This is a genomic window from Halorubrum sp. SD690R (genome assembly GCF_005435035.1).
Lineage (GTDB): Archaea > Halobacteriota > Halobacteria > Halobacteriales > Haloferacaceae > Halorubrum > Halorubrum ezzemoulense.
Map to the genome: position 1 here is coordinate 55,019 of NZ_SGTV01000004.1, position 54,749 is coordinate 109,767.

The 54,749-nt window shown below is 71.4% G+C and carries 59 protein-coding genes, 1 tRNA gene and 1 pseudogene (2 of these 61 running past the window's edge); 36 read left to right on the plus strand and 25 right to left on the minus strand.

Going from position 1 to position 54,749, the window contains the following annotated elements; genetic code table 11:
* On the minus strand, positions 1–121 hold the start of the coding sequence (gene nth / locus EXE41_RS03775) for an endonuclease III (protein WP_049929815.1). It extends 563 nt beyond the left edge of the window; 121 of the gene's 684 nt are visible here — the first part of the coding sequence; the start codon lies at positions 119–121; its stop codon lies beyond the left edge, outside the window.
* Between the two features lie 121 nt (positions 122–242).
* On the opposite strand from nth, the gene EXE41_RS03780 reads away from it, so the two are divergent.
* From EXE41_RS03780 to trpG, 6 genes are all read left to right on the plus strand, one after another.
* Positions 243–1,526: a tRNA pseudouridine(54/55) synthase Pus10 gene (locus EXE41_RS03780; RefSeq protein ID WP_086215714.1), complete on the plus strand. Its 1,284-nt coding sequence runs from the start codon at positions 243–245 to the stop codon at positions 1,524–1,526.
* A gap of 158 nt (positions 1,527–1,684) precedes the next feature.
* Complete coding sequence (locus EXE41_RS03785; protein WP_086215715.1) at positions 1,685–2,383, plus strand: universal stress protein; 699 nt, start codon at positions 1,685–1,687, stop codon at positions 2,381–2,383.
* A gap of 151 nt (positions 2,384–2,534) precedes the next feature.
* Complete coding sequence (gene trpD / locus EXE41_RS03790; RefSeq protein WP_049929811.1) at positions 2,535–3,608, plus strand: anthranilate phosphoribosyltransferase; 1,074 nt, start codon at positions 2,535–2,537, stop codon at positions 3,606–3,608.
* The gene (locus tag EXE41_RS03795; RefSeq protein ID WP_086215716.1) at positions 3,608–4,252 is read left to right on the plus strand and encodes a phosphoribosylanthranilate isomerase; all 645 of its coding nucleotides are present in this window, start codon (positions 3,608–3,610) and stop codon (positions 4,250–4,252) included. Before trpD ends, EXE41_RS03795 begins: the two co-directional genes overlap by 1 nt.
* The gene (gene trpE / locus EXE41_RS03800) at positions 4,249–5,940 is read left to right on the plus strand and encodes an anthranilate synthase component I (protein ID WP_137690323.1); all 1,692 of its coding nucleotides are present in this window, start codon (positions 4,249–4,251) and stop codon (positions 5,938–5,940) included. Before EXE41_RS03795 ends, trpE begins: the two co-directional genes overlap by 4 nt.
* Positions 5,937–6,530: an anthranilate synthase component II gene (gene trpG, locus EXE41_RS03805; protein WP_137690324.1), complete on the plus strand. Its 594-nt coding sequence runs from the start codon at positions 5,937–5,939 to the stop codon at positions 6,528–6,530. The genes trpE and trpG overlap by 4 nt, the downstream gene beginning before the upstream one ends.
* A gap of 11 nt (positions 6,531–6,541) precedes the next feature.
* Here the strand turns inward: trpG and EXE41_RS03810 are convergent, their stop codons facing one another.
* The 6 genes from EXE41_RS03810 to EXE41_RS03835 form a co-directional block, all read right to left on the minus strand.
* Positions 6,542–7,195: a molybdenum cofactor biosynthesis protein B gene (locus tag EXE41_RS03810; protein WP_086217021.1), complete on the minus strand. Its 654-nt coding sequence runs from the start codon at positions 7,193–7,195 to the stop codon at positions 6,542–6,544.
* A gap of 109 nt (positions 7,196–7,304) precedes the next feature.
* Positions 7,305–7,721, minus strand: a complete 417-nt coding sequence (locus EXE41_RS03815) for a hypothetical protein (protein WP_049929803.1) — start codon at positions 7,719–7,721, stop codon at positions 7,305–7,307.
* A 103-nt stretch (positions 7,722–7,824) separates the two neighbouring features.
* A complete protein-coding gene (locus EXE41_RS03820; RefSeq protein ID WP_049929801.1) occupies positions 7,825–8,040 on the minus strand; it encodes a hypothetical protein in 216 nt (71 codons plus the stop codon).
* A 126-nt stretch (positions 8,041–8,166) separates the two neighbouring features.
* The gene (locus tag EXE41_RS03825; protein WP_137690325.1) at positions 8,167–10,377 is read right to left on the minus strand and encodes a PAS domain S-box protein; all 2,211 of its coding nucleotides are present in this window, start codon (positions 10,375–10,377) and stop codon (positions 8,167–8,169) included.
* Between the two features lie 61 nt (positions 10,378–10,438).
* Entirely contained in the window at positions 10,439–11,677 is a 1,239-nt protein-coding gene (locus tag EXE41_RS03830) for an NAD(P)/FAD-dependent oxidoreductase (RefSeq protein ID WP_137690326.1), read from the minus strand.
* A gap of 158 nt (positions 11,678–11,835) precedes the next feature.
* The gene (locus EXE41_RS03835; protein ID WP_049929795.1) at positions 11,836–12,405 is read right to left on the minus strand and encodes a DUF1684 domain-containing protein; all 570 of its coding nucleotides are present in this window, start codon (positions 12,403–12,405) and stop codon (positions 11,836–11,838) included.
* A 106-nt stretch (positions 12,406–12,511) separates the two neighbouring features.
* Here EXE41_RS03835 and EXE41_RS03840 point away from each other — a divergent pair, with 106 nt between their 5' ends.
* From EXE41_RS03840 to EXE41_RS03855, 4 genes are all read left to right on the plus strand, one after another.
* On the plus strand, positions 12,512–13,732 hold the full coding sequence (locus tag EXE41_RS03840; RefSeq protein WP_241987184.1) for a PQQ-binding-like beta-propeller repeat protein: 1,221 nt from the start codon (positions 12,512–12,514) through the stop codon (positions 13,730–13,732).
* Between the two features lie 72 nt (positions 13,733–13,804).
* On the plus strand, positions 13,805–14,401 hold the full coding sequence (locus tag EXE41_RS03845) for a DUF6149 family protein (RefSeq protein WP_049929791.1): 597 nt from the start codon (positions 13,805–13,807) through the stop codon (positions 14,399–14,401).
* Positions 14,402–14,514: 113 nt separating this feature from the next.
* Complete coding sequence (locus EXE41_RS03850) at positions 14,515–15,531, plus strand: AI-2E family transporter (protein WP_086216545.1); 1,017 nt, start codon at positions 14,515–14,517, stop codon at positions 15,529–15,531.
* Positions 15,532–15,566: 35 nt separating this feature from the next.
* Positions 15,567–16,079 (plus strand): TspO/MBR family protein, encoded by a 513-nt coding sequence (locus tag EXE41_RS03855; RefSeq protein WP_137690327.1) that lies wholly within the window; start codon positions 15,567–15,569, stop codon positions 16,077–16,079.
* Here EXE41_RS03855 and EXE41_RS03860 read toward each other — a convergent pair.
* Complete coding sequence (locus tag EXE41_RS03860; RefSeq protein WP_086216547.1) at positions 16,076–16,705, minus strand: GNAT family N-acetyltransferase; 630 nt, start codon at positions 16,703–16,705, stop codon at positions 16,076–16,078. The genes EXE41_RS03855 and EXE41_RS03860 overlap by 4 nt on opposite strands.
* 72 nt (positions 16,706–16,777) lie before the next feature.
* On the opposite strand from EXE41_RS03860, the gene EXE41_RS03865 reads away from it, so the two are divergent.
* Entirely contained in the window at positions 16,778–17,353 is a 576-nt protein-coding gene (locus EXE41_RS03865) for a class I SAM-dependent methyltransferase (RefSeq protein ID WP_049929783.1), read from the plus strand.
* 51 nt (positions 17,354–17,404) lie between these two features.
* On the opposite strand, the gene EXE41_RS03870 is transcribed toward EXE41_RS03865, so the two are convergent.
* Complete coding sequence (locus EXE41_RS03870) at positions 17,405–18,832, minus strand: ATP-binding protein (protein ID WP_086216548.1); 1,428 nt, start codon at positions 18,830–18,832, stop codon at positions 17,405–17,407.
* A gap of 158 nt (positions 18,833–18,990) precedes the next feature.
* On the opposite strand from EXE41_RS03870, the gene idi reads away from it, so the two are divergent.
* The 6 genes from idi (at position 18,991) to EXE41_RS03900 (ending at position 23,284) form a co-directional block, all read left to right on the plus strand.
* Entirely contained in the window at positions 18,991–19,599 is a 609-nt protein-coding gene (gene idi / locus EXE41_RS03875) for an isopentenyl-diphosphate Delta-isomerase (protein ID WP_049929779.1), read from the plus strand.
* Between the two features lie 96 nt (positions 19,600–19,695).
* Complete coding sequence (locus tag EXE41_RS03880) at positions 19,696–20,451, plus strand: DUF2064 domain-containing protein (protein ID WP_137690328.1); 756 nt, start codon at positions 19,696–19,698, stop codon at positions 20,449–20,451.
* Between the two features lie 78 nt (positions 20,452–20,529).
* A tRNA-Ser gene (locus EXE41_RS03885) sits at positions 20,530–20,613 on the plus strand.
* 384 nt (positions 20,614–20,997) lie between these two features.
* On the plus strand, positions 20,998–21,597 hold the full coding sequence (sod, locus tag EXE41_RS03890; protein WP_049929776.1) for a superoxide dismutase: 600 nt from the start codon (positions 20,998–21,000) through the stop codon (positions 21,595–21,597).
* Positions 21,598–22,031: 434 nt separating this feature from the next.
* Entirely contained in the window at positions 22,032–22,373 is a 342-nt protein-coding gene (locus EXE41_RS03895) for a DUF5827 family protein (protein ID WP_049929775.1), read from the plus strand.
* The gene (locus EXE41_RS03900; RefSeq protein WP_137690329.1) at positions 22,370–23,284 is read left to right on the plus strand and encodes an ATPase; all 915 of its coding nucleotides are present in this window, start codon (positions 22,370–22,372) and stop codon (positions 23,282–23,284) included. The genes EXE41_RS03895 and EXE41_RS03900 overlap by 4 nt, the downstream gene beginning before the upstream one ends.
* 32 nt (positions 23,285–23,316) lie before the next feature.
* Here EXE41_RS03900 and EXE41_RS03905 read toward each other — a convergent pair whose 3' ends face one another.
* From EXE41_RS03905 to EXE41_RS03915, 3 genes are all read right to left on the minus strand, one after another.
* The gene (locus EXE41_RS03905; RefSeq protein WP_049929771.1) at positions 23,317–23,799 is read right to left on the minus strand and encodes a hypothetical protein; all 483 of its coding nucleotides are present in this window, start codon (positions 23,797–23,799) and stop codon (positions 23,317–23,319) included.
* 66 nt (positions 23,800–23,865) lie between these two features.
* Complete coding sequence (locus EXE41_RS03910) at positions 23,866–24,213, minus strand: 4a-hydroxytetrahydrobiopterin dehydratase (protein WP_049929769.1); 348 nt, start codon at positions 24,211–24,213, stop codon at positions 23,866–23,868.
* Between the two features lie 85 nt (positions 24,214–24,298).
* The gene (locus EXE41_RS03915) at positions 24,299–24,778 is read right to left on the minus strand and encodes a hypothetical protein (RefSeq protein ID WP_094552896.1); all 480 of its coding nucleotides are present in this window, start codon (positions 24,776–24,778) and stop codon (positions 24,299–24,301) included.
* 76 nt (positions 24,779–24,854) lie between these two features.
* On the opposite strand from EXE41_RS03915, the gene EXE41_RS03920 reads away from it, so the two are divergent.
* The gene (locus tag EXE41_RS03920; protein WP_137690330.1) at positions 24,855–25,682 is read left to right on the plus strand and encodes a BtpA/SgcQ family protein; all 828 of its coding nucleotides are present in this window, start codon (positions 24,855–24,857) and stop codon (positions 25,680–25,682) included.
* A 30-nt stretch (positions 25,683–25,712) separates the two neighbouring features.
* Here EXE41_RS03920 and EXE41_RS03925 read toward each other — a convergent pair whose 3' ends face one another.
* Positions 25,713–26,816: a carbohydrate kinase family protein gene (locus tag EXE41_RS03925; RefSeq protein ID WP_094494926.1), complete on the minus strand. Its 1,104-nt coding sequence runs from the start codon at positions 26,814–26,816 to the stop codon at positions 25,713–25,715.
* A complete protein-coding gene (locus EXE41_RS03930; protein ID WP_049929764.1) occupies positions 26,813–27,334 on the minus strand; it encodes a nucleoside deaminase in 522 nt (173 codons plus the stop codon). Before EXE41_RS03930 ends, EXE41_RS03925 begins: the two co-directional genes overlap by 4 nt.
* Positions 27,335–27,528: 194 nt before the next feature.
* Here EXE41_RS03930 and EXE41_RS03935 point away from each other — a divergent pair, with 194 nt between their 5' ends.
* The 4 genes from EXE41_RS03935 to EXE41_RS03950 all read left to right on the plus strand — a co-directional run bounded on the left by EXE41_RS03935 (position 27,529) and on the right by EXE41_RS03950 (position 33,482).
* Complete coding sequence (locus tag EXE41_RS03935; protein WP_049929763.1) at positions 27,529–29,067, plus strand: universal stress protein; 1,539 nt, start codon at positions 27,529–27,531, stop codon at positions 29,065–29,067.
* 87 nt (positions 29,068–29,154) lie between these two features.
* Entirely contained in the window at positions 29,155–30,087 is a 933-nt protein-coding gene (locus tag EXE41_RS03940) for a PHP domain-containing protein (RefSeq protein ID WP_137690331.1), read from the plus strand.
* 108 nt (positions 30,088–30,195) lie between these two features.
* Positions 30,196–31,455 (plus strand): gephyrin-like molybdotransferase Glp, encoded by a 1,260-nt coding sequence (glp, locus tag EXE41_RS03945; RefSeq protein WP_137690332.1) that lies wholly within the window; start codon positions 30,196–30,198, stop codon positions 31,453–31,455.
* Positions 31,452–33,482: a molybdopterin biosynthesis protein gene (locus tag EXE41_RS03950; protein WP_137690333.1), complete on the plus strand. Its 2,031-nt coding sequence runs from the start codon at positions 31,452–31,454 to the stop codon at positions 33,480–33,482. Before glp ends, EXE41_RS03950 begins: the two co-directional genes overlap by 4 nt.
* Here EXE41_RS03950 and EXE41_RS03955 read toward each other — a convergent pair.
* The 3 genes from EXE41_RS03955 to EXE41_RS03965 form a co-directional block, all read right to left on the minus strand.
* Positions 33,452–33,913: a PaaI family thioesterase gene (locus EXE41_RS03955; protein ID WP_049929759.1), complete on the minus strand. Its 462-nt coding sequence runs from the start codon at positions 33,911–33,913 to the stop codon at positions 33,452–33,454. The genes EXE41_RS03950 and EXE41_RS03955 overlap by 31 nt on opposite strands.
* 75 nt (positions 33,914–33,988) lie before the next feature.
* Positions 33,989–34,960, minus strand: coding sequence for a hypothetical protein (locus EXE41_RS03960; RefSeq protein WP_137690334.1), 972 nt, complete (start codon positions 34,958–34,960; stop codon positions 33,989–33,991).
* Positions 34,957–36,633: a histidine kinase N-terminal 7TM domain-containing protein gene (locus tag EXE41_RS03965; RefSeq protein WP_086216900.1), complete on the minus strand. Its 1,677-nt coding sequence runs from the start codon at positions 36,631–36,633 to the stop codon at positions 34,957–34,959. The genes EXE41_RS03960 and EXE41_RS03965 overlap by 4 nt, the downstream gene beginning before the upstream one ends.
* Positions 36,634–36,770: 137 nt before the next feature.
* Between EXE41_RS03965 and EXE41_RS03970 the strand changes: the two genes are divergently transcribed.
* From EXE41_RS03970 to tgtA, 8 genes are all read left to right on the plus strand, one after another.
* A complete protein-coding gene (locus EXE41_RS03970) occupies positions 36,771–37,514 on the plus strand; it encodes a lipoate--protein ligase family protein (protein ID WP_137690335.1) in 744 nt (247 codons plus the stop codon).
* A gap of 66 nt (positions 37,515–37,580) precedes the next feature.
* Positions 37,581–37,979 carry a 30S ribosomal protein S6e gene (locus EXE41_RS03975; protein ID WP_094521268.1) on the plus strand — a complete coding sequence of 133 codons (399 nt, stop codon included), beginning with the start codon at positions 37,581–37,583 and terminating at the stop codon, positions 37,977–37,979.
* 10 nt (positions 37,980–37,989) lie between these two features.
* The gene (locus EXE41_RS03980) at positions 37,990–38,457 is read left to right on the plus strand and encodes a hypothetical protein (protein ID WP_137690336.1); all 468 of its coding nucleotides are present in this window, start codon (positions 37,990–37,992) and stop codon (positions 38,455–38,457) included.
* Between the two features lie 96 nt (positions 38,458–38,553).
* Positions 38,554–39,639, plus strand: a complete 1,086-nt coding sequence (locus EXE41_RS03985) for an Lrp/AsnC family transcriptional regulator (RefSeq protein WP_137690337.1) — start codon at positions 38,554–38,556, stop codon at positions 39,637–39,639.
* 31 nt (positions 39,640–39,670) lie between these two features.
* A complete protein-coding gene (locus EXE41_RS03990; RefSeq protein ID WP_049929752.1) occupies positions 39,671–40,342 on the plus strand; it encodes a bifunctional precorrin-2 dehydrogenase/sirohydrochlorin ferrochelatase in 672 nt (223 codons plus the stop codon).
* On the plus strand, positions 40,339–41,679 hold the full coding sequence (gene hemA / locus EXE41_RS03995) for a glutamyl-tRNA reductase (RefSeq protein WP_049929751.1): 1,341 nt from the start codon (positions 40,339–40,341) through the stop codon (positions 41,677–41,679). Before EXE41_RS03990 ends, hemA begins: the two co-directional genes overlap by 4 nt.
* Before the next feature lie 77 nt (positions 41,680–41,756).
* The gene (locus EXE41_RS04000; RefSeq protein ID WP_137690338.1) at positions 41,757–42,569 is read left to right on the plus strand and encodes a Nif3-like dinuclear metal center hexameric protein; all 813 of its coding nucleotides are present in this window, start codon (positions 41,757–41,759) and stop codon (positions 42,567–42,569) included.
* Positions 42,570–42,654: 85 nt separating this feature from the next.
* Positions 42,655–44,133: a tRNA guanosine(15) transglycosylase TgtA gene (tgtA, locus tag EXE41_RS04005; RefSeq protein WP_137690339.1), complete on the plus strand. Its 1,479-nt coding sequence runs from the start codon at positions 42,655–42,657 to the stop codon at positions 44,131–44,133.
* Positions 44,134–44,217: 84 nt separating this feature from the next.
* On the opposite strand, the gene EXE41_RS04010 is transcribed toward tgtA, so the two are convergent.
* Positions 44,218–44,550, minus strand: a complete 333-nt coding sequence (locus EXE41_RS04010) for an uS10/mL48 family ribosomal protein (RefSeq protein WP_049929748.1) — start codon at positions 44,548–44,550, stop codon at positions 44,218–44,220.
* A gap of 172 nt (positions 44,551–44,722) precedes the next feature.
* Here EXE41_RS04010 and EXE41_RS04015 point away from each other — a divergent pair, with 172 nt between their 5' ends.
* The 3 genes from EXE41_RS04015 to EXE41_RS04025 all read left to right on the plus strand — a co-directional run bounded on the left by EXE41_RS04015 (position 44,723) and on the right by EXE41_RS04025 (position 46,493).
* A complete protein-coding gene (locus tag EXE41_RS04015) occupies positions 44,723–45,169 on the plus strand; it encodes a bis(5'-nucleosyl)-tetraphosphatase (protein WP_049929747.1) in 447 nt (148 codons plus the stop codon).
* 97 nt (positions 45,170–45,266) lie between these two features.
* Positions 45,267–46,262 (plus strand): DUF5787 family protein, encoded by a 996-nt coding sequence (locus EXE41_RS04020; protein ID WP_089307737.1) that lies wholly within the window; start codon positions 45,267–45,269, stop codon positions 46,260–46,262.
* A 21-nt stretch (positions 46,263–46,283) separates the two neighbouring features.
* Entirely contained in the window at positions 46,284–46,493 is a 210-nt protein-coding gene (locus EXE41_RS04025; RefSeq protein WP_049929745.1) for a hypothetical protein, read from the plus strand.
* Between the two features lie 21 nt (positions 46,494–46,514).
* On the opposite strand, the gene EXE41_RS04030 is transcribed toward EXE41_RS04025, so the two are convergent.
* Entirely contained in the window at positions 46,515–49,592 is a 3,078-nt protein-coding gene (locus EXE41_RS04030; protein WP_137690340.1) for an FAD-binding and (Fe-S)-binding domain-containing protein, read from the minus strand.
* Positions 49,593–49,739: 147 nt separating this feature from the next.
* Here EXE41_RS04030 and EXE41_RS04035 point away from each other — a divergent pair, with 147 nt between their 5' ends.
* Positions 49,740–50,054, plus strand: coding sequence for a PRC-barrel domain-containing protein (locus EXE41_RS04035; RefSeq protein ID WP_049929743.1), 315 nt, complete (start codon positions 49,740–49,742; stop codon positions 50,052–50,054).
* 37 nt (positions 50,055–50,091) lie between these two features.
* Here the strand turns inward: EXE41_RS04035 and EXE41_RS04040 are convergent, their stop codons facing one another.
* From EXE41_RS04040 to EXE41_RS04055, 4 genes are all read right to left on the minus strand, one after another.
* Positions 50,092–50,418 carry a hypothetical protein gene (locus EXE41_RS04040; protein WP_049929742.1) on the minus strand — a complete coding sequence of 109 codons (327 nt, stop codon included), beginning with the start codon at positions 50,416–50,418 and terminating at the stop codon, positions 50,092–50,094.
* Positions 50,419–50,464: 46 nt separating this feature from the next.
* A complete protein-coding gene (locus tag EXE41_RS04045; protein WP_049929741.1) occupies positions 50,465–50,881 on the minus strand; it encodes a hypothetical protein in 417 nt (138 codons plus the stop codon).
* A 66-nt stretch (positions 50,882–50,947) separates the two neighbouring features.
* Positions 50,948–51,643 (minus strand): hypothetical protein, encoded by a 696-nt coding sequence (locus EXE41_RS04050; protein WP_137690371.1) that lies wholly within the window; start codon positions 51,641–51,643, stop codon positions 50,948–50,950.
* 96 nt (positions 51,644–51,739) lie between these two features.
* On the minus strand, positions 51,740–52,300 hold the full coding sequence (locus EXE41_RS04055) for a thioredoxin family protein (protein ID WP_137690341.1): 561 nt from the start codon (positions 52,298–52,300) through the stop codon (positions 51,740–51,742).
* A gap of 176 nt (positions 52,301–52,476) precedes the next feature.
* Here EXE41_RS04055 and EXE41_RS04060 point away from each other — a divergent pair.
* Positions 52,477–52,820: pseudogene (locus tag EXE41_RS04060) on the plus strand (AbrB/MazE/SpoVT family DNA-binding domain-containing protein).
* A gap of 123 nt (positions 52,821–52,943) precedes the next feature.
* Complete coding sequence (locus tag EXE41_RS19580) at positions 52,944–53,201, plus strand: hypothetical protein (protein WP_241987186.1); 258 nt, start codon at positions 52,944–52,946, stop codon at positions 53,199–53,201.
* 153 nt (positions 53,202–53,354) lie between these two features.
* Here the strand turns inward: EXE41_RS19580 and EXE41_RS04070 are convergent, their stop codons facing one another.
* Together EXE41_RS04070 and EXE41_RS04075 are read right to left on the minus strand one after the other, a co-directional pair.
* Entirely contained in the window at positions 53,355–54,299 is a 945-nt protein-coding gene (locus EXE41_RS04070; RefSeq protein WP_137690342.1) for a DUF368 domain-containing protein, read from the minus strand.
* Between the two features lie 103 nt (positions 54,300–54,402).
* On the minus strand, positions 54,403–54,749 hold the end of the coding sequence (locus EXE41_RS04075; protein ID WP_137690343.1) for an oligosaccharyl transferase, archaeosortase A system-associated. The gene runs 2,791 nt beyond the window's last position; only the last 347 of its 3,138 coding nucleotides appear in the window; the start codon falls outside the window, past its right edge; its stop codon occupies positions 54,403–54,405.

Below are 54,749 nucleotides of genomic sequence, written 5' to 3' on the forward strand. Positions count from 1 at the left end.
CGATGAGCAGCTCCAGCCGATTCGAGTAGTTGAGCGAGATTGTCGAGTCGGGGTACTCCTCGTACAGCCGGTCGAGGACCTCGGCGACCTGCTCCTCACGCGGATCGAGTGGCGTTCCCATACGAATCCCTCCGTCCGGGCGACATTGAACGATCCGACTGTGCGCCCCGCCGCGACGGATCGGCACGCCGCCCGCCCCGCCGAGTAGTAAGACAGTTACCACGCGGCGCGCTGGTGAGCGTATGGACGTACTCGACGTCGCGGCCCGCGCGACAGAGACCGGGCCGGTGTGCGACGCCTGCCTCGGCCGGCTCGTCGCCGACCGGAGCTTCGGGTTGTCGAACGCCGACCGGGGCTCGGCGCTCCGCGTGTCGCTGGCGTTGCGCGACGACGAGGACCACGAAGCGGTCGACACCGCGGACTGCTGGGTGTGCGAGGGTCGCTGCGCCGCGTTCGACGACTGGGCCGACCGCGCCGCCGAGGCGGTCGAGGGCGTCGAGTTCGCCACCTACAACGTCGGCACGCGCCCGCCACCGCTGATCGAGGAGAACGAGGCGCTGCTCCGCGCCGACGCCGGCCTCGACGAGGACGCGGGCGAGCCGTTCAAGTCGGAGTTCAACCGCGAGGTCGGCAAGCGGTTCGGGCGGCTCACGGGCGTTGAGGTCTCCTTCGACCGCCCCGACGTCCAGTTCACGATCGACTTGGCCGAAGACGAGATCGACGCGAAGGTGAACTCCACGTTCGTCTACGGCCGCTACAGGAAACTGGAGCGGGACATCCCCCAGACCGAGTGGCCCTGTCGCGAGTGTAAGGGCTCCGGGCGGCAAGGGGCCGACCCCTGCGACCACTGCGGCGGCTCCGGCTACCTGTACGACGACAGCGTCGAGGAGTACACCGCGCCGGTCGTCGAGGACGTGATGGACGGGACGGAGGCGACGTTCCACGGCGCGGGCCGCGAGGACGTCGACGCGCTCATGCTCGGCACCGGCCGCCCGTTCGTGGTCGAAGTGGAGGAGCCGCGCCGTCGCCGGGTCGACACCGACCGCCTCCAGTCGGACATCAACGCCTTCGCCGACGGCGCGGTCGAGGTGGAGGGGCTCCGCCTCGCGACCTACGAGATGGTCGAGCGCGTCAAGGAGCACGACGCCGCGAAGCGGTACTGCGCCGCGGTGACGTTCGACGCCGACGTGGACGCCGACGCCCTCGCGGACGCGGTCGCCACGCTGGAGGGGGCGACCGTCGAGCAGTACACGCCGAACCGGGTCGACCACCGCCGCGCGAGCATCACGCGCGAGCGCGACGTGTACGAAGCGACGGCCGATCTCGACGACGCGCGTCACGCGACCGTCGAGATCCGCGGCGAGGGGGGCCTCTACATCAAGGAGCTGATCTCCGGCGACGAGGGCCGGACCGAGCCGAGCCTCGCGGGCCTGCTCGGCGTCGGCGCCGAGGTGACCGCGCTCGACGTCCTCGCGGTGGAGGGCGAAGACGAGCCGTTCGAGCGCGACGAGTTCTTCCGGGAGTAGCGCGCTCCGAGGCCCAGCCGATGCCGTCGCATCTCGTCCGGTCCGGTCGATCCGATCCGGCGCCGCCCGCTCCGGTCGGGGGCCCCGACGCACCGTACCGAGCCGGCCGCGGACGCGGAATCAACGGGATTTATCTGACGAGCGTCAGACGTTCGAATATGAACGGGAGCGACGCCGACGGCGGAAACGCCCGAGAGGGTGGCACCCGAAACGGCGCCTCCGGCGGCGAGTCGAACGGTTCGACCGCGGCCGGCGACGCCGGTCGCGCGGGCTCGCCCGCGGTGGGCGACCCCGTGATCCGCCCCGCCGTCGACGACGCGGGGGCGGTTCCGACCGCCGCCGACGTATCACTGAACGGTGCCGACCGCGCGGAGCGACCCGACCGGGTCTCTTCGGTCCTCGTCGCCGTCGGGGCCGGGCCGCACTCCGGAGCCACCGTCGACGTCGCCCGGGAGATCGCGGACGCCACGGACGCGTGGCTCGAACTGTTCCACGTCGTGCCCTCCGACGCGGCGCTCGCCGACGCGGCACCCGACGACGACGCCTCCGGGACCGTCGCCCCCGCCGGCGCGGCCGACGCCGACTACGCCGCGGCGGGGGAACGACTCCTCGACGCGGCCGAGGACCGGCTCACCGGGTTCGACCGCGCCGACCGGTGGCTCGTCGAGGACCGGACCGCGGCGGGCGCGGTCGTCGAGCAGTCCGCGTACTACGACCTGGTCGTCGTGGGCGCGCCGACGACGGGTACCGTCGGCCGGTTCGTGTTCGGCTCCACGACCGACACGGTCGTCGGCGACGCCGAGGTCCCCGTCGTCGTCGTCGAGGCCGACGGGTCGACCGCCCTCGACGCCGAGTAGGCGCCGACCGCCGTCGTTGCTACGACAAAGGCCCGTTTTCGCCGTTCTCGGCCCCGTTGACTGCGTGTTACCGTCTCACGTCTCGGCGACAGCGTTAAAACAGTGTACATACTTGTACATCATAACGCGGAATACTACATCGGTGGACACAATGAATCTCAACGACACGGTCGAGCGCGTGACGGACGGGGAGGATCTGACCGTAGAGGAGGCGCGCGAGGCCGCGCGGCTCGTCTTCGAGGAGGCGACGGAGGCCCAGATCGGGGCGCTGCTCGCCGCGCTCCGGGCGAAGGGCGAGACCGAGGCCGAGATCGCCGGGTTCGCGCAGGGGATGCGCGACGCGGCGCGCACGATCGAGCCCGACCGCGAGCCGCTCGTCGACACCTGCGGCACCGGCGGCGACGACCACGACACGATCAACGTGTCGACGACCGCCGCCGTCGTCGCCGCGGGCGCGGGCGTCCCGATCGCCAAGCACGGCAACTACTCGGTCTCCTCCTCCTCGGGCAGCGCGGACGTGCTGGAGGTCGCGGGGGCCGACGTCGAGGCGGAGCCGCCAGCCGTCGAGGCGGCGATCGAGGACGACGGGATCGGCTTCATGCTCGCGCCCGTCTTCCACCCGGCGATGAAGGCCGTCATCGGTCCGCGCAAGGAACTGGGGATGCGGACGATCTTCAACGTCCTCGGCCCGCTCACCAATCCCGCCGGCGCCGACGCGCAGGTGCTCGGCGTGTACGACCCCGACCTCGTCCCCGTCATCGCGCGGTCGCTGGCGCACATGCCCGTCGAGCGCGCGCTCGTCGTCCACGGCGCGGGCATGGACGAGATCGGAATCCATTCCGAGACGGTCGCGGCCGAGGTCGACGGCGAGGACGTGACGGAGTTCACGATCGAGCCCGCCGACCTCGGGCTCGACCGCGCCCCGATCGAGGCGGTCGCCGGCGGGACGCCCGCGGAGAACGCCGCGGACCTGCGCGGGATCGTCGACGGCTCGGTCACCGGTCCGAAGCGCGACCTGATCCTCGCGAACGCGGGCGCGGCCGTCTACGTCGCTGGCGAGGCCGAGACCCTCGCCGCGGGCGTCGAGCGCGCCGCGGAGGCGATCGACTCCGGCGCGGCCGCCGAGAAGTTCGCGGCCCTCTGCGACGGCGACGAGGCGCCCCCGGCTGACGCGGGGACGAGCGGAGCGGCGGACGGCGCGACGACCGCGGAGGACGACGACTGATGGCGCGGGTGAAGATCTGCGGGATCACGCGCGAGGCCGACCTCCGCGCCGCGGTCGACGCGGGGGCCGACGCGGTGGGCGTGATCACGGAGGTGCCGGTCGACTCGCCGCGCGAGGTCGACCCCGCCGAGGCGGCGGAGCTGCTCGCGGACGTGCCCGCGTTCGTCACCGCGACGCTCGTGACGATGCCCGAGTCCGCCGAGCGCGCGGTCGAGCTCGCCCGCACGACCGCGCCCGACGCGATCCAGCTCCACGGCGAGTGGACCGTCGACGAGCTCCGCTACATCCGCGCGGAGACGGAGCGCAAGGTGCTGCTCACGATCGACGCCGACGACCCGGCCCGCGCCGAGGAGTTCGACGGCGCGGTCGACGCCTTCGTCGTCGACTCCACGGACGACTCGGGCGCGGGCGGCACCGGCGAGACGCACGACTGGCGCGCGACCGGCGAGCTCGCCGAGCGACTCACCACGCCCGTCGTGCTCGCTGGCGGGCTCACGGCAGACACCGTCCCCGAGGCGGTCCGCGTCGCCGACCCCTTCGCGGTCGACGTCGCCTCGGGCGTCGAGATCGAGGGCGGCCGGAAGGACCACAACGCGGTGGCCCGCTTCGTCGCCAACGCGGGCCGGGAGATGGAGCTGGCATGAGCGACGCGGCCCCCTCGCTCGACCGCTCGAAGGCCGAGTTCGTCGATCTGGCCGCCGACGCCGAGAAGCCGGTCGTCGTCCGCGCGTCCGCGTCGCTCGACGCCGACGTGACCCCGCTCGGCGCGTACGCGACCCTCGTCGGCGAGGGGCCGTACGGGTTCCTCCTGGAGTCCGGCGAGAAGGTCGCCTCCAGCGACCCTGACGGCGCGTTCACGAACGGCGGGAAGGCGGACCGGCACGCCCGCTACTCGTTCGTCGGCTACGACCCGGAGGCGGTCGTCTCCGTCCACCCGGATCGCACGGAGGTGACCGAGCTCGGCCCGGCGGCCGAGTTCCTCGGCGACGGGCTCGACGGCGACGCGGGGGCCGCGACGACCGCGCCCGGCCTCGGCCCGGACGAAGGCGACGCGGTCGACCGCGTCCGCGCCGCGTTCCCCGACGTGGCCCTGCGCGGCTTCCCCGACACCGACCGCCAGATCCTCTCGGGCGGGTTCGTTGGCTTCCTCGCGTACGAGGCGGTCTACGACCTCTGGTTAGAGGAGGTCGGTGTCGACCGCCCCGAGACCGAGTTCCCGGACGCGGAGTTCGCCCTCACGACCCGGACCGTCGTCTTCGACGAGCGGGAGGGCGGCGCCGAAATCGTGTTCACCCCGGTGATCGGCGTCGACGACGACCCGGCCGCGGTGTACGACGACCTCGCCGCGGAGGCCGAGCGCGTCGCGACCGAACTGCGCGAGGCCGCGCCGCCGGACCCCGACGGCGTGCGCGTCCGCGAGGAGTCCGCGGACCCGCGCGGGGAGTACGAGGAGGCCGTCCGCACGGCCAAGCGACACGTCCTCGACGGCGACATCTACCAGGGCGTGATCTCGCGCAGCCGCGAGCTCCGCGGCGAGGTGGACTCGCTCGGCCTGTACGCGGCGCTGCGCGACGTGAACCCCTCGCCGTACATGTACGTGCTGCGCCACGACGACCGGAGCGTCGTCGGCGCGAGCCCCGAGACGCTCGTCTCCGTCCAGGGCGACCGCGTCGTCTCGAACCCGATCGCGGGGACCTGTCCGCGCGGGACCAGCCCGGTCGAGGACCGCCGGCTCGCGGGCGAGATGCTCGCCGACGGGAAGGAGCGCGCCGAGCACACGATGCTCGTCGACCTCGCGCGCAACGACGTGCGGCGCGTCTCGGAGCCCGGCTCCGTCCGGGTCGAGGAGTTCATGAACGTGCTGAAGTACAGTCACGTCCAGCACATCGAGTCGACCGTGACCGGGACGCTCGCGGCCGACGCGGACGCCTTCGACGCGACGCGCGCGACGTTCCCCGCGGGGACGCTCACCGGCGCGCCGAAGGTGCGCGCGATGGAGATCATCGACGACCTCGAAACGACGCCGCGGGAGGCGTACGGCGGCGGCGTCGGCTACTACTCGTGGACCGGCGACGCCGACTTCGCGATCGTGATCCGGACCGCGACGCTCGACGAGTCGGGCGACGAGTCGGTCGTGGGCGTCCGGGCGGGCGCGGGGCTCGTCGCCGACTCCGACCCGGCCGCGGAGTACGAGGAGACAGAACAGAAAATGGACGGCGTGTTGACCGCGATCGACCGGATCCGCGAGGACGCAGCCGACGAGGGCGGCAACGCCGACCGGGAGCCCGGCGACGCCGACCCGATCGCCACCGGCTCGGAGGCGGAGCGATGAAGGTCGTCGTCGTCGACAACTTCGACTCGTTCACCTACAACCTCGTCGAGTACGTCTCCGACCAGACGATCGACGGCGAGCCGGTCGGCGTCGAGGTGTTCAAGAACACCGCGTCGCTCGCCGAGGTCGAGGGCGCGGATCCGGACGCGGTGATCATCAGTCCCGGGCCGGGCCACCCGAAGAACGACCGCGACGTGGGCGTGACGATGCCGGTGTTGCGCGACCTCTCGCCGACGGTGCCGACGCTGGGCGTGTGCCTCGGTCTGGAGGCCGCCGTGTACGAGTACGGCGGGACCGTCGGGCACGCGCCGGAGCCGGTTCACGGCAAGGCGTTCCCCGTCGACCACGACGGCGAGGGCGTGTTCCGCGGGCTCGACCAAGGGTTCCGGGGCGGCCGCTACCACTCGCTCGCGGCGACCGAGGTCACCGACGCGTTCGCGGTGACGGCCACCACGGACCACGACGGCGAGTCGATCGTGATGGGGATCCGTCACCGCGAACACCCGATCGAGGCGGTCCAGTTCCACCCGGAGAGCGTGTTGACCGGGTCGGGCCACGACCTCGTCCGGAACTTCCTCACTTCGGTCTGAGGGTCCGGGCGTCAGGCCCCGTCGCTCGGCGAATCTTCGTCGCCGTCGGCTTCCCCGTCGGCGTCTTTCTCGTCACCTTCCTCGTCGAGGCCCCGCCCGGCGAGGCCGACGAGGTGGCCGACCTCGGCGAGTATGATCTCGTCGACGCCGAGCTGAACCGCGTTCTCCGAGCCCGGCAGACAGAACACCGGCGTGGCGGAGACGACCCCGGCGGTCGCGCGCGACCCGATCGTCCGCGTGCCGACCGCCTCGTGAGAGAGCCGGCGGAACAGCTCGCCGAACCCGGGGAGCCGCTTCGCGAACAGCCCTCGCACGGCCTCCGGCGTGACGTCGTCCGGCGTGACGCCCGTCCCGCCGGTGGTCACCACCGCGTCGGTGTCCTTCCGGCGGGCGAGGCGGTCGACGGTGCCTTGGACGCTGTCGTAGTCGTCGGGGATCAGCTCGCGGACAGCCACCTCGTGGCCCGCCTCCTCGAACGCGGCCGCGACGTAGTCGCCCGCCGGGTCCTCGTCCGCTGACCGCGAGGAGGACACGGTGACGACCGCGACCGCGACCGACTCGGCGTCGTGGTGGTGATGGTGGTCGCGGCCGTGGTCGTGGTCATGACCGTGACCGTGATCCTCTCGGTCGTCGTGGCTGTGGCCGTGGTCGTCGTGGTCGCTCATGGACCGACGTTCGGCGCCCGCGTGAAAACATCTCCCGGTCGGCGAGCCGCGCATGGCCGTTCCGGGCGACCGCCGGAGGGCCGGAGTCCGCTCGGAGACCCGTCGCCGTTCAGGGCCAGTCGTCTCGGGCCTGCTCCTCCGGCGCCTCGTCGGTCTCGTCCTCGGTCGCGAGCGTCCACTCCGCGGCCTCGGCGGCGTCCTCGACGTGAAGGAACTCCCAGTCGGTCGCCTCGGCGACCGCCTCGTCCTCGTCGTCGATCCCGACGAAGACGTGGCGGTCCGTGTCGAACTGGCCGCTGATGTTCTCTAAGCTCTCCTCGACGCCGCGCGGCCCGGAGAAGAAGTCCTGTCGCACGCGGTGTTTCCGCGTGAAGTTCGTGACGACGTAGGTCGGCTTCTCGCTGACGACGCCGACGTACTCCGTCCACTGTCGGGCGTTGTTGAACACCGCGTTGGGGTCCGCGAGCGCTTTCAGCGCCTTCAGCTCGAACGCCAGCGTCATGTCTGTGGATCCGCCGCTGTCCATGCGCCAGGTTACCCCCGCCCGGCGAAAACAACTTCGCTTCCGCGCAGCCACCCCCTCCGCCGCTCACCGACCGGTCGCGGTCCTCTCGGCGGCCGCGGGGGTCTCACCGCGCTCGCACCCGATAGTAATCGGTGAACTTCACCACGTCGCCGTCGTCGAGGTCGCCGGTCTCCGGCGCCGTCTGCGGCTCGTCGGCTAGCTCCCGCACGATCTCCTGTTCGTCGTCGTCCAGTTCGTCGTAGTGCCGGACCCGCGCGTCGGCCGGAACGCGACCGGTGCGACGCAGCCGTAGCCGCCGTCCGGTGTCTCTAAGTGACATGTGGTACCGTATGACATGGTTAATCATAAACGTTTCGCGGCGGTCGCTGACTCGACCGACGCCGTTCGCCCCGCGTCGCGGGCGCGACGTTCCACCGCCGTTGGCAGCGGTTCGACTGTCGGCGGCTCAGTCGTCCGCTCGGGGGAGCGTGAGCGTGATCGCCGTACCGCGGGGCTCCGCGCTCGCGACGGCGGCCGAGCCGCCCGACTGCTGAACGACCCAGTAGACGAGCCACAGCCCGAGGCCGCTGCCGTGGTACAGCGCGTCGACCGCCGTGCCGTCGACGAGGACGTCTCGGTCCATCCCGGTCAACCCCGGCCCGTCGTCCTCGACGCGGACCTCGACCGCGTCGGGCCGGGCCTCGACCGACACCGCGACGGTCGGCCGGTCGCGGTCGTGATGTTCGACCGCGTTTCGGACCAGTTCGTCGATCGCCCGCGAGATCCACGTCGTCGCGGACGCCGTCGCGTGCCCGTCGTCGGGCACCGAGACGCCGACCGTCGCGTTCGGGAACTCCTCGTCCCGCTCCGCGGCCACCTGTCGGGCGACGCGCCCGATGTCGACGGGTTCGGTCTCCGGCGCGTCGCTCAGCACCTCGGTGATGTGGTGGGACTTCTCGCTCGTCTCCAGCAGGTCGTCGGCCCGCGACACGATGTACTCGGCCGCGTCGGCGGGGTCGACGGCCCCCGCCGCGATCTGCTTCGCCCGTCCCCGGACGACCGTCAGCGCGTTCCGGAGGTTGTGCTGGAGGACTCTGTCGACGACCCTGAGCTGTCGCGCGCGGTTCTCGCTGTCGGTCACGTCCCGAAGCACGCCGACGACCCCGGCGGGCTCCTCGCTCTCGGGGCTGTCGAGGGGGTAGTACCGCACGTCCATCGTCCGCGTCCCGCGGGTCGGGTGCGTCCGGGTCGTCCGGTACTCCACCGACTCCCCCCGGAGCGCGCTCTCCACCTCACGATCGACCCGCCGGTAGTCGTCGTCGGGGACGATGTCGGCGAGCGTCACGTCCGTCACGTCGCCGTCGCCGAGGTCGTGATACTCGCGGTACTGGGGGTTCGCGAACAGGAGTCGACCCTCGCGGTCGACCGCGGCGATGAGGTCGGTCGCGCCGTTGATCGCGCGCTCGTACCGCTCCAAGTCGCGTTCGCGCTCCTTGCGCTCGGTGACGTCCCGACAGATGGCGAACGTGCCGGCCAGATCGCCGTCGGCGTCGTAGTAGGGGTACCGCTGCGTGCTGAACGTCGCCGCCCGGTCGCTCTCGGGGAACGTCGGCGATATCTCGTACTCGGTCATCGCCTCGGTTTCGAGCACCTCCCGCCGCCGCGCGTCGACCTCGGCGGCCGCCTCCGGGTCCATGAACGCGAACTCGTCGCCGCCGTACAGCTCCTCGCGGGGTATCCCGGCGAACTCGCTCACCGCCTCGTTGAGTAGCTCGAACTCGCCGTCGAGGTTCTGGAGGAGGACGGGGTCGTCGAGCTGCTCGACGATGTCCCGGTACTGCTTCAGCCGCCCCGTTGCGGCCTTCCGTTCCGTGATGTCCGTCTGAATGGCGACGAACCGCGTGATCTCGCCGCCGTCGTCGACGACCGGCGCGATGGTCTGGTGGGCGTGGTACGGCGTGCCGTCGCGCCGCCGGTCGACGATCTCCTCTTCCCACACGTCCCCGGCCAAGAGCGTCGACCACAGCGCGTCGTAGTACTCGTCGGACATCTCGCCGGAGTTGAGTATCGCCGGCGTCTCCCCTAGGGCCTCCGCGGTCTCGTAGCCGGTGTTGTCCGTGAACGCCGGGTTGACGTACTCGATCGTCCCGTCGGTGTCGGTGACGTAGATCGCGTGCCCGGCGTGTTCGACGAGGTTGCGGAACGTCTCCGCCCGCTGCCCGCCGATCTCCTCGACGCCGTCGCGGAAGATCCCAGTGTACACCGCGTCGCAGTCGTCCGGACTCGGCTCGCCGTCGCCACCCCCGCTGCCGTCGTCGTCTCCGTCGCCGTTGCGGCCCTCTTGACCCGGGCCGTGTTCGTGAAAGCGGGCGGAGAACGTCACCGTGTGACCGTCGGCGTGCCGGATCGGCACCGAGACGCTCCCGCTCTCGTCGAGCCCCTCGGCCCGAGCGAGCCGGTCGCGAACCGACCTGCTACCCGCATCGCCCACGTCCGACACGACGACGGAGGCGAGGTCGCGTCCAAGTAGCTCGTCGGGCGCGTAGCCGAACGCCGCTTCGGTCGCGGGGTTGACGTAGACGACGGTCCCCTCGCGGTCGAGTGAGACCACCGGGTCCGAACACTCCGCGACGAAGGCGGCGAAGAACTCGTCGTCGGGGGACCGTCCGGAGCTCATCGGTATGAGGAATACGCGCTCGCGGCCCAAAAGGTACCGGAACTCACGGCGGCGCCGCGGTCTACTGCTCCGTCGTCGCCGCCAGGTCGTCGACTGAGAACCCGGGCTCCATGAGGAGGTCGGTCTGCCCGCTCACGTCGCGCCCCTCGCGCATCAGCTGCTTGAAGGCGGACTGCGGCGAGAGGTCGCCGATGAGCACGCCGCCCACGACCTTCCCGTCCTTCAGCGCGACGCGGCGCCACTCGTTCTCGCCGGTGGTCGCCTCCACGGAGTCGTCGCCGAGCGTCGGGTGGCCGAACGAGAGGAACGGGAAGTCGAAGTGCGTGATCGAGTACGAGGAGACCCACTCGAACTCCTCGGCGCCGTAGTCGACCATGCTCCGGGCGGCGATCGTCCCCTGCTCTTTCGCGGACCCCCACGAGCCGTTCTTCGCGCGCTCGCCGAGGATGAGGTCGTTGAACGTCGTGATGTCGCCCGCGGCGAACACGTTGTCGACGTTGGTTCGCATGAACTCGTCGACGACGATGCCGTCGTCGAGCTCCAGCGGCGTGTCTTGGAGGAGCTCGGTGTTGAAGTCGAGCCCGATGGCGACGCCCGCGAAGTCGCACTCGTAGCGCTCGCCGTTCGGGTCGACCGCGGCCTCGACGTGGCCGTCGCTGTCGACCTCGAAGTGGTCCACGCCCGAGCCGAAGACGGGCTCGACGCCGCGCTCGCGCATCGCCTCGTGCATGATCTCTGCGCCCTCCTCCGAGAGCGCGTAGCGCCACCAGTTGTCGCCGCGCATGAGGTACTTCGCCTCGACGCCCTGCGCGCCGCAGATGGCCGCGAAGTCGATGCCGAGCAGTCCGGCGCCGACGATGACAGCCTGCTCGGCGCCCTCGACGCTCTCTTTGATCCGGCGGGCGTCCTGGAAGGTCCAGAAGTGGTGGATCCCCTCCGCGTCGGCGTTCTCGATCGGGAGCTGCTGGGGCGTGCCGCCGACGGCCAGCAGGAGGGAATCGTACTCGAACGTCTCGCCCTCGTGGGTGTGGACCGCGTCGTTCTCGATGTCGATGTCGACGACGACCGTGTTGAGCCGGAGGTCGACGTCGTGGTCGTCGTACCACGATTCCTGATGGATCGAGATCGGGGCCTCGGGGAGCTTCCCCTTCGCGTACTCCTTGATCAGGATCCGGTTGTAGAGGGACTCTCCCTCGTCCGTGAGAACCGTGATCTCGGCGTCGGGCACTTCATCGCGGAGGGTCTCGGCCGCGGACGCGCCCGCGATACCGTCACCGACGATCACGTACGAATCGCTCATATCCCGGCGTTCGGATTCACGGTTAATGTGGGTTGTCATCCGCGCCCGCCACTGTGCGGCCGAGACGCACGCCCGCCGGAAACGCCGTACTCGGGGCCTTCTCGCGACGGGGGGAGGGCGGTCGATCGCGGACGCCCGCAGAAAAAGTCGCGTCCCGGTCAGTGGTCCGCGCCGGCCGGCTCCGCGGGGAAGTCCCGCTCGCCGGCCTCGATCGCGACGTCGAGCCAGTTCTCCGTCGGTACGAGCGGGCACTCGTAGGCGTGGTTGTACGCGCACGTCGGGTTGTACGCCAGGTTGAAGTCCACGATCCACTCGCCGTCGACGCGGTCGCGGTCGGGCTCCAGATCGAGGTAGCGACCGGCGCCGTACGTCTCCTCGCCGCTGGTCGCGTCGCGGAACGGCACCCAGAACCGGTCCGCGCCGTCGGCCGGTCGGTACGCCTGAAGCGTCGCCTGCTCGCCGTCGACCTCGAAGCGGAACTCGCCCCAGCGGCTGTACGTCTGCTCACCGTCGGCGGTCGTCTCGACGGTCACCGTCTCCTTCTCGTCGTGCTCGTGGAGCGGGACCACGAACCGGAACGCCGGGTCCGGATCGAAGTACGCCAGTCCGGGGAACGCGTCGCCTCGCATCGAGACCGGCAGCGGCGACCGGGCCGAGTCGCGGAACTGCTCGACCTTCGCCGCTCGCTGCGCCTCCACCTGCGCCGCCCAGTCGTCAGCGTCGTCCATGATCGGCTTAGTATTGCGCTCCACACACAATAATAATTCCGACCACGGAAGCCTCGACCCCGCCGGCGACAGAAGGCACTTATAATCCTCTCGGGGACATTGCGGCGTGAACAGACGAACTGCCCTCTCCACCTTGGCGGTCGGTGGGTTCGTCGGAGTTGGTGGCTGTCTCGACAACGTGCGCGGCGGCGACGACGAGCGATCGGACAGCGACCGCCCGGACCCCGAACTGAACCGGGAGGTCGAGACGAACGGCGCCGAGGACAGCGCACGCTCGCAGTTCCAGTGGGGACCGGCGCACGGAGGACACCGCGAGGAGGCGGGACCGAAAGACGATGTCGACGTGTTCTGGCGCCGGACGCCGTACCGGTACGACCACTCACAGCCGGTCGTCGTGGGCGATCGGGTGTACGTCTCGTTCTCGGGGACCTTGTTTCGTCTCGGTCTCGCGACCGGCGAGGTACAGTGGTCGACGGAGGTCGGTCACGACGGGTCGTCGACGCCGGCGGTTCGCGACGGCATCGCATACGTGACGGTGTGGAACGGCGGAGGCGAGACAGACCGCGGACTGGCGGCCGTCGACGCCGAGAGCGGCGAGGTGCGGTGGCGGCGGCTGACCGACGCGGAGATCACGACGGCGCCGACCGTGACCACCGACGGCGTGTTCGTGGGAGGCGGCTACGAGACGCAGACCGTCGCGGCGTTCGACCGCGACGGGACCGAACGGTGGCGCAACGACCTCGCTGAGTACGCTTCCGCGCCCGCCGTCGCCGACGGAACTGTCGTCTACGGCGCGGGCGGTCCTCGTGTCGTCGCCTACGACGCCGCCTCGGGAGCGGAACTGTGGACGACCGACGTCGACGGCGACGCGACCGCGACGCCGACCGTCGCCGACGGCCGCGTCCTGATCGGAACGCGGGCCGGGACCCTGTACGCGCTCGACCTCGGCGACGGAAGCGTTGAACGGACTGACGACCTCCCGGGGCCCGTCCGGCGATCGGTCGCCGTCACGGCCGACAGAGCGGTTGTTCCGACCGAACTCGGCCTCGTCGCCGTCGGCGACGGCGGCGAGCGCCTGTGGAGCGACGAAGAGATCGCCGGCGCGACCGCGCCGATGGTCGCGGACGGGGTCGCGTACCTCGGCGACGGTCGGACCGTCCGCGCGATCGCGGTCGAAGACGGGACAGAGCGGTGGTCCTTCCGGAGTCGCGAGCGCTCTTACACCGACGTCCTCCTCCAGGGCGTCCGCGCCGCCCCGACCGTCGTCGACGGCGTCGTCCTCGCGGCGACCCATGCGGGTGACGTGTACGCGCTCGGCGAGAGCTGAAACGGTTGCCGGGTCGCGCTTCGACCCGATGAGACGCCACACATTCAAGAGCGTCCCGGCCCAATCGCGGATATGAAAATCCGGCAGAACATCCGTCACTGGGCCGCCAAGAAGGCGCTGACCACGCCGGTCGTCGGCGACGTCGCCAACGACAAGCTCGTCGACCTCCACACGAGCATCTTCCTCAACAAGGCGGACGAGGACCGGCGCGAGGAGCGCCGCGATCACCTCGACAGCTTCTTCGACGCGACGATGGACACCTACGTCGCCGCTTTGGAGGCCGGGTTCCCGGAGGCCGAGGCCCGCGAGATCACCCACGTTCAGGCGAACTTCGACTTCTTCAACCACGGCTGGACGGAGATGATGGAGATCCCGGGCGACGAGCTCGAGGCGCACTACCGCCGGTACGAGTCCTTCTTCACCGACTTCGGGATCACCATCGACGACCCGCTGGGCGAGTTCCGCCCGCCCGAGGGTCTCGCCGAGGCCCCCGAGACGCCGGGGAAGCTCGACGAGCCGGAGTACGAGAACGCGCTAGCCGGCTTCGCCGACGACGTGTACGTCGAGACCGACGACGGCGAGACGGTCGTGGGCGGCGGCGCAGAGGAGCCAGAGGAGGTAGACCCGGCGACCGCGCCCGGCCTCGACGAAGACGAAGCGAGCGCCTGATCGCCGTCACGGTCGGTCGGTAGATCCGCCTTCGCTCTCACGTTCGCCGGCAGACCCGCCGACCGCGTCCGCCTGCCGGGCACGTTTATAATCCGCGGGGGACACCGTGGCGTATGAACCGCGGGCAATCGTTCCTCCTCCTGCTCATGGGAGCGGTCTCGCTTCTCACGCTCTTCGTCATCCTCCCGTTCGTCGAGTACGTGATCGCGTCGGCGATCCTCGCGTTCATCCTCTACCCCTTCCACCGGCGGCTCACGCGCCGGCTCCGCCGTCGCGTCTCGACGCGGTTCGGCGAGATGCTGTCAGCGTTGACGCTCATCCTCTCCGCCATCGTCGCCGTGATCTTGCCGCTTGCGTACATCACGTTGGTGTTTGTCCGCGACCTCACCGCGATCGCGGCGGGCGAGACGTCGATAAACGTGGCCGCGATCGAAGCCGAAATCGCGACGCTCACGGGACAGGACCCCGAGATCGGCGATCTCCTCCAGACCGGCGGCGAACTACTCGTCCAGACGCTGTTCGGCGGGTTTAGCGGTGTTTTGAACACGGCGATCCGAGCGTCGGTCGGCCTGTCGCTCGCGCTCTTTCTGGTGTACTACACCCTTATCGACGGTCCGGCGTTCGTCGGGTGGATCCGAGAGACGAGCCCGCTGCCGGCGGAGGTCACAGCCGACCTCGTCGACCGCGTCAACGTGATGACTCGGGGGGTCGTCATCGGCCACATCTCGGTCGCGCTGCTCCAAGCACTGGTCGCCGGGCTCGGCCTGTGGGCCGCCGGCATCCCCAACGTGGTGTTCTGGACGTTCGTGATGGCGGTGCTGGCGCTTTTACCCCTCATCGGGGCCTTCTTCGTGTGGGGGCCGGCGGCCGCATACCTCGTGATCATCGATCAAGTGACCGCGGGCGTGTTCCTCGCCGTCTACGGCGTCGCGGTGATCGCGATGGTTGACAACTACGCCCGACCGCTCGTCATCGACCAGCAGGCGCACCTCAACCCCGCGGTCATCCTCCTCGGCGTGTTCGGCGGCATCTACTCGGTCGGGTTCACCGGGCTCTTCGTCGGCCCCATCGTGATCGGCGTGCTCGCGGCCACGCTGGAGACGTTCCGGGAGGACTACGACGCGATCTGAGCGGGATTTAAGCCCGAGCGGGGTCGAGAACGCCCATGGCGACGACCGCGACCTCTCGGCTTCCGGACCGACGCGACGCCCTCCGCATCGCCGGCGCGGCGGTCGCCGTCAACCTGATCGGCGCGCTCGGCGTCCCCTTCACCACGACACAGAGCGCGTGGTTCGCGGCGCTGGAGCTGCCCGCCTTCTACCCGCCCGGCTGGGCGTTCGGCGTCGTCTGGCCGATCCTGTACGCGCTGTGCGGCGCCGCGGCCGCCCTCGTCTCTCTCGCCGGACGCGACGGTGCGGCGTCGGCGGGGCGCGTACGAACGGCGCTCGCGCTGTTCGGGATCCAGCTCGTCGTCAACGTCACGTGGTCGCCGGTCTTCTGGGGGCTCGAACGCCCCGAACTCGGGCTCGTCGTCCTCGCCGTCCTCCTCCCCTTGGTCGTCGCGACGGTCTGGGCGTTCGACCGCGTCGACCGGCGTGCGGCGGCGCTTCTCTTCCCCTACCTCGCGTGGGTCTGCTTCGCGACCGCGCTCAATTACGCGATCTGGGCGCTCAACTAGCCGCCGTCACGCGGGCTCCGGTCGAGTTCCGGAGGCCCGCGCTTCAGCCGCTCGGCGACGAATCGGCGCTCCGCTCGACTCAGTTCCCCGTCAGTCTCGCGAAACGCTTCCAGCCCCTCGCGGTACCGCTCTGGCTCTGCGTCCGCGGGCGCCGCCGCCGGTCGCGCCAGCTCCAACTCGGCGATACCCGTCTGCTCCCCCGTGTACGCGAAGCCGCACTTGTGGCACGCCTCGTACGCGAACGGGTTGTTCACGGCGATCTTCACGCGCTCGAAGCCGGCGGCGGACAGGTCGGCGACGGTCTCACCGATGAGCCGCGGGCCGATCCCCTCGCCGCGCCGCGCGGCGTGGACGGTGACGTAACGGAGTCGACAGCAGGAGGGGTCGGTGCGGTCCGCGGAGAATGAGACGGCGGCGATCACGTCCTCGTCGAACGCGTCGCGGTTGACCGTTTCCGGTAGCGGTTCGTCGGGCTCCCACTCCGGCGCGGCCGGGCTCCCGTCCGGCGTCCGGATCACCGACTTCCCCGGCCCGCCGACGACGAACTTCCCGGCGTACGCGAAGGCCCGGTAATCGAGCCGCAGGGTGGTCCCCTCGTCCGGGGGACAGACGAGCGCGTACTCCATGGGTCGTCGTACGGCGTCGAGCGGTTAAACACGGTCGGTGGCTCTTTATCCGTCGCCGGGCTCATTCCGCTCATGTACGGACTCGGCGACGTGGGCTTCTTCGACCGGGTAGCGCCGCTGTACGACCTCGCGATGCCGCCGGCGGACGGCGAGGCGCTCGCCGCGGGGCTCGCCCACGCCGAGTGTCCGATCGAGCGCCTCCTCGACGTCGGCGGCGGGTCCGGACGGGCGGCGGCCGCGCTGACCGGTCCCGACATCACGGTCGTCGACGCCTCCGTCGAGATGCTCTCACGGGCGCGGCGCGTCCGCGGACTCTCTGGCCTCGCCGGCGACGCGGGGCGACTGCCGTTCCGGGACGCCAGCGTCGACGCGGTCACGGTCGTCGACGCGTTCCACCACCTGCCCGATCAGGACGCCGCGCTCGCGGAGACGGCCCGCGCGCTCGTGCCCGGCGGCGCGCTCGTCGTCCGGGAGTTCGATCCGGACCACCCGCTCGGACGGCTCCTCGCCGTCGGCGAACGCGCGATCGGGATGGAGTCGCGGTTCCGCGCGCCGGACGACCTCGCGGCCGCGATGGACGACGCCGGCCTCGACCCGCGGATCGTCGATCGCGGGTTCGGCTATACGGTCGCCGGCGTTCGGCGCTGAGTCGCCGCGAACTCGGCGTTTATACTCGACCGCAGAACCGAAGCCGACGCGTCAGTCCTGCGTCCGTCCCTGCGGCTCGGCGCCGCGGGCCGGGTCGGGTGACCCCTCGTCGGCGTGATCGTGGTCGTGATCCGCGTGGTCGTGGGCGTCGTTCGACCCCGTCTCGCCGAGGACTTCGGCGCCCTCCCCGTCGATCATGTCCATGTTCTTGAGGTTGTCGCGCTCCTCGAAGTCCTCGACCGCCTCCATCACGTCCGCCTGCGTGATCGTCATCCGGTCCTCCGTGAGCGCGCCGAGGACGGCCTCGCGGAGCACCATCCGGAGGTCGGACCCGGTGAGGCCGGTGGTCCGGTCGGCGACCTCCTCGGGGTCGAAGTCCGCGATCTTCATCTCCTTGGTCACCACGCGGAGGATGTCCGCGCGCATGTCGCGGTCCGGCTTGGGGAAGTTGACGATCTCGTCGAAGCGGCGCCACGCGGCGGCGTCAAGCTGGTCCGGGTGGTTCGTCGCGCCGATGAGGAGGACCTCGTCGCGGACCAGCGACACCTCGTCGATCGACTTCAGCAGGGTGTTCACCGCGCGCTTCAGGGCGGCGTGCTCGTCCGAGCGGCGCGTCTTCGCCACCGAGTCGAACTCGTCGATGAAGAGGATACACGGCGAGAGCCGCTTGGCCACCTCGAAGCTCTTCTCGACGTTCTTCGACGTCTCGCCGAGGTACTGGCTCGTGATCATCGAGAGCTTCACCTCGACGAACGGGAGCCCGAGCTCGTGAGCGAGCGCGCGCGACACGGTGGTCTTTCCGGTGCCGGGCGGGCCGACGAACAGCAGCTTTCCGATCTCGCGGAGGCCGATCTCCGCGAGGTACTCGCGGTGTTCGATCGCCTTGACGATCTTCTGGATCTCGCCCTCCTGGTCGCCGGTCAGGACGAGGTCCGCCAGCGTCGTCTCGATCTCCTCGGGCGCGCGGACGTTGACGAGGTCGAGCATCTCCCCGTCCTCGTCCTCGTCGAAGTACTGCGAGAGCAGCGCGTCGATCCAGACGCGGTCGGCTTGGACCGGCCGCACGTCGTCTCTCGCCGCCTCGCGCGTCACCGGCGCATCGAGGTCGTCCGCGGCCTCCAAGGCGGCGACGAGCGTCGGGTTCCCGGCGATCCGGTCGTCGTCGGCGTGGTCGCGGTACCACTCCAGTCCCATTCCGGGCTGCGTCAGCGATATCTCGCCGGAGAACTCCGTGCGTTGGGTGAAGAGGAGGTCGGAGACCGCGTCCCAGGGTCGCTCGACGCCCGTCGCGGTGCGGGTGGCCTCGTCGGTCGCCTTCAGCGGTCGCTCCACGCCGCCGGGGGCGTCCTCGGCGGCGTCGGCCGACCAGAACACCTGTCGGAACCGCGGGGGCAGGTCGTTCTCGTCGAGGTCGCGGTTCTGCGTGTAGAAGTGCGTCGTCAACACGAACTCGACGACGTCGAGCGCCGGGTCACTCATCCGCGGCTAGTAGCGCCGGGACGCGGTTAAGAGCGTCGAAGCGCCCCCGGGCGGCGGGCGGTAGCATCGGCGGATGGCGGGCCAAAGCGGAACGACCGGCGCGGCGAGGCGACCGTCGTATCGAACCCTTATTAGCCTTGGTCTGCGACGTACCGCGCATGAGTTCCGAAGACGCGGCCGCGCCGGGGGATCCCGCCGGCGACGACGCGACCGGCGAGGCGAGCGACACCGACCACGAGAACGCGCTTCAGGACGTCATCGCCGTCGACCCGGACGACGTCGCGCAGGGAACGGTGAACCGACTCGACGCGCACACCGGCGACGGGATCCGCCACCGCGCGTTCACCTGCCTGGTCTTCGACCGGGACGGCCGGATCCTGCTGGCCCAGCGCGCGCCGAACAAGCGCCTCTGGGACGGCCACTGGGACGGCACGGTCGCCTCCCACCCCGTCGAGGGACAATCTCAGGAGGACGCTACCGAGCAGCGCCTCGAAGAGGAGCTGGGCATCTCGCCAGACCAGTACGACGACCTCCGGGTGACGGACAAGTTCGAGTACAAGCGCTACTACCCGAACGAGGGCGTCGAGTGGGAGGTGTGTGCGGTGCTGAAGGTGACCCTCGACGACACCGCCTTGGACCCGGACGACGACGAGATCGGCGGGATGCTGTGGGCCGACTACGACCACCTCCACGAGAACCCCGAGCTGTACCGGCAGCTCCGCCTCTGCCCGTGGTTCGAGATCGCGATGCGCCGCGACTTCTCCTGACCGACCGCCGCATCTCCCAGATCGGTCCGCGCGTCCGGGCTCCCCTTCCTCGGACCGAAACGGCGACTTGAAGACGCTCCCGCGCCGCGATCCCGTATGACCGTCGTCGTCCTGCTGGCGAATCCGCCCCGCGAGGGGCTCGTCGGAACCGCGATCGCCGAGTCGACGCCGCTGTCGGCCGCCGAGGCGGCTGACCTCTACGAGGCGCAATTCCGTGACGCCGTCCTCGCGGTCGACCGCTCCGGCGGCGAGCTCCTCGTCAACTATCCCAACGACGAGGACCTCCCCGCCGAGCACCGGACGGAGACGAGTCCGGAGGCGGAGCTGCGGACGCTCGTCGCGGACACCCTCGGCGGCACCGACGAGGTCCGCTTCGAGCGGCAGGTCGGTTCGTCGTTCGGCGCGCGCGCCGGCAACACCGTCACCCACCTTTTGCGCGAGGAGGGCGCCGACTCCGTCGCGGTCGTCACCCCGACCGCGCCGTTGCTCTCGCGGACGAGCGTCGACTCCGCGGCGATGAAGCTCCGGACGACCGAAGTGGTCCTCGGGCCCTCGACGGACGGCCGGGCGTACTACGCCGGGTTCACGGAACCGATCGACTTCGACGGCGCTTTCGAGGCGCCCGCGCTGCCGACGCTCGCGGAGCGCGGCCGCGACGCCGACCGCTCCGTGGACTTCGTCGGGCCGTCCCCCTCGCTGGAGACCGGGGCGGACCTCCTCGACGTGGTCCCGATGCTCCGCGCGCGGTTCGCCGCGGAGCGCGTCGTGCCGGACTACACGGCCGCGTTCGTCCACGAGAAGGGATTGGACGTGGTCGTCGAGGACGGCGAGCAACGATTGGTTCGGGACTGAGCGTCTCGTGCGCGGCGGCGGGGCCCGGTGCGTCGGATCCGACACCACTTAGTCGTCCGACGCCGAGCAGTCACGTGTGGTGGGATGGCAGAGTGGCCCATTGCGCCTGCCTTGAAAGCAGGTAGCCTCACGGCTTCCTGGGTTCGAATCCCAGTCCCACCGTAGGTGCGCGGCGCATCTCGCGCTGCGCGCGTCTCGTGCGGGATTCGAAGCCTGTGAGTCGCAGCGCCAGAGCGGAGGGAGGGTGACCGTCTCACATCGGTTCGAATCCCAGTCCCACCGTAGGCGCGCGGCGCAGCTCGCGCTGCGCGCGTTTCGTGCGGGATTGAATCAGTGAGCGACCGCGAAACCGAATTCAGTTACTCGGTTCTCTCGACAGCCGATTCGGATCGGTCTCTCGTCTCGCGCTTTCGACCGCCGGAACCGCAATCACATCGCTGCTGGCCTGAAACGCCCGGTAACACTCACGTCCAGTGACGCGTGGTACCACGTGCCGCATTATCTTTAACAGGTTTCCGGCACATGTTCGTGATAGGTGATACAAGCATGAGTTACGAACTCGATCCGCTGCCGTACGATTACGACGCGCTGGAACCGCACATCTCCGAACAGGTGCTCGAATGGCACCATGACACCCACCACCAGGGGTACGTCAACGGCTGGAACTCCGCCGAGGAGACGCTCGAGGCCAACCGCGAGGACCACGACTTCTCCTCGTCGGCCGGGGCCATCCGCGACGTGACCCACAACTCGTCGGGCCACATCCTCCACGACCTGTTCTGGCAGAACATGTCGCCGGAGGGCGGCGACGAGCCCGAAGGAGACCTCGCCGACCGTATCGAGGAGGACTTCGGCTCGTACGAGGCCTGGAAGGGCGAGTTCGAAGCCGCCGCGGGCAGCGCGAGCGGCTGGGCCCTGCTGGTGTACGACACGTTCTCGAATCAGCTTCGCAACGTCGTGGTCGACAACCACGACGAGGGCGCGGTCTGGGGCGGTCACCCGATCCTCGCGCTCGACGTCTGGGAGCACTCCTACTACCACGACTACGGCCCGGCTCGCGGCGAGTTCGTCGACAACTTCTTTGAGGTCGTCGACTGGGACGAGCCGTCCACCCGCTACGAGCAGGCCGTCGAGCTGTTCGAGTAAGCGCGTCTCCGGACGCGTTACGCGCGTCGAGATCCGCATTTTTTCGCAGCGTGTTGCCCGGTGAGCGACGGGTTCGCGTAGGCGGTGTGAGTCATGACTGGTCGCCGGCGAGGCGATGACGAACGCCTCCGAAGCCCCAGCCGCGCTCGACTCCCACAGCTTCGCCGCGCTCCGCGGTCGTCCGCCGTGCTCACTCCCTGCGGTGCTTGCGTCGCTGGGATTCGGCGAGCGCGGCTGCCCGTTTGAGCCCCGTCCCGCACGGCACCGCACCTCTCACCGCCCCAGTCTCGTCTGCCTCCCTCTAGTCGGCCGACTCCATCGCACGCGCTCCTCGCGGCCGCCTTCGGCGGCCACTCGAAGGCGCGCGCCACCCCACGGAATGAGGTTCGAACCGTATCGGCAGCGTTTACGGACGCCGTCGCGTACGCTCGCGCATGCCCGAACCGAAGTCGGCGTTCGACGCCACCTACCCGTGCGACTTCTACGAGCCCGCGGAGCTGTTCGAGCCGGACCAGATGTACACGATCCCGGAGATCGGTCGCCTGCTTCAGGGGTTAGAACCGGACGCCGAGGTCGACCCCGACACCGAGGCCGTGCTGGTCGACTGGGCCGTCCCGTGGGTGATGGTCCACGCCGACGACATGGTCGTCGCCGAGCCCCTGACCGAGGACGGCCCGGGATACTACGGGCTCGCCACGGACGAGGACCACAGCGGGGCGTCCGACACCGACGCCGAGTCGGACGCTGACTCCGACGAACTCGACGAGTCGGCGTGACCGGGGACCGATCCGACCCGCCGACGTACCTCGTCGCCGGCGGCGCGCGCGTCGACGCCGGCAAGACAACCTTCTCGGCGGGGCTGGTCGCACACCTCGCCGACCGCGCGGGCGACGCGGTCGGCGTCAAGCCCCGGGCCGGCAACGACCTCTGGTTCGACCACGACGACTATTTGATCGCGACCGACGCGGCCCGACTCTACGGGAAGGACGCCCGCACCCTCGCGGCCGCGAACACCCGCGCGCTCGCGGCGGCCGACGACGGTTCCCCGTCGCCCTCGGCGGTCACGCCGGAATCGATCAACCCCGTCCACCGGCTCTGGCGACCGACGCCGGGACGGACGGGCATGCTCGGCGACGCAGAGCGCACGTTCCTCTGCGACCGCGTCACCACCGCGTCCGGCACGCGCTTCGTCGTCAACGGCGCGGCCGAGGAGGTGGGGCTGTTCCCCGACGCGCTGACCGACCGCCTCCCCCTCGCGGAGGCGACTCGCGTGCGCGACGTACCGGCGTTCAACGAGGTGATGGCCGAGGCGCACCTCCCCGCGATCGAGCGGCTCGCGGACCGCGTCGCGCGGACGCCAGTCCCGGTCGTCGTCGAGTCGTACGCCGACGTGGCCGGGACCCTTCCCCGCGACGGGCCGGTCGCGCCCGACGCGGTCGCCGTCGTCGACCCCGGCCGCGCGCGGCTATACGCCGGCGACCGCTACGCCAAGGCCCGCGCGGTCGCGGCCGGGAGCCCGCGAGAGGGGAGCCGCGAGGAGCACGTCGACGCGGTGACGGAGATGATCGAGCCGCTCGCGACCGTCTCGCTGCCGGCGCTGTCCGGCGACGTCCGCGGCGATCCCGACCGGATCGCGGCGGCGTACGAGCCGGCGTACGCGACGCTCACGGATTCGGTCGAGAACTGAAGGAGCGACGGAGCGTCGCGTGCGGCCCGGGCTCAGGCGTTCCGCTTCGTGTAGTGTTCCAGCGCGGACTCGATCGACGAGAGGTCGGCGGTCACGCGGCTGTCGGCGACGCGCATGAAGCCGGGCGTGTACGACGACGAGTAGTCGAAGATCCGGTTGACTGCGCGCTTGGGCGCGGCGACGGCGCCGAAGTCGGTGACCGTGTACACCCGCGTGGTGGGGAAAGCGGTCCAGAAGGTCCCGCTCACCCAGCGGTCCTCGTCCGCGAACGCCTCGCCGACGCGGCCGGTCGCGACGTACTCGTCGTCCGCGTAGAACAGCAGGAGGTCGCCCGACGCCATCTTCTCGAACGTCGACCCGTTGCCGCTGTCGTCGTCGACGGCCCACAGGCGCGTCTCGTCGAGGTCGGCGAGGGGTTCGGGGCGATCGGGGTAGTCGGTGAGATCGACCGGGGACCGGACGGTTCGGTCGAAGTTCTCCGGGTCGATCGGGACCAGGAAGACGTTCTCGCTCATTACCCGTCGTTTCGCCGGGAGGGGTTTAAACCCGTTTGTTGATGTGTCAGGTCAGGACGGGTGCGGTCACTCGCCGTCGGCGGCGTACAGGCGGTCCATCCGCGCCGCCATCACGAAGTCGGCGCGGGTGAGGCCGCCGACCTCGTGGCTCCACATCTCGATCCCGACCTCGCCCCACGACAGCGAGATGTCCGGGTGGTGCCACTCCGCCTCGGCGAGCTCGCCCACGTCGTTCGTGAACGCGAGCGCCGTCTCGAAGTCGGGGAACTCGTAGCTCGCCTCCAGGTGGTGGTCGTTGACGACCTCCCACGCGTCGCCCAGTTCGTCGAGGTGGTCGGCGCACTCGTCTCCGTCGAGCGGCTCCGCGTCGTCGCCGGCCGGTTCGACCGGCTCGTCCGCGAGCGGTGAGGACATACCCCACGTTAGGCGACGAACGGTTTGTACCTTCCGCGGTCGACCCCGGAGGACGACGGGCGACCGAAAAGCGCGGACCGAGGCCTTACCGGAGCCGCGAGATCGCCTCGCGTACCGCGCGCCGCAGCCGGCCGAGGCGCCCCCTCCCGCGCTCGTCGTCAGTGGCGCCCCCGTCCGCGCCGGTCGCGCTCGGGTCAGAGAGCTCCCAGCCGGCCTTTTCGGCGGCCTCGTCGACGCGCAAGAACTCGTAGCCCGTCTCGGTGGCGACGCGCTCGTCCGCGCGGGTCGTGCCGACGAACACGCACCGCGGGGCGGCGCTCTGCTCGCGGATGTCCGCGAGGGTCCCCCACTTGTCCCACTTCGTGAGCGCGTAGTCGTTGTCGATCCCGTAGTCGCCCGCGAACTGCGCGACCCGGTCCGCCTCGTTCGCGACGATGCCGACGTGGCGGCTCCACTGGCGCGCGTCGGCGAACGCCGCGGCCGGGTCGGCGAGCGACCGCGCGGCGCCGAGCGAGAAGACGAGCGTCACGTCGCCGTCGCCGGTCGTCGTCGCGTCGATTCCCATCTCGACCGGATCCAGGTGGCCGGCGGCCTAAACGCTGTGGGGAGGCTTTTGTCCGAGGCCCTCCTCGTCCCCGAGAATGGAGTTCGAATCCACCTTCGACACCGCTGCGCCGCTGCTCGGCATGGTCCACCTCCCGCCGCTTCCCGGTGCCCCGAACGCGCCCGACGACGGCCGCGAGGCGATGCGCGCGGCGGTCGACCGGGCCGCGAGCGACGCGCGCGCGCTCGACAGCGGCGGCGTCGACGGGATCGTGATCGAGAACTTCGGCGACGCCCCCTTCTACCCCGACGAAGTCCCGCCGCACGTCGTCGCCGGCGTGACCCGCGCCGCGACCGCGGTCGCCGCCGAGACGGACCTCCCGCTCGGGGTCAACGTCCTCCGGAACGACGCCGAGGCCGCCCTCTCGGTCGCCGCCGTGGTCGGCGCCGACTTCGTCCGGGTGAACGTCCACACCGGCGCCCGCGTCACCGACCAGGGGATCGTCCAGGGGCGCGCCCACGAGACGCTCCGCCTGCGCGACCGCCTCGGCGTCGACGTCGGCGTCTTCGCCGACACCGACGTGAAACACTCCGCCCCGCTGACGCCCGCGGGGTACACGGCCGAGTCGTTCGCCGACACCGCCGAGCGCGGCCTCGCCGACGCCGTGATCGCCTCCGGGCCGGGGACCGGCGAGGCGGTCGATACCGACGCCCTCGGGTCGGTCGTCGCCGAGCGCGAGCGCCACGGCCTCGACACGCCCGTCCTCGTCGGCAGCGGCGTCACGCCGGAGACGGTCGCCGACCTGCTCGACGTCGCCGACGGCGCGATCGTCGGCACCGCGCTGAAACGGGGCGGCGAGACGACCGCCCCGGTCGACGCCGACCGCGTCGCGGACCTCGTCGACGCCGCCGACGCGGTTCGGTGAGCGGGGCGCGGTGATCGGGAGGAGGGCCCCCTACCGGCCGACGTCGACGCCGCGGTCCGCGAGGAACGCCTCGACCTCGCTCCGCGTCGGGAGCCCGGGCTGCGTGAACCGGCTCGTACAGTTGATCGCGGCAATCGCGGCCGCGAACCGGACGCCGCCAGCGACGCCGTCACGGTCGGCGGACGGCCCCGCGGGGGCTCCAGCGATCCACCGGTCGATCAGCCCGGCGGTGAACGCGTCGCCGGCGCCGGTCGCGTCGACCGTCTCGACGTCGAACGCGTCGAACTCGGACACCTCGCCGCCCGCGATCGCCGTCATCCCGTCGGCGCCGTGCGTGAGGACGGCGCGGGGCCACGTCGGGCCGCCCCGCGACCGCGACTCGGGCCCGGGTGAGGGCGCCGACTCGGCCGCTCGGGTATGCGCGCTCGCGACCCGTTTGACCGCGGCGTCCGCCGACCCGAAGAACGCCGGCGCGGCGACGCCGTCCGCGACGAACAGGTCGGCCTCATGGAGAAACCGGTAGACCGTCGCCGGCTCCGTGCCGCGCCCGACTAGCTCCTCGACGGCTCCCGAGAGGTCGAAGACGAGCGCGGGCGGGTCGCTCCCTGACTCGCCTGATTCGGCGGCTTCGCGGAGCGACCGAACCCGGTCGAGGGCCCGCCGCGCCACGCTGTCAGGCGTGTAGGCGGTGAGGAAGACCGCGTCGGCGTCGGCCATCGCGGCGAGCGCGTCGCCGTCGAGGCGGAGCCCGCGGAAGCTCTCGCCGGCGGTGACGATGGCGCGCTCCCCATCCGGGTCGCGGAGGATCAAGGACCGGGTGTGGGCGTCGTCGCCGACCGCGACGTGCGTCCCGTCCACGCCCGTCTCGCCGAGGTACTCCAGGGCTCTCCGGCCGTACTCGTCGTCGCCGACGCGGCTGACGAGCCCCGCGTCGCGGCCGAGGCGGTCGAGCGCGACCGCGACGTTCGCGCCCACGCCGCCGAACGCGGACGTGACCTCCCGGGCGAACGCGCCGCCGTCCGGCTCCGGGAGGTTGCTGACCGCGTACCACTCGTCTATCGCGGCGGCCCCGACGCAGAGGACGGCCGGCGAACCACCGCTTCCGCCGTCGCTCGCATCTGACTCCGCCGTCACGACTCGCCGAAGAAGGGGCGGTGAACGGCCATCGCGGCGTCGACGGCAATCGGTCCCTCGACGCTCGTCTCCCCGCCGCCGCGCCGGACCACTTCCTCGCAGGGGATCGGCACCACGCCGCCGGAGAGCTCGCCGAGCGTCTCGCCGTCGACGCCGAAGACGACCCGGTCGATCCCCGCGTAGTGGATCGCGGTCGAACACATCGGGCACGGCTCCGTGCTGGCGTACATGGTACAGTCCGCGAGCTCGTCGGCGTCGAGCTCCCGCGCGGCCCACCGCGCGAGCGTCAGCTCCGGGTGCGCCGTCACGTCGTCCTCGGTCCGCGTCTCGTTGCGCGCCTCGCTGACGACCTCGCCGTCGACCACGAGCAGGGCGCCGAACGGGGTGTTTCCGGCTTCGACCGCCTCCTTGGCGAGCCGGATCGTTCGCTCCACGTACTCCCGGTCGGTCGGGTCGTCCGGCAGGTCGTCGAGGTCACGGAACTCACTGGGATCGCCGGCGTCGTCCGCGTCGGTCATACGTCCCCGTTCGCCTCCGGGAACCTAACGGTTGGTACCGCCGGCTGCGTGCGGTCGTCGTCCGGCGAGCTCGGTTCCCCATCGAGGCGTCTCGGTCCGCGTCGCCTCCGTCGCCGACGCGCGTCGGGGTCACGCTCGGCGTTCGCGTCGGACGCTCCGCCACGCTCTTGACCGCCACGAGCGAAGCTAGAGTAATGCTGGACAGGCTGCGAGCGAAACTCGGCGCCGCTCGCCGACGGGCACGTCGGATCGAACGCCGGGAGTTCGCGGAACTCCGGCAGTGGGCCGAGGACACGAGCAATCTGCTCCACCTGACGACGCTGTTGCTCGTGCCGATGCTCATCGCGCTCGTCACTCAGATAACGAACCTGACCGACCTCTCGTTTCTCCTCTTCCCGCCGCTGGCGTCGGGAGCCTACACGCTCTTCTCCGACCCGCAGGGACAGTACTCCTCGCCGAGAACGTTCGTCGGGGGGCTCGTGGCGGGGGCGCTCGCGGGGTGGGCCGCGCTGGAGCTCTCGCTGCTCGGTGTCGGCGGCGTCTCGACCGGCGCGATCAGTCCGCTCAGCGCCGGGCTGTCGATCATGCTCTGCGGCGGCCTGACGTGGCTGGCCAGCGTCGAGGAACCGGCCGCCTTCTCGACCGCGCTTCTGGTCCTCGTGAGCGCGCGCGGCGACGCGGTGCTCGTGTTCGGCACCACCGTCGACCCGGCGGCGGCCTACGTCGTGGCCGTCGCGGTCTCCGGCAGTCTCGTCGCGGGCGCGTTCACCGTCTGGCGCACGCGGTTCTACGAGGAGCGCGCTCGCTACCTCTACGGGACCACGCAGGCTGACGACCACGTCCTGGTGCCGATGCGTGGGGAGACGAGCGAGGCGACCGCGTTCTTCGGCGCGCGGCTCGCGGCCGCCCACGACGCCGGGAAGGTCGTCCTCCTCGACATCGTCGACGACGCGGAGATGGCGGTCGCGGAGCGGGCAGTGTCCGCCGACCACGGCGCCGCGACGCCCGGAGATCTCCCGGACTCGGTGCGGGCGTCGTTCGACGGCGACTTCGAGGAGGAGGTCTCGGACCGAGCGGCGGCGGCGGCGGTCGAGCGGCTCGAACCTCACGCCGCGGAGATCCGAGCCCGGTTCGACGTGCCGTGCGAGGTGGTTGTCGCGGCCGACGGCGATCCGGCCCGGGTCGCCGTCGAGACCGCCCGCGCGACGAACTCGGACCTGATCGTGACGCCGTACGAGACCGAAGACGGCCTCCTCTCGCCGTTCGCCCGGGAGGTCTTCGCCGGTCCACTCGACGCCGTCGCGTTCCGGTCGACGACGGGCGTCCACACCTGGCGGCGCGTCCTCGTACTGGTCGCCCGGCCCGGCGACTCGGCGCACGCGATGATCGACTTCGCAGAGCGACTGGCCGGCGAGAGCGGCGGGGTGAGCGTCTGTACCTGTATCGACGCCGAGTCCGAGCGCAGACGGGCCGAGACGAAGCTGGCGAACCTCGTCGAGACCACGACGGGGCCGGTCGAGACGCGGGTCGCGCGGTCGGAGGTGACGGCGTTTCTCGGCGCGAACGCGGACGCCTACGACCTCGTCCTCATGGGGTCGAGCGGGGACCGCTCCGCGGCCTCGCGGCTCGTCTCTCCGCCGACCTTCGAGCGCATCCAGGACGTCCAGTGCGACGTGGCCATCGTGGACCGCGGGAACGCGGACCACGAGGTGCGGGTGTTACGAGAGGGGTGAGACCGTCGGCGGCGCGCGCGGCGGATCCCCTCTCGGCCAACCGCCGCCGCTCCTCCATTTATATACCTCCCGCCGCGTAGTTCGGTCGTGTCCCGCGTCACCGTCAGCATCGACCCGCACGTGCACTCCGAGGACAGCTACGACGGGCACGAGCCGGTCGATCTGATCTTGGAACACGCGGCCGAGATCGGGCTCGACGCGGTCGTTATCACCGACCACGACGTGATCCGCGAGTCGAAACGCGCCGCGGAGACCGCCGCCGAGTACGGGCTGATCGGCATCCCCGGCGTGGAGGTGTCGACCGCGCACGGCCACCTGCTGGCGATCGGCGTCGATCGAATGCCGCCGCGCGGCGAGCCGTACGCCGAGACGGTCCGGCGGATCCACGAGCAGGGCGGCGTCGCGATCGTTCCCCACCCGTTTCAGCGCTCGCGCCACGGCGTCCGTCAGCGCGACATCCCGACGCCCGGATCGGGCGACGGCTCCGGCGGGGAAGCGCCGGACGCCGAAACGTCCGGCGTGGACGCGGAACTGCCGGACAAGGACGCGGTCGACGCGGCCGGGGCCGCCGCGCCGGGCGTCGAGGTCGACGCCGTCGAGGTGTTCAACGCGTGGCTGTTCACGGGGTACCGAAACCGACGCGCGCGGCGGTTCGCGGCGACCCACGGCTACCCGGGGGTCGCCGCGAGCGACGCGCACCACCTCCAGTACGTCGGCCGGGCGTTCACTGAGCTGACGATCGAGGGGCGAGAGTCGGTCGGCGAGGTCACCGCGGACGACGTGCTGACGGCGATCCGCCGCGGCACGACGACCGTCGACGGCCGGCGCGCGCCGATCCGAATGGCGGCGAAACACTACGTCGGCGCCGCCGGACGCCGGTCCGGGTACTACGCGCGGACCGGCGCGGCCCGGGGCGCTCGGGCCACCAGGCGGACGACCCTCGGCGCGCTCACGGCCGCGAAGGTCGCCGCCCTCCAGTCGGTCCACCGGACTCGCCGGTTCCTCTCGTGGTTCGCCTGACCGGGCGCGTCGGCGGCCGGGGGCGTCGGCGAGCGGCCGCGACCGAGGGTCCGAACGACGGCGCCCGCGGAGAACGGGGTTTTTGCCCGCGGCCGCGAATGTGTGAGCATGAGCCACGACAGACGGGAGTCCGGGTTCAAGCGGCGGACCCGGGTCGCGGACGCGAGGGCGACGCTGCTCGACGCCGTCGCGCCGAACGACCGGACGGAGACGGTCCCGGTCGAGGCGGCCGACGGCCGCGTCGTCGCCGAACCGATCGACGCGCCGGCGCCGGTGCCGGGGTACGACCGCGCCGCGATGGACGGGTACGCCGTCCGCGCGAGCGACACCTTCGGCGCCGGCGACCGATCGCCGGCGGTCCTGACCGCCAAGCCCGCCGAGGCGGACGCGGTCGCGCCCGGCGAGGCCGCTCGGGTCCACACCGGCAGCGCAGTCCCGGAGGGCGCGGACGCGGTCGTGATGATCGAACAGGTCGAGTCGGTCGACGGCGAGGTGGAGGTGTTCGAGGCGGTCGCGACCGGCGAGAACGTCGGCGAGGCCGGTGAGGACGTCGCCGACGGCCAGCGCCTCTACGAGCCCGGCCACGCCCTGCGCCCCTCCGACCTCGGCCTGCTGCGCTCGGTGGGCCTCGACACCGTCACGGTTCGGGAGCCGCCAGAGGTCGCCGTGATTCCGACCGGCGAGGAGCTGGTGGAGTCGGATCCCGGCCCCGGCGAGGTGATCGAGACGAACGGGCTCACCGTCTCCCGGCTCGTCGAGCGCTGGGGCGGCGAGGCGCGCTACCGCGACGTCGTCACCGACGACCCGGACGCGCTGCGGGAGGCGGTCGGGGCCGACCTCGACGCCGACGTGGTCGTCACGACCGGCGGCTCCTCGGTCGGCGAGCGCGACCTGATCCCCGAGGTCGTCGACGGCCTCGGCGAGGTGCTGGTCCACGGCGTCGCCCTGAAGCCGGGCCACCCAGTCTGCCTTGGCCGGGCTGAGGGGACGCCGATCGTCTCGCTGCCCGGTTATCCGGTCGCGTGCATCGTCAACGCGGCGCAGTTCCTCCGCCCCGCGATGAAGCGCGCGGGCGGGGCCGACGTAGAGCCGTTCCCGACGCGGTGCGCGACGCTCGGCCGGAAGGTTGCGAGCGAGCCCGGTGTACGGACCTTCGCGCGCGTGTCACTTTCGGGTCCCGACGACGGCCCTGACGGGGACGCGGCGGTCGACGACGCGCTCCCGACCGCGACGCCGACCCGCGCGAGCGGCTCCGGCATCCTCTCCAGCGTCGCGCTCGCTGACGGCTGGGTGGTCGTGCCCGAGCCGCGGGAGGGGCTCGACGCCGGCGAGTCCGTCGACGTCGAACTGTGGGAGGTGACGGAATGAGCGACCGCAAGGAGTTCCGGGACCTCGCGACCCCCGAGGCCGCGCGCGAGGCGATCGAATCGCTCGACCTGTCGCCGACCCCGGAGACGGTCTCGCTGGCGGACGCCCGCGGTCGCGTTCTCGCCGAGCGCGTCGACGCCGCGATCGACGTGCCCGGCTTCGACCGCGCGTCGATGGACGGGTACGCCGTCCGCGCGCGGGAAACCTTCGGCGCGGACGAGGCGGATCCCGCCGAACTCGACCTCGTCGGCGCGGTCCACGCGGGCGCCGCGCCCGACGTGACCGTCGAGCCGGGGACCTGCGCGGAGATCTCCACCGGCGCCGTCATGCCCGACGGCGCCGACGCGGTCGTGATGGTCGAGCGCACCGACGAGCTCGGTTCGGGCGGGGACGGGGTCGACGACGACGGTCCCTCGCGGATCGCTGTCCGCACGTCGGTCGCGCCGGGCGACCACGTGATGACAGCCGGGACCGACATCGCCGCCGGCGCCCGCGCGCTCGGACCGCGCACGCGGCTGACGCCCCGCGAGATCGGGCTGCTGTCGGCGCTCGGCGTCGACGAGGTCCCGGTCGAGGGGCGGCCGCGGGTCGGTATCGTCTCGACCGGCGACGAGCTGGTCCGCCCGGGCGAGGCGCTGAACCCGGACCGCGGGGAGATCTACGACGTGAACTCGACGACGATCGCCGCCGGCGTCGAGGAGGCGGGCGGCGAGCCGGTCCTCTACCCGCACGCCGGCGACGACTACGACGAGATGGAGCGGCTGCTGCGCCGGGCGGCCGACGAGTGCGACCTCGTGCTCTCGTCGGGGTCGACCTCGGCGAGCGCGGTCGACGTCATCTACCGCGTGATCGAGGCGCGCGGGGAGCTCCTGCTCCACGGCGTCGCGGTCAAGCCCGGGAAGCCGATGCTGATCGGCCGGCTCGACCGGGGCGGCTCCGACGGCGGCGACGGCGACGAAGGCGTCGGCGAGGACGCCGCCCGGAACGATGCCTCGGTCGGCGAGTCCGCGTACGTCGGCCTCCCCGGCTACCCGGTGTCCGCGCTCACCATATTTCGCACGTTCGTCGCGCCCGCGATCCGCGACGCCGCCGGCCAGCCCGAGCCCGCGACGGCGACCGTCGAGGGGCGGATGGGCGTGAGCGAGCGCTACTCGGAGGGCCGCCTCCGGCTGATGCCCGTCGGCCTGCTCGACCTGGACGACGACGCCCGCCCGCTCGTCTACCCGGTGGACAAGGGGTCCGGCGCGACGACGAGCCTCGTCGAGGCTGACGGCGTCGTCGCGGTCGACCCGGACACGGAGGTCCTCGACGCCGGTGAGGCGGTCGAGGTACAGCTGTTCTCGCCGGACGTGCGCCCGCCGACGCTGCTCGGCGTCGGCGAGGACGACCCCGCGCTCAACCGCCTGCTCGACCGCCTCGCGAATCCGCGGTACCTCGCCGTCGGCTCGCGCGAGGGGCACCGCCGCCTCCGCGACGGCGTCCCCGACGTGGCGGTGACCGCCGGACCGACCGACCGCGAGGTCGACGCCGAAGCCCTCGGCGGCTGGACCCGCGAGTGGGGGCTTGTCGTCCCCGACGGCAACCCGGAGGCGGTGACCGGGATCGCGGACCTCGTCGACCGCGACCTCCGCTTCCGGAACCGGCCGACAGTCTCGGGCCTCCGTCGGAGCCTCGACACGGCGCTCGACGACCTCGCGGACGAGCGCGACGCCGACCGCCGGGACCTCGCCGAGCGGATCGACGGCTACGAGCGGACCGCGAAGGCGTTCGAGAGCCCGGTCCGCGCGGTCGTCGCGGGCGACGCGGACGCCGGGCTCGGGCTCCGCGAGACGGCGGAACGGCTGGGCTGTGCGTTCGTCCCGCTCGGCGAGCAGTCGGTCGTCGTCAGGGCGGCCCCCGATCGCGCCGGCCGCGAGCCGGTCGCGGCGCTGGCGGCCGCACTCGACGGCGACGGCGGTCGCGGCGGGATCGACGCGATCCTCGCCGATCTCCCGGGCTACTCGCGGAACAGCCGAAACGATCCCTGACCGACGACGACCTCGCCGCGGTCCCCGTCGACGCCGCTGGTGACGGTCATCTCGCTGACGCCGATGGAGCCGCCGGCCCGGATCACTTCGGCCTCCGCGCGGAGGTCGCCGGTCGCGGGGCGGAGGTAGTTCGCGTTGAGGTTCACCGTCGCGACGCCGCCGTCGAGCGGGTCCTCGAACGTCGTGCGCTGCGCGACGCCGCCGGCCGTGTCAATCAGCGTCGCCGCCACGCCGCCGTGGATCGTCTGCCCGTCCGTGTTCGTGAGCTTCTCGTCGAAGGGGATCGAGAGCACGACGCGCCCGCGCTCGACCGTCTCGACCGACGTGTTCAGCCACGAGAGGTAGCCGTGTTCGTCCTCTAACTTTTGTTCGACGAACCGCGTCGCCGCGTCGGGGAGCGGGTCCATCTCCGCGATGTCCGTCTGATCCATGTCCCGCCGGTCGTCCCGGGACGGCTTGTACCCCCCGGAAACGGGCGACAACCGGCGATCGATTGACGGCCTCGCTCACCCGACGCCGAGCCGGATCGGGTCGTCGCTTGGCACGAGCTCGACCGTCACCGACTCGCCGATCGCGAACGAGCGGTCCGGACAGACCAACTTGACGCCGAAGCGCTCGCCGCGCGCGGCGAACAGGGAGAGCCCCACGATGCGATCGTCGTTCGCGCGGACGTCGACCGCCCCCCACTCGACCCGTGGCGCCCCGGACGACCCCCCGCCGTGGTCGGCCGCGGTTCCGATCCGGGTCCCGAGGAGGGACACCGCGTCGCCCGACCGCGGGCGTCGCTCATCTCTTCCGTCCTCGCCGGGCGCCGCGCCGCTCGCCGCGAACGTCCCGCCGCCCGCGTAGTGCGTCAGCCCGCCGTCGAGCGGGACCCCCCCGTCGCTCGCGAGCGCCGCGAACGACGGTCCGGGCTCGGTCCGCCGCGGGCCGGCGAGCACGACGTGGGTCGGCCCCCGCTCGACGACGGTTCCGGTCCCGTCCCACGCGACCCGCTCCACGGGGAGGTCCGCGGCGACCGGGAGCGACCCGCTCGCTCGGAGGGGATTCGCGTCTGGCGGGCGGAACCCGAGGTGGACGTGGTCGTCGACCCACTGGCCGAAGAAGCCCGAGCGGGTCGTCGGGCCGAGCGCGTCGCCGACGGTGACCCGGTCGCCCGGCGCCACCGCCGGGATCACGTGGAGGATCCGCGCGACGGTGCCGGAGGGCGCGCCCGCGCGAGCACACCACTCGTCGTCGAGGCCGACGACGATCAGGTGGTCCTCGTCGGCCGCGTACGGGCGGTCCGGACAGCCGACGGTGCGGACCGCGCTGACGGTCCCGGCGACCGGAGAGCGGCCGACCCCGTCGCCCGGGTAGAGGTCGACGGCGCGACCGCGTTCGTGGGCGGGGTACGGGGAGTTGAACCGCGAGAACTTCTCGTATTGCTCGACGACCTCCGCGGGGAGCGTGACGGTCGCCTCCGGCGGGTCGGTCACGGGTCGGCGACCTCCATCCTCTCGATCACGAACCGCGCGCCGCCGGCGTCGGACTCGGCGACCGAGAGCGTCCAGCCGTGCGCCTCGGCGATGTCGCCGACGATCGCCAGCCCCAGCCCGGTGCCGCCGCCGAGCGACACGCCGCGCTCGGTGACTCGCTCGCGCTCCTCGGCCGGGATCCCGGGACCGTCGTCGCCGATCGAGAGCGCGGCCCGGTCGCCGCCCCGGGTGATAGCGACCGTGACGGCCACGTCCTCTCCCGCGTGTTCGATCGCGTTGCGGAACAGGTTGGAGGTCAGCTGTTCGAGCCGGTCGCGGTCGGCCAACGCGGTCGCGTCGCCCTCGACGGTCAGCGTCGCGTCGGCGGTCTCGAGCCGCGACCAGACGCGTCTGACCGTCCCGTCCAGCGAAACCCGGTCGAGGTCGTCGACCGTCTCCCCCGCCGTCGCCAGCGCGAGGAGTCCCTCGATCATGTCGTCCATCCGCTCGTGGGCGTTCGCGGCCCGCTCTAAGGCGCCGTCGGGGTCGCCGTCGCGCTGGCGGGCCAGCTCGACGGCCGCAGACGCGGCGGCGAGTGGGTTTCGCAGGTCGTGCGAGACGACGCCGGCGAACTCCTCTAACCGCTCGTTCTGCCGTTCGAGCTCCGCCTCCCGGCGTTCGAGTTCCGCCTGTCGCCGCTCCCGCGCGGTCACGTCGCGGAGCAGGAAGACGTGGCCGCGGTCGGTCCCGCGCGGGTCCGTGATCGGGTTCTCTTGGATGTCGAACTCGCGGTCCCCGATGGCGATCGGGTGTTCGACGCCGGACTCCAGCCGCGGGAACACGTCCGACAGCGACGAGCCGACCGCGTCGGGCGGGAGGAGCGACTCGGCGGCGGGGTTGAGGTCGCGGATCCGCCCGTCGGAGCCGGAGACGATCACCGGGTCCTGCATCACCTCGACCGCGGTGTCGCGCGCGACGACCGCGGCGTCGAGGGTGCCGAGCCAAAAGACGGTGCCGTAGAGGAACACGCCGTGGATCACGAACGCCGTCGGCAGCCACGAGAGGTCCCCGTAGCTCCCGACGTCGACGAACGTCACGGCCCCCGCGAGGAACGGGAACAGCGTGCCGAGCAGCACGACGAACGTCTGGAGCCGGTAGCGGTTCCCGGTCCGGTCGTAGAGGTCGACGACGAGGGACGCGCCGGCGAGACACAGCGCGTACGCGAAGAGGACGAACGCGCCGCCGGCGGGACCCAACCCGTATCCGAGCAGCGTGAACGGGCCGTCGGCGACGGGGGCGACGGAGCGCCGGGCCAGCCCGTGGGTCCCGCTCGACCACGCGAGGAGGACCCAGACGAACGCGGGGGTCGCGAGCGCGACGATCCGGTTCTCCGTCCGCCAGCGTTCGCGCCCGGTGAACGCCAGCGCGAACGCCATCCAGAGGACGGGAAGCGCGCCGAGGAGCGGCGTCGCGAGGCTGAGCGCGACGCGCATCGCGAGCTCACCGGACGCGGCGATCTGGAGGCCGTACAGCAGCGACGCGCCGCCGCCGCTGAGGAGGTACAGCGCGACCTCGAGGCCGCCGGGCTCGTCGCGCTCCCGCCACGCGACCCGACCGAGCCAGAGCCCGATGACGCCGGCCAGCAGGCAGGCGGTCAGGTACGCCTGAACCGGCAGGGCGCTCAGGTCGCTCATCGATACCGGTACCACTTCCAGCGCCGACAAAACTGTTGTGTCACGCGCCGGCGCCCCCCGGGGCCCTCGGTTTCTCCCCGCCCCGAGCGACCGCGCTCGGCGCAAGGGGCTTGTGTGCCGCCGCCGTCGGCACGTCCATGCGCGTGTACAGGGGCGAGTTCGCGACCCCGGCGGCCGACCGGGAGCCGGCGGGCGACCTGCTCGCGTCGGCCGCGGAGGGGGTCCCGGCCGTCCGCGTCACGGCGCCGCCGAAGCAGGTCGCCTTCGGCCGGCGGGACGCCCGCGAGCCGGGGTTCGACCGGGCGAAGCGGGCGGCGCGCGCGGCCGGATTCCCTGCCGTCGAGCGCGACGTGGGCGGTCGCGCGGTCGCGTACACCGGGTCGACGCTCTCGTTCGGCGTCGCAGTACCGACCGGCGGCGACCGGGGGTCGATCGACTCGCGGTACGAGACCGCGACCGAGACGCTCCGCGACGCGCTCCGCGACCTCGGCGCCGACGTGGTCCGCGGCGAGCCCCCGGCCGCGTTCTGCCCCGGCGAGCACTCCCTGCGCGTCGCTGGGGGCGGTGCGACGGAAACCGGCGGGGCCGCGGGCGGCGGGAAGGTCGCCGGGCTCGCGCAGCGCGTGCGCGCCGACGCGGCGCTTGTCGCCGGCGTCCTCGTCGTCTCGGCGGCGGACGCCGCGCCGATCGCGTCGGTCACCGAACCGGTCTACGACGCGCTCGGCCTGTCGTTCGATCCCGGCTCGGTCGGGAGCGTCGCCGACGCCGGCGGTCCGGACGACCCCGACGCCGTCGCCCGCGCGGTCGAGACCGCGTTCGTGGAGGGGCCGTGGGGCGACGGCGAGCGCCGGATCGTGCGCGTCGGCGGGGCAGCCGACTGAGCGCTGCGCGGCGCGCGGTTCCGACGTTTCGACGTGCTTTTTATGCGCGGGGGTCTGCGTTCGGGCATGGCCGAATTCAAAGTCGTCGTCGCCGACCCCGAGACCGGCGAGACGTTCCAGCGAGAGGTCGACGGACAGGACGCCAACCGATTCCTCGGTCGCGAACTCGGCGACGAGATCGGCGGCGACGCCGTCGGGCTCTCCGACCATACGATCGAACTCACCGGCGGCTCCGACGAAACCGGGCGCCCGATGCGCGAAGACGTCTCCGGCACCCGCCTGAAGGAGCTCCTCCTCGAGGGCGGCGTCGGCTTCGAGCCCTCCCGCGAGGGCGAGCGCAAGCGGATCACCGTCCGCGGCCGCGAGGTCGACGACGACATCGCGCAGATCAACGCGAGCGTCGTCGACGGCGACGGCGACGTGGCGGCCGCGCTCGGCGAGGGCGACGCCGACGCCGACGAGTAACGGCGCTTCGATGCCTCGCGTTCCCTCCGACGGCGAGGACGTTTCCTCGGTTCGCGTCTCGCTCGCCCGGAGCGGCGGCACTCGCCGCCCCTGCGTCAGACTTCCCGACGACGACGCGCTCGACAGGCGCGTCGAGTCCGGGGCCTGCGACGCGCTCGGAGTGAGTCAGGGGGACCTGATCCGCGTCGCGATCGGTCGCGACGAGTACCACGCGCGTGTCGCGGCCGACTCGCGCGGGCGGCTCCTCCGCGGCGCGTTCGACAACCGGCGGCTGGCGCGCGAGTCCGGCGAGGGGACGAACCGGCTGGTCGAGTGGCTCGACGCGAACGGCCGGGAGCCGGGCGAGAGCGTCGTCCTCGACGTGGTGGTGTCCGGCGAGCTGTACGGGCTGCGGATCCCCGGCGAGCGGACCGTGTACGACGCGGACCGCGGGCCGCGGTCGTCGCTCGCGGATATCGCCCGCGACGTGGACGGGTAGCTCCCGGAGCGCGCCGGGCGTCAACGGTCACCCTCCGCCGCGGCGGCGCGGCGTCAGGTCGGATCGCTTATTCTCGCGCGGCCCCGAGATCGGTCCATGCAGGAGGTCGACGCGGACCTGACGGCGCTCGACCGCGCGATCATCAACGCGTTCCAAGGCGGCTTCCCGGTCGCGGAGCGCCCCTTCGACGCGGCGGCGGCCGCGCTCCGCGAGCGCGGCGTCGACGTGACGGGACCGGAGCTGTGCGAGCGCGTCCGCGAGCTCGACGAGGAGGGGATCCTCTCGCGGTTCGGCGCGCTCGTCAACGCCGAGGAGATCGGCGGCGCCGCCTCGCTCGTCGCGATGCACGCGCCCGAGGACCGCTACGACGAGGTCGCGGAGACGGTGAACGAGTTCACCGCGGTCGCACACAACTACGAGCGGGAGCACCCGCACCTCAACATGTGGTTCGTGGTGAGCGTCGCGGACCACCCGGACCCCGACAAGGACGGGAGCGACCGCGTCGAGGAGGTGCTCGCGGAGATCGAGGACGCGACGGGCCAGGAGACGTACAACCTCCCGAAGCTCCGGGAGTTCCACGTCGGCGCGAAGTTCCTCGTCGACGGCCCGGTCCCCGACGGCGACGTGGACCTCTCGGGGCTCGGGCCCGACGTCTCGCCCAGTGACCGCGGAACGTTGACGCCCGACGAGCGCGACCTCGTCGTCGAGATCCAGGGCGGGCTCCCGGTGACCGAGACGCCGTACGCCGACGTGGCCGCCGCGGTCGGCGCCGACGTGGACTGGGTGATCGAGACGATCAAGCGGTTCGAGCGGGAGGGGAAGGTGCGCCGCGTCGGCGTCATCCCAAACCACTACGCGCTCGGCTACACGGAGAACGGGATGACCGTCTGGGACGTGCCCGAAGACGCCCTCGACGAGGTCGGCCCCGCCGTCGCCGACTTAGGCTTCGTCACGCACTGCTACGAGCGCCCGCGCCACGCCGGCGTTTGGGAGTACAACTTCTTCGCCATGACGCACGGCCGCACCGAGGCCGAGAGCGAGCGCCGGATCGCCGAGGTCAGGGAGCTGATGGACGACTACTGGGACGTCGGCGCGGACGACTGGGACACCCTGTTCTCGACGCGCATCCTGAAGAAGACCGGTATCCGCATCGCGGACCGGGCGGACAGCAACACGGCGTGACTCCCCGAATCGCGAGGACCGGAGGCCGTTCGTGACGCCGCTGTACCACGACTTCGCGGGCGAGACGGTGGTCGTCTTCGGCGGCGGCGCCGTCGGCTCGCGGAAGGCCCGCGGCTTCGACGAGGCCGCGCGCGTCGTGGTCGTGAGTCCCGACTTCGACGAGCGATTGCCCTCGCCCGACGACCCCGCGGCGGAGCGCGACACCGCGATCGAACTGCTACGCGCCGCTCCGGACGCCGACGCGGTCGCCGGCTGGATCGATCGGCTCGGTCCCGCGCTCGCGGTCGCCGCGACCGACGACGCCGCGGTCAACGCCGCCGTGGAGTCGGCCGCGCTCGACCGCGGGATCTTGGTCAACCGGACCGACGTCTCCGGGGGTCGCGACCCCGGGAGCGTCGTGGTGCCCGCGACGGTGGAGGACGAGCCGGTGACCGTCGCGCTCTCGACGGGCGGGACCAGCCCCGCGCTCGCGAAGGCGTTACGCGAACGGATCGAGGCCGAGATAGAGGGGGCGGGCGAGATGGCGGCGCTCTCTGGCGAGATCCGCGAGGAACTGAAATCCGAGGGTATACCTCCCGAGAAACGCCGGGAAGCGGTTCGCCGCGTTGTCAGATCCCGGGGGGTTTGGAAGGGTTTACAAAAGGGGAGATCCAACGGACGGCAAGAGGCCGACACCGTGATCGAGGAGGTACTCGACCGATGAGAGAGACGGGTGCGATCGCCGGCGTGAGCGTCGCCCACGCCGACGCGACCGTCGACGAGATCGAGGCCGCCGGCGGCGACGGCGTCCGCGCGACCGTCTCCGACCTGCTCGCGCGAGAAGGGGTCGAAGAGGCGTTCGCGGTACAGACGTGTAACCGCTCGGAGGCGTACGTCGTCACCGACCGGACCGTCGACGGCACGACGGCGCTGTCGACGTTCGCGCCGGACGTCCGCGGCGGCGCGGTCCGCCGCCTCGACCACGAGGAGAGCCTGGAACACCTGATGCGCGTCGCCTCCGGGCTGGAGTCGCTCGTGCTCGGCGAAGACCAGATCATCGGGCAGCTGCGGGAGGCCTACGAGGAGTCGAAGTCCGCCGGCGGCATCGGCCCCGTCCTCAAGGACGCCGTGACGAAGGCGCTCCACGTCGGAGAGCGGGCGCGGACGGAAACCGAGATCAACGAGGGCGTCGTCTCGCTCGGTTCCGCCGCGGTCCGGCTCGCGGCGGACGAGATCGACCTCACCGACGGCTCGGCCGTCGTCGTCGGGGCCGGCGAGATGGGGACGCTCGCGGCCCGGGCGCTCGACGACACGCCGGTCTCGGACATCGTCGTCGCGAACCGCACCGTCCCGCACGCGGAGTTCGTCGCCGAGGAGGTCGACACGCCCGCGGAGGCGGTGCCGCTCGCGGACCTCCCCGCGGTGGTCCCCGACGCCGACCTCGTCGTCACCGCGACCGGCAGCCCCGACCTCGTCGTCCACCCGTCGTACGTCGACGGCGCCGGCCGGGTCGTCTGTATCGACATCGCGCAGCCCCGCGACGTCGACCCGGCGGCCGGCGCGCGCGAGGGCGTGACCGTCTTCGACATCGACGACCTCGAAGACGTGACCCAGCGGACCAGGGAGAGCCGCGCCGCGGAGGCGCGCGAGGTCGAGTCGATCATCGACGCGGAACTCGACCGCATCCTCGAGGCGTACAAGCGCAAGCGCGCCGACGACGCCATCTCGGCGATGTACGCCGGCGCGGACCGGGTGAAGGCGCGCGAGCTCGACCGCGCGATGTCGAAGCTGGAGGCGCAGGGCGACCTCACGGACGAGCAGCGCCAGACGGTCGCCGACCTCGCCGACGCCCTCGTCGGCCAGCTGCTCGCCGCCCCGACGCGCTCGCTCCGAGACGCGGCCGGCGAGGACGACTGGGAGACGATCCGCACGGCGCTCCGGCTGTTCGACCCCGACTTCACGCCGAAGACGGGCGACTCGGTCGAGTCGGACGCTCCCGACGCCGGGGTCGGCTCCCCGGACGCGGTCCCGGACTCCGTCGCCGAGGAGCTCGACGACTGACCCCCGACCGCCGGCCCCGACGTTCTCGACCGCGCCCGCTCCGCGCCCTTTATTCGCCGACGCGCACACCGACCGGTATGAGGCTCTCCGAGTACGTCGACCGACTCGACGAGGAGCTCGACACGGCCGCGTACGCCGACGTCGACGCGAGCGCGAACGGCCTTCAGGTCGGCCCGGGCGGCGAGGCCGCTAGCCCGGGCACCGGACCCGCCGACGACCCCGAGGTCGAACGGGTCGCCTTTGCGGTCGACGCCGCGACGGCGACGATCGAGGCCGCCGCGGACGCGGGCGCCGACGTCCTCGTGGTCCACCACGGGCTCTCGTGGGGCGGCATCGAACGCGTGACCGGTCGCGTCCACGACCGGATCGCGGCGCTCATCGAGCACGACATCGCGCTGTACGTCTCGCACCTCCCACTCGACGGCCACCGGGAACTGGGCAACGCGGCGAGCGTCGCCACCGAGATCGGACTCGAAGACCGCGACCCCTTCGGCGAGATCGGCCCGGTGACGATCGGCACGATCGGGGAGACGGCGGCGCCGCGCTCGGCGGACGCGCTCCGCGAGACGCTCGACGGGTTCGAGGGCCAACCGGACGGCGAGCCGTCGCCCACACGCGTCCTGGACTTCGGGCCCGACGAGGTCGAACGGGTCGCGGTCGTCACCGGCTCCGGGGTCGACTGGCTCGACGAGGCGGTCGCGGCGGGCGCGGACGCGCTGATCACGGGCGAGGGGAAACAACAGGTGTTCCACGACGCCCGCGAGGCCGGGCTGACAGTCTTCCTCGCCGGCCACTACGCGACGGAGACGTTCGGCGTTCGGGCGCTGGAGTCGCTGACCGCCGACTGGGGCGTCGAGACGACGTACCTCTCGCATCCGACCGGGCTCTGAGCCCCGCCCGCGCCGGGCGGCGGCCCCTGCGGGCGCGCTCGCCGCCGAACGCAACCCTTACCGCTCGCGTCCGCGCAGTCCGGGTATGCGCGATCACTTCGAGATCCGGGACCACGACGCCGCCGGGCGGATCGGTCGGCTGACGGTCCCCCGCGCCGACGTCACGGTCGAGACGCCGGCGCTCCTGCCCGTGGTCAACCCCAACGTGCTCACGATCGAGCCGGAGCGGCTCCGCGAGGAGTTCGGCGCGGAGATGCTGATCACGAACTCCTACATCATCCGCAGCACCGACCGCATCCGCGAGCGCGTGGTCGACCAGGGGCTCCACGAGTTCCTCGGTTTCGACGGCGCGATCATGACCGACTCCGGCTCCTTCCAGTTGGCCGAGTACGGCGACATCGACGTGACGACCGAGGAGATTATCGAGTTCCAGCGCCGGATCGGCAGCGACGTGGCGACGCCCGTCGACGTGCCGACGCCCCCGGACGCCGACCGCGAGCGCGCCGAGTCAGAGCTCGAGACGACGAAGCGGGCGCTCGCAGACGCCGAGGCCGCCGAGACCGGCGAGATGCTCGTCAACGGGCCGGTCCAGGGGGCGACGTACGCCGACCTCCGCGAGGAGGCGGGGCGCCACGCGGCCGCGACCGACCTCGACGTGTTCCCGGTCGGCGCGATGGTGCCGCTGCTCAACTCGTACCGCTACGCCGAGGTGGTCGAGGCGGTGCGCGCGGCGAAGCGCGGGCTCGGGCCGGGGGCGCCGGTCCACCTGTTCGGGGCCGGCCACCCGATGATGCTGGCGCTCGCGGTGGCGGCTGGCTGCGATCTGTTCGACTCGGCCGCGTACGCGCTGATGGCCCGCGACGGCCGCTACCTGACGGTCTCGGGCACCGAACACCTCGAAGCGCTCGACTACTTCCCCTGCTCGTGTCCCGTGTGCGCCGACCACGAGCCGGCGGACCTCCGCGGCTTCGACGACGGCGAGGCGGAGCGGCTGCTCGCCGAGCACAACCTCCACGTCACCTTCGAGGAACTGCGCCGCGTGAAGGAGGCGATCCGCTCGGGGACGCTGCTGGAGCTGGTCGACCGCCGCGCCCGCGGCCACCCGGCGATGCTCGACGGCTACCGCGCGCTGCTCGACCACGCCGACGAACTGGAGCGGACCGACCCCGGGTCGAAGGACGCGTTCTTCTACACCTCACGGGAGGCGGCCCGTCGCCCCGAGGTGATGCGACACCACGACCGACTCGATCGGCTGGCGGCGCCCGACGACCTCCTGCTCACCGAGTCGAAGGCCCCCTCGAATCACGCGTACGACGCGGTGTGGCGCGTGAAGCCACCGTTCGGACCGTATCCGCCCGCGCTCTCGGAGACGTACCCGCTCACCGCCGAGGTTCCGGAGCGGACCGACGATGCGGCGCAGGTCGCCGCGGCGGCGGGTGTGGCCGCGCTCGCGGCGGCGAACCCGGAGACGACGCTCACGCTCGGGCACGACGCGTGGTGCGACGCCGCGTTGGCGCGGCTGCCGGACCGCGTCGAGACGGAGAACCTCCGGACGCTCGGTTGAGCCGGCGCTGGCGCGTGGATTCCGACGCGGCGAAAACCGCAGCCGTGACCGGAGTCGTCGGTCGGTTCGGCGGCGTCGAGCGACTCAGTCGCGCCGGTGACCGAGCGGTTTCTTCTGGCCGACCTCGACCTCGACGTGGATCGAGTCGGGGAAGCCGCGCGCGACGACGGACCGCGCGATGTCGTCGGCGCCGTGGATCTCCATCGAGCGGTGATACACGTCGTAGCGCCACGGCGAGAACTCGTCGCCCGGGGAGAGGTCCTTGTACAGCGGCACGGTGACGCGCTCCGAGGGGCTCGCGTGCGGGCCCTTACACTCGGCGCCCTTGCGTTCGAGCGTCTCTTTGAGCTCTTGGACGGTCTCGGCGAGCACGTCGCGGTCGCCGGACGCGAAGTGGAGTTTCGTGACGAAGGTCATGGCTGGGGGTCGTGCGTGAATGACCGCCGGAGCGGTAAAAACGCACCTACCCGCGGTCGCCGCGCGAGACCCCGCCGCGAATCCGGCCGAAGACCGGTCGACGCGGACGAGCCGTTCGGCTCCGTTCGGGAGTCCGACACGCTCTTTAGGGGTGATCGCTTACCTGCGGCCAATGACGGTCGAAGCGACCAGTGCCGGAGCCATCCTCTTCCGCGATACCCGCGGCGAACGGGAGTACTTGCTCCTGAAGAGCCGACCGGGGGACTGGGAGTTCCCCAAAGGCGGGGTCGAGGGGGACGAGGAGCTCCAGCAGACGGCGATACGAGAAGTCGGCGAGGAGGCCGGGATCGAGGATTTCCGGCTGATCGACGGGTTCCGCGAGGAGTACGACTACGTGTTCGAGGCGAACGGCAAGACCATCCACAAGACGGTCCACCTGTTCATCGCCCGCTCGTTCGAGGCGAGCGCCGAACTCTCGAAGGAGCACCGCGACCTCCAGTGGCGCGACTACGACCAGGCGCTCAACACGATCACCCAAGACGGCCCGCGCGAGATCCTCGAGGAGGCCCACGTGTACCTCGACGAGCGGAAAGACGAGGAGGACGGGAAGTACGTCTGATCGGGGGGCAGAGACGGGCGCGCGATCGATCGGCCGACAGCGGGCGCCCCCGCCCCGAGCGTTTCGCTTTTGTCCGCGCCCCGCGACGGTGTGGACAGTGACGCCCGACGCCGAGTTCGGCTACGAGCTGTTGGTCTGTCGGTACGCCGAGCTGGAGTGGCACCCGAGCGAGGGACGCCGTCCCGCGCTCGTCGCCCGCCAGCTCGGCACGCAGGCGCGCCGCTGGGACACCGTCGTGATCGAGGTCGACCCCGCGGCGTTCGAACGGCGGCGCGCGTTCGGCGACCGGGCCATCGACTCCGACCTCCTCCACGTCGTCCGCGGCGCGCCCGCCGCGTGGGCGTGGTACCGCGACGCGCTGCCTGACCCCGGCTACCCGTGGCGCTACGTTCGGCAGGCGGTCCACCGGGCGGCGGGCCGCGGCCTGATCGAGAAGCGGCGCGACGGGAACCGGATTCAGATCCGCCGCAAGCGACCGTATCCGGACTGGGTCGAGCGGATCGTCGCGGTCGAGAACAAGCCGGACCTAGACGCCAGCGCGGCCGACAGGCTCGCCGACCAGCTCGAACACGACGTCGAGACCGCGCTCGCCGACGAGGTCTGGCTCGCGACCGAGACGACCGGTGAACGCGTCGAGCCCGCCCTCCTCCGCGAGATGCCCGTCGAGGCCGGGGTCCTCGCGACCGACTTCTCCGCGGGCGTCGACGCCGACGCGGTCGACGTGGCGTGGCACCCGAGCGCCCTCTCTCCCGGACCGGGCGAGCGACGTGACGCCGCGACGGAGACGCTCCGCCTAGAGATCGCCGAGCGCGCTTACGGGAAGGGGTGGCGCACCTTCCACGACACGATGCGGCCGGACTGCCGACACTTCGAACTCCGCCGCGAGGGGCGCGCGCTCGTCCCCTACTGCGCGGCGAAGGGGAAGGTCCCCACCGCGCGGGAGTGTTCGGGGTCCTGTCCGGAGTTCTCGCCGGAACCCCCGCAGTGGCGCACGAATGGGTGGCCGATCGAGGGCGGACCGGGGAAGGGTATCGAGCGGCTGCTGGCGCGGCGTCGCGAGCGCGAACGAGATCGGGTCGAAAGCGTTGAGTGACCGAGGGCGCCAGCAGGTCGTATGCGGTTCCCGAACCCTCCGCTCTCCGAGTACGCGCTCAACACGGCCGTCGTGGTCCTCACGCTTGGGGTCCTCCAGTACACCGGTTGGCTCTCCGAGGACCCCGGCGGGCTTGACCCGGCGTTTCTCGCCGTGGTCGCGGTAACGTTCCCGGCGTTCTCGTACCTCATCGCGCTCGCCGGGGCGAACGTGTGGTCTGACGCCGGGTGACCGCCCGAACGAGCCGTCTCCCTACGCCAGCGCGGCCGCCAGCTTCTCCACGGGATGCGACGGCTCCGGCACTTCGCCCGGCCCCTCCTCCAGCTGCGTCCGGCAGGACGTTCCGGGGGCGACGAGACCGTCGCCGTCGCTGGCGTCCACCTGCTCGAAGAGGTTCTCGCCGATCGCCTTGCTCATCGAGTAGTGCTCGGCCTCGTAGCCGAACGAGCCCGCCATCCCACAACAGGAGGAGTCGAGCGGGTCGACGCCGTAGCCCGCGCGCCGGAGGACGCCGACCGCGTGGTGGTCCTTCTTCGTCGCCTTCTGGTGACAGTGACCGTGGTAGGTGAGCGACTCCGTCGGGGCGTCGAGGGAGAGAGTCTCGTCGAGCCGGTGGGCGTCGACGTACTCCATGACGCCGTAGGCGTTCTCCGAGACGGCGGCCACGTCCTCGTCCGGCACGTCGCTGGCCTCGCCGTCGAGCAGGTCGTGGTAGTCGGACTGGAGCATCACGGCGTCGGACGGTTCGACGACGACCACCTCCCAATCATCCCGGACCCGGGGGGCGAGCGTTTCTACGGCGTCCCTCGCCGTCGCGCGCGACACGTCGAGCATCCCCTTCGAGTGTGGCGGCCGCCCGCTCCCGTCGACGTCCGGGATCTCGACGTGGCAGTTCGCGGCCTCCAGCACGCGCACCGCGGCCTTCCCCGCGCCGGGGTTCGTGTAGGTCGTGTACACGTCGGGGAACAGCAGCACGTCGCGGTCGGCCTCCTCGCGCGAGACGCCCGCGCCGCCGCGGGCTTCGAACCAGTCGACGAGGGTCTCAGAGCGGAACTCGGGGAGGTCCCGCTCCCTCGCGATCCCGAGCGCCATCTCCGCGATGAGCCCGCTCCCTGGGATCTTGTTCGGGAGGTTCGAGAGCGGCGCGAGCTTCGAGGCGAGCGGCGCGAGCGACTCGAAGCGTCCGAGCAGCCGCGTCCGCAGATCGATCCCGTGCTCCTCGTGGTGGGCGTGCTCGACCTCCGCCTTCAGCTTCGCCATGTCGACGCCGCTCGGGCAGTCCACCTTACACCCCTTACAGCCGACGCAGAGGTCCATCACCTCGGTGACGAACTCGTCGTCCGTCGGGTCGTCCGGGAGCTCGCCGGAGATGGCCCCGCGGAGCATGTTCGCCCGCCCGCGGGTCGACTGGACCTCTTCCTCGGAGGCGCGGTAAGTGGGACACATCACGCCGCCGGTGGTCTCCTGCGGGCCGCGGCAACCGCCGCAGCCGTGGCAGAGCTCCACCATCCCCTGCATCCCGTTGTCGACCGCCCACTCCATCGCGGGGTCGAACCCGGCGTCGTACTCGTAGTCGGCGTCGAACCGGAGGTTCTCGCCCATGTCGACGTCGCCGCAGACGTTGCCCGGGTTGAGCAGCCAGTCGGGATCGAACGCGGTCTTGAGGTCGCGGAACGACTCCCAGAGGTCGTCGCCGTACAGCTTCCGGTTCCACTGGGTCCGCGCGCGGCCGTCGCCGTGTTCGCCCGAGACGGAGCCGCCGAGTCGGACCACCGCGTCGGTGACGCGGTCGGCGATGTCGAGCATCGCCTCCACGTCGTCGACCTCCTTCGTGTTGATGAGCGGACGGATGTGTAACACACCCGGGCCGGCGTGCGCGTAGAAGGTGGCGAAGGTGTCGTTGTCCTCCAGAATCTCTTGGAACTCGCGGGTGTACTCCGGGAGGTGTTCCGGCGGGATGGCGCAGTCCTCGATGAAGGAGATGTGCTTCTCGTCAGTGGTGCGCGAGAGGAGGATCGGTAGCCCCGCCTTCCGCATCTTCCAGAACCGGTCGCGCTCGTCCGGGTCGTGCGCCTCCAGCGCGTCGACTGCGCGGCGAGGGTGGCTCGTCGTCTCTGCGGCGCCCGCGCTCGGGTCTGTCGTCGTCTCGACGCGGGCCCCCGCGGCGCCGTCGGCCGCGCCGACCCGGTCCGCGATCAGGTCCGCGACCTTCTGTTCACCCGTCGCGTCGTCCTCGGCGTAGAACTCGATGAGCAGCACGGAGTCGGTGCCGTCGGGTAACATCCCGACGACGTCCTCGAACTCCGGCGTGTCGGCCGCGAGCCCGAGGAGGACGTCGTCCATTACCTCGACGGCGGCGGGGTCGTGTTCGAGGCACGCGGCGACGTCCTCCATCGCGTCGAGGAGGTCCTCGTAGGTCAGCAGCGCGACCGCCTTCGTCTCCGGGATCTCGACGAGCGAGACGGTCGCCTCAGTCACGGTCGCGAGCGTCCCCTCGCTGCCGGCCATGAGGCGGCCGAGGTTGACGACGCCCTCCTCGCCGTGCTCGCCGCGGTACTCGGCGAGCAGGCGGTCGAGGTTGTAGCCGGAAACGTTCCGCTTCAGCTCCGGGAAGCGCTCGTCGATCTCGTCGGCCTCCTCGTCGAGGATCCGCACGACCTCGGCGTGGATCCTCGGGAGGAGCCCGTCGGCGTCGGGGTCCGCTGACTCGCGGAGCTCCTCGACCGCCACCTCGCCGAACGTCGTCACGGTGCCGTCGGCGAGGACGACCTCCAACTCCTCGACGTAGTGGTCCGTCTTGCCGTACTTCAGCGAGTGCGCGCCGGTGGAGTTGTTGCCGATCGCCCCGCCGACCGCGGACTTGTCGCGCCACGCCGGGTCGGGTGCGAACTTCAGCCCGGCCGGTTCGACCGCGGCGTTGAGGTCGCCCACGTACGCGCCAGCCTGAACGCGGGCGGTCTCCGCGTCGGGGTCCGTCGACAGCACGCCGTCCATCTCGTCGGTCAGGTCGAGGACGACCGCCTCGTTCACGGTCTGGCCGGCGAGCGAGGTACCGCCGCCGCGGGGGAGGACGGGGATCCCCTCCTCGAAGCAGTACTCGTGGACCGCGGCCACGTCCGCGGTCGACTCCGGGATCACGACGCCGATCGGCGTGACCTCGTACGCCGAGGCGTCGGTCGCGTACAGCCGCTTCGAGTAGTCGTCGAACCGCACGTCGCCGTCCACTCGGCGATCGAGCGCGTCGACGAGATCCGGCCGTTCCACCGTCCCGCCGGTGTAGTCGAAGTCCCCGCCGTCTGTCGGGTCCGGCTCCGAGGTGTTCGTCGCCATACGAATCCCTCACGGTCGAATTATGAAAAACCTCCTGCCGTCGGCGCGCGGCGGGAACCCGGGCCGCGGGACCAGCCCGCGCTCACCGTCCGACGCGCGTCGTTCGACAACGAACGCTTAATAGGCGCGCTCGTGACCGTACCGAGTATGAACGCAGCCCCCGAGGAGATCACGTCGCTCGTCGGTCGCGAGGTGTACTCGAGCAACGGCGTCTTCGTCGGCGAAGTCGAGGACATCCAGCTCGATCTGGACGCCCGCGCCGTGACCGGACTCGCGCTCGCCGAACTCAACCACGAGCTGTTCGCCGGGCAGGTGGGCGGCTCGACCGGCGTCATCGTTCCGTACCGCTGGGTCCGCGCCGTCGGCGACGTCGTCCTAATCAACGACGTCATCGAACGATACGACGCCGGCGAGCCCGACGAGGAGGCGCCGGAGGTCGAGGCGCGCTCGGAGGCGCGCTAGGCGCGGCCGGCCGCTCCCAGACCCCCTTGGCTCCCGCTCAGAACGGCAACGCGTCGCGGAGGCTGGCGATCACGCCGCGCTCCTCGCGGCGTGCCTCGTCGAACACCGGGTACAGGGCGTCGAGGAACTCGGTCTCGTTCTCGAACTTCTCTTGCGGCACGCGGTCGAGCGCGTCCGCGAGCGCGAGGGAGCGCCCCTGCGCGTCGTAGGGCACCTCCTGATCGCCCAGCGCGTCGCGGAGCTCCGCGGTCGTCGCGGGGAACGACACGTCCGCCTCGTCGAGCCGGGCGTCGAGCGCGGCGATACCGAACTCGATAGCCTCGGGCTCTTTCGTGTCGCCGCCGCCGGGTGGCCGTGCTGCCATTACGCCGGGGTATTCCCTCCGACGGCTTGAAACCCCTGTTCTCCGCTCACTCCGGCACGGATTCGCTCGGCGGAGCGGCGTCGACGACCGCCAGTTCGACTCCCGTTCCGGAGCGGTCGAAGGCCGCGACAGAGTCGCCGTCGTACGGCGGGACGGCGACGATCACCACGGCCGCGAGGTCGTCGGTGCGCGACACCCCGAGGAACCCGTCCGGGTGCGAGAGGAACCGCGCGCCCCCCTCGCCGGCCGGCGTGCCGAGGTCGACGCCGAACACGGAGTTGACCGAATTCCCGACCGACGGCAGCGTGAAGTGAGTCACCACCGGCGTCTCCGGGTCGAGCCCGATGTCGGCCTCGAACTCGCCGGCCGGCGTCGCGGAGAGCCGGACGTTCACACCGTCTGGGTCCTCGCTCGCGGCGCGCTCGCGGAGTACGGCCAGTAGGTCGCGGGTGACGTAGATCACTGTTCGACCTCCGCTATGGGACGGATTGGCAAAAGGACACGCACGGGTCGTCCCGCTCGGTCGCGTTCAGAACGGCAGCGCGGACGCGAGCGTCTTCGCGTACAGCCCGGGCGCCTTGCGCCGCGAGTCCGAGATGGCGTCCTCGACGGCGACCGCGGCTCGCTCGTGGACGCCGACGCCGTGACCGACGAGCACGCGCTCGGGGTCGAGCCCGGAGAGCGCGCTCGTCGGCGGGGTGAGCCGCAGCATCGGGTGGACGCCGAGGCGCTCGCGGTCGCCGCGGAAGTACGACGCGGACCCGAGCGACTCCGGGACGATCAGCGTCTCGCCGTCGAAGAGCCCGACCTCCTGCCACGGCGGCACCGACGAGTCGCGGATCCGGATCGCCTCGAAGCCGGTGTCCGCGAGCCGCGACCCGAACCGCTCGACCTCGACATCGTGGCCGAGATCCTCGGTGACGCCGGTCATCCACTCGGGGACGTACACCGGGGCGTCGTGGCGGGCGGCGAGTTCGCCGCTGTCGCGCACGTGGCGGTCCAGTCCGACCACGACGCCGGCGACGGAGCCAAGCCCGTCGAGGAGGTCGTCGACACCGGGCGCGTCGACCGGGTCGACGACCCACACGTCGTCCGCGTCCGCCTCCTCGTTCTCGACCGCGAACGCGTGGCTCGCGCGCTCCATCGTCTCGTCGGGGTACGCGATCCAGCCGACGCCGCCGTCGTACCGGTCGATCTCGTGGAGGTCCGGCTCGTCGCCTTTCATGCTCATACCACCCGTTCGACCCGGTCCCTTGTTAAGTCGTCTCTGTTAGTGCGGCGTTCCGACTTCGGGAGGGCGTCGGTCGCTCACTACCGTCCGCTACTCGCCGGGCCACTTGATGGAGCAGCCGCGCGAGGGCCGGTCCGGAATCTCGACGTCCTCACCCGCGAGGACGGCGTCGACTGCGTCGCGGACGTAGAACTCTGTCGGCTCGTCGTCGGGGTTGAGCGCGTCGTCGAGCCGGCCGTGGTAGCGCAGCCGCCACTCGCCGTCCTCGCGGCCGAAGAGGAACGGGTCGGGCGTACAGACGGCGTCGTAGGCGGCCGCGACCTCGCCGGTCTCGTCGCGAAGGTACGCGTCGTACGCGACGGTGCCGTCGGCGACGGCCTCGCGCATCGCCTCGAAGGAGTCCTCCGGGTATGCGTCGGCGTCGTTGGGGTTGATCCCGACGACCGCGAGGTCGTCGTACTCGGCCGCAATCTCGTTCAGCAGGTCGATCTTCGCCTTCGCGTACGGGCAGTGATTACACGTGAACACGACGAGCAGCGCGTCCGTCTCGAAGTCGTCGCGCGCGTGGGTTTCGCCGTCCGCGCCGGGCAGTTCGAAGTCGGGCGCGGCGTCGTCGCGGTCGAGTTCCGAGTCGGATTCCATCTGGACCATACGCGGCCGTACGGGCGGACACTGAAAAGGCGTTGCGAGCTACTCTAGGTGTCGAGTCAGGGTTCACGACGGGCCGCACACTCGAGACCGGCGAGTCAATGTCTGATCTGATCTATTAACTACCTAACTCAAGGCTAGTATTTTATATGAATAAAAAAGTATTAATAGGAAATAGTATGAGCGAGACGGAGTCTGAAAAAGTGGTGTCCGTATCGTCGCGCGGGCAAGCCACAATCCCGAAGGAGTTCCGTGAGGAGTTGGGTATCGACACGCCCGGCCGTGTGAAGCTCATTCGTACTGAAGAGGGCGACATCGTCGTCCGCCCCATCCGCTCGGTTACAGACCTGCGTGGGGTTTTGGAAGGAAAACCGATGAGCAGGGGCGCTCAGCAACGGAGCGCCTCCAAGAGGAACGTACAGCGGACAAAGCCAGTGAAGAAGAGTTGCGACAGCGCTACGCCGGTGACGACGAGGCTGACGAACGACGGACTGCGCTGAGATACGATCGTCTTCGACGCTGAACCACTAATCGCGTATTTTTGTAACGAACAAGGGAGCGACACCGTCGAGACGTACGTTGACGCCATTGAACGCGCAGCAGACGGTTACATCTCGGCGATCAATCTTGCCGAGTCCACTATATCGTGCGGGCAATCGACGGCGAGGACCGGGCTGATGCCGTCGTCGACGTCCTCGAGGAAAGTGGCATCCGTCGCATCGACACCGAACAGACATGGGCGCGAGCAGCCGACTTCAAATTCCGCTACTCGCCAGCACTCGATGATGCTTTTGCGCTCGGGACAGCAGCCCACGTCAGCGGGGTGCTGTTGGTCGGTGCCGACGACGGCTACGACGATGTCACCGATGTTCCGATCACTCGGTTCCGGACTGAACCAGCTTGACTTCCTCCACGACTCTTGTGGGCTCTCTCCTCTGTTCTCTGTAAGGTCGGTCAGAACCCGGGCCACCGACAAGGCCACCCATTTGGGGGTGGTTGGTGACGGCAGACTAGCTGTGACCCGCTTTCCCTTCTTGGCCGCGACCGGACCCGCCGCTCAGTACTCGATCGCCGCGGAGTAACGATTCAGAACGGCCACGAGCCCGGCACCGACGAGCGCCGCCAGCGCGAACCGCGGGGCGGCCGCCCGCCACGACTCGCCGCTCTCGGCCAGCCGGGCGGACACCTCCACGAGCGGCGCGCGCAGCGCCCCGACGATCAGGCTCACGAGGAAGGCGAGCGTCGCGGCCCGCGCCCGGGCCAGCGCGTATCGGACGGCGTGGGCGATCGTGAAGAGCCCGCCGACGCCGCCGAGCAGGAACGCCGCCACCGGCGGCAGCGTCTCGACGAGCGCGTCTCCCCCGTTTCCGAGCGCGAGCGCGCCCGCGCCGTCGACGAATCGAGACACGACGCCGGACATGTACTCGTACTGGCCGAGGACGATAAGCAGCAGCGAGCCGGAGATCCCCGGCAGCACCATCGCGCTGACGGCGAGGCCGCCCGCGACGAAGACGAGCGGGAGCGGGCTGCCGAGCGCGGTCGCGGCGACACCGGACGCGAGGAAGGCGAGCGTGAAGCCGGCGACCGCGGCGGCTTTCCGGCGCGGCGTCGCGAGGTCGACGTCGCCGAGCAGCACCGCGGCGCTCGCTGCGATCAGCCCGAAAAAGAAGCCGTACGTCGCCACCGGCTGGGTCGCGAGCAGGCGGTTCACCGCGCTCAACACGGCCACGACCGCGGTGCCGATCCCACCGCCCAACACGAGCAGGAACGCGCCGTCGACCTCGCGGAACGCGGCCCGCGCGTCGGCGCGGCCGCTCGGTCGAACGCCGCCGAGCACGCGGCGCGCGCGGTCGGAGTCGACGGCTGTGACCGCTCCGATCAGGCGCTCGTAGATACCGACGATCAGCGCGATGGTGCCGCCGGAGACGCCCGGCACGGCGTCGGCGCTCCCCATCGCGATGCCCTTCAGGTAGATCGTCGCCCACTCGCGGAGGTCGGCCATCTGCTCTGGAGAAGCGCAGCCGCGGTAATGAAGGGCGGGGAATCAGGCCGCGTCGCCCGTGGCCGAGAAAACTGGCAGCCCGGCGCGGGGACGAGGGATGCGGTCAGTTCGGCGCGGTCGCCGCTGTCGCCGTCGTCGCGGCCGGCTCGGCACCGATCAGCGAGCCCGCGTCGGTCGAGTTCGTCGAGTTCCCGTCGTCGCTTCCACTCTCGTCATCGACGGGGCACTCGGGGTCGCCGCTCGGGCAGTCGATGACCTCCTCTTCGAGTTCGACCGTCGCCGCCGCGTCGTCGACACCGACGACCTGACCCTCGGTCACCTCGACCTGGCCGACGTGCTGAGTGGTGTACAGGTCGTCACCGGTCGTCCGCTCCGTGGTGATGTTGTACGGCCCGGTCGCGCGGACGCTCGTGTTCGTGTACCCGTTCTCGGGGCCGAACTCGTCGTAGC

Coding starts and splice junctions, on each gene's coding strand:
- EXE41_RS03865 (WP_049929783.1), top strand. CDS start 16,778: ATGTACGGACTCGGCGACGTGGGCTTCTTCGACCGGGTAGCGCCGCTG.
- EXE41_RS03830 (WP_137690326.1), bottom strand. CDS start 11,677: ATGAGCGATTCGTACGTGATCGTCGGTGACGGTATCGCGGGCGCGTCC.
- glp (WP_137690332.1), top strand. CDS start 30,196: ATGAGCCACGACAGACGGGAGTCCGGGTTCAAGCGGCGGACCCGGGTC.
- EXE41_RS03895 (WP_049929775.1), top strand. CDS start 22,032: ATGCCCGAACCGAAGTCGGCGTTCGACGCCACCTACCCGTGCGACTTC.
- EXE41_RS03965 (WP_086216900.1), bottom strand. CDS start 36,633: ATGAGCGACCTGAGCGCCCTGCCGGTTCAGGCGTACCTGACCGCCTGC.
- EXE41_RS04030 (WP_137690340.1), bottom strand. CDS start 49,592: ATGGCGACGAACACCTCGGAGCCGGACCCGACAGACGGCGGGGACTTC.
- EXE41_RS03975 (WP_094521268.1), top strand. CDS start 37,581: ATGGCCGAATTCAAAGTCGTCGTCGCCGACCCCGAGACCGGCGAGACG.
- EXE41_RS03930 (WP_049929764.1), bottom strand. CDS start 27,334: ATGACCGACGCGGACGACGCCGGCGATCCCAGTGAGTTCCGTGACCTC.
- EXE41_RS03860 (WP_086216547.1), bottom strand. CDS start 16,705: ATGGAGTACGCGCTCGTCTGTCCCCCGGACGAGGGGACCACCCTGCGG.
- EXE41_RS03825 (WP_137690325.1), bottom strand. CDS start 10,377: ATGAGCTCCGGACGGTCCCCCGACGACGAGTTCTTCGCCGCCTTCGTC.
- sod (WP_049929776.1), top strand. CDS start 20,998: ATGAGTTACGAACTCGATCCGCTGCCGTACGATTACGACGCGCTGGAA.
- EXE41_RS03935 (WP_049929763.1), top strand. CDS start 27,529: ATGCTGGACAGGCTGCGAGCGAAACTCGGCGCCGCTCGCCGACGGGCA.
- EXE41_RS04050 (WP_137690371.1), bottom strand. CDS start 51,643: ATGAAAGGCGACGAGCCGGACCTCCACGAGATCGACCGGTACGACGGC.
- EXE41_RS03870 (WP_086216548.1), bottom strand. CDS start 18,832: ATGAGTGACCCGGCGCTCGACGTCGTCGAGTTCGTGTTGACGACGCAC.
- EXE41_RS03955 (WP_049929759.1), bottom strand. CDS start 33,913: ATGGATCAGACGGACATCGCGGAGATGGACCCGCTCCCCGACGCGGCG.
- EXE41_RS03985 (WP_137690337.1), top strand. CDS start 38,554: ATGCAGGAGGTCGACGCGGACCTGACGGCGCTCGACCGCGCGATCATC.
- EXE41_RS03810 (WP_086217021.1), bottom strand. CDS start 7,195: ATGAGCGACCACGACGACCACGGCCACAGCCACGACGACCGAGAGGAT.
- EXE41_RS04000 (WP_137690338.1), top strand. CDS start 41,757: ATGAGGCTCTCCGAGTACGTCGACCGACTCGACGAGGAGCTCGACACG.
- EXE41_RS03880 (WP_137690328.1), top strand. CDS start 19,696: ATGACCGTCGTCGTCCTGCTGGCGAATCCGCCCCGCGAGGGGCTCGTC.
- EXE41_RS03950 (WP_137690333.1), top strand. CDS start 31,452: ATGAGCGACCGCAAGGAGTTCCGGGACCTCGCGACCCCCGAGGCCGCG.
- EXE41_RS03820 (WP_049929801.1), bottom strand. CDS start 8,040: ATGTCACTTAGAGACACCGGACGGCGGCTACGGCTGCGTCGCACCGGT.
- EXE41_RS03795 (WP_086215716.1), top strand. CDS start 3,608: ATGGCGCGGGTGAAGATCTGCGGGATCACGCGCGAGGCCGACCTCCGC.
- EXE41_RS03970 (WP_137690335.1), top strand. CDS start 36,771: ATGCGCGTGTACAGGGGCGAGTTCGCGACCCCGGCGGCCGACCGGGAG.
- EXE41_RS03980 (WP_137690336.1), top strand. CDS start 37,990: ATGCCTCGCGTTCCCTCCGACGGCGAGGACGTTTCCTCGGTTCGCGTC.
- idi (WP_049929779.1), top strand. CDS start 18,991: ATGAGTTCCGAAGACGCGGCCGCGCCGGGGGATCCCGCCGGCGACGAC.
- EXE41_RS03920 (WP_137690330.1), top strand. CDS start 24,855: ATGGAGTTCGAATCCACCTTCGACACCGCTGCGCCGCTGCTCGGCATG.
- EXE41_RS04055 (WP_137690341.1), bottom strand. CDS start 52,300: ATGGTCCAGATGGAATCCGACTCGGAACTCGACCGCGACGACGCCGCG.
- EXE41_RS04010 (WP_049929748.1), bottom strand. CDS start 44,550: ATGACCTTCGTCACGAAACTCCACTTCGCGTCCGGCGACCGCGACGTG.
- tgtA (WP_137690339.1), top strand. CDS start 42,655: ATGCGCGATCACTTCGAGATCCGGGACCACGACGCCGCCGGGCGGATC.
- EXE41_RS04025 (WP_049929745.1), top strand. CDS start 46,284: ATGCGGTTCCCGAACCCTCCGCTCTCCGAGTACGCGCTCAACACGGCC.
- EXE41_RS03915 (WP_094552896.1), bottom strand. CDS start 24,778: ATGGGAATCGACGCGACGACGACCGGCGACGGCGACGTGACGCTCGTC.
- EXE41_RS03910 (WP_049929769.1), bottom strand. CDS start 24,213: ATGTCCTCACCGCTCGCGGACGAGCCGGTCGAACCGGCCGGCGACGAC.
- EXE41_RS03905 (WP_049929771.1), bottom strand. CDS start 23,799: ATGAGCGAGAACGTCTTCCTGGTCCCGATCGACCCGGAGAACTTCGAC.
- EXE41_RS03815 (WP_049929803.1), bottom strand. CDS start 7,721: ATGGACAGCGGCGGATCCACAGACATGACGCTGGCGTTCGAGCTGAAG.
- EXE41_RS04070 (WP_137690342.1), bottom strand. CDS start 54,299: ATGGCCGACCTCCGCGAGTGGGCGACGATCTACCTGAAGGGCATCGCG.
- trpG (WP_137690324.1), top strand. CDS start 5,937: ATGAAGGTCGTCGTCGTCGACAACTTCGACTCGTTCACCTACAACCTC.
- EXE41_RS04035 (WP_049929743.1), top strand. CDS start 49,740: ATGAACGCAGCCCCCGAGGAGATCACGTCGCTCGTCGGTCGCGAGGTG.
- EXE41_RS03845 (WP_049929791.1), top strand. CDS start 13,805: ATGAAAATCCGGCAGAACATCCGTCACTGGGCCGCCAAGAAGGCGCTG.
- EXE41_RS03785 (WP_086215715.1), top strand. CDS start 1,685: ATGAACGGGAGCGACGCCGACGGCGGAAACGCCCGAGAGGGTGGCACC.
- EXE41_RS04015 (WP_049929747.1), top strand. CDS start 44,723: ATGACGGTCGAAGCGACCAGTGCCGGAGCCATCCTCTTCCGCGATACC.
- hemA (WP_049929751.1), top strand. CDS start 40,339: ATGAGAGAGACGGGTGCGATCGCCGGCGTGAGCGTCGCCCACGCCGAC.
- EXE41_RS03850 (WP_086216545.1), top strand. CDS start 14,515: ATGAACCGCGGGCAATCGTTCCTCCTCCTGCTCATGGGAGCGGTCTCG.
- EXE41_RS03835 (WP_049929795.1), bottom strand. CDS start 12,405: ATGGACGACGCTGACGACTGGGCGGCGCAGGTGGAGGCGCAGCGAGCG.
- trpE (WP_137690323.1), top strand. CDS start 4,249: ATGAGCGACGCGGCCCCCTCGCTCGACCGCTCGAAGGCCGAGTTCGTC.
- EXE41_RS03780 (WP_086215714.1), top strand. CDS start 243: ATGGACGTACTCGACGTCGCGGCCCGCGCGACAGAGACCGGGCCGGTG.
- trpD (WP_049929811.1), top strand. CDS start 2,535: ATGAATCTCAACGACACGGTCGAGCGCGTGACGGACGGGGAGGATCTG.
- EXE41_RS03855 (WP_137690327.1), top strand. CDS start 15,567: ATGGCGACGACCGCGACCTCTCGGCTTCCGGACCGACGCGACGCCCTC.
- EXE41_RS04040 (WP_049929742.1), bottom strand. CDS start 50,418: ATGGCAGCACGGCCACCCGGCGGCGGCGACACGAAAGAGCCCGAGGCT.